Source organism: Streptomyces sp. NPDC015532 (assembly GCF_043078065.1).
Taxonomy (GTDB): Bacteria; Actinomycetota; Actinomycetes; order Streptomycetales; family Streptomycetaceae; genus Streptomyces.
This window is the reverse complement of the sequence record NZ_JBIBSY010000004.1, coordinates 51,369-108,353: the sequence shown is the minus strand read 5'-3', so window position 1 is coordinate 108,353 and position 56,985 is coordinate 51,369. Positions and strand designations below refer to the sequence as shown.

The window sequence follows — 56,985 nt, the reverse complement described above, 5'->3', positions numbered from 1 at the left end:
AGGGTCAGCAGGGCGACGACGGGCGCGACGGCCGACGCGGCGGCGGAGGTGGTTCTGTGCATGCGGGAGATGCTGACGTCCACACCGTCGCGGTGTGTCTGTGTAGCGGACTTGTGACGCGGTGTTCCCCTGACCGGATCCGCGTTCGACCTTCTTCACGGAAAACAGCCGGGCTGGCCCGTCGGCCGCGGCGAACCCGCGGCGGATCAGGGGCATCAGCTCGTCGGCCGTCCCCGGGAAGCGCCGGACCGGTGTGGCCGCGAGCGGGAGGCCACCGGGGCACCCGGCGGGGGACCGTGTTCGCGGCACCCGGCGGCGGCCGGCCGCCCGGGGCCTCGGTCCCCACGTGCTGCCGGTGTCAGCGCAGGTAAGGGTTGCCCGCCGCCTGGCCCGGCCAGGGGGCATGGCCCGCGCCGGTCAGGGCGTTCCGCGGAGTGAGTCTGTCGAACAGCGGGCCCGCCAGCAGCCACACGGCCAGGGCCAGGGTGCCGAGGACGACCAAGCCCAAGGTCGCCTCGCCCTTGCCCGTCGGGAGGCTCACCAACGACAGGAACCCCACCTCGTACAGCACGAACGAGGCGAAGGCGCCCCAGTCGGACCCTCGCCCCCGGCGGATCGCCACGTACAGGAAAGGCACCCACACCAGCAGGCCGAACGATCCGACCGCCAGAACCGACCACGCCAGCCGCTGGAACCAGCCGGCTTCCACGCGCTTGTCCATCACACCCCCGAACTACCCCGTGAACCCCCGAGAGGATTCCCGGGCCCCCGAGAAACGACTCGGGGGCGCCATGTTCCCATCCGGCGGGTCACGCGTGCTCGTGTTCGGCCTTCAGTGAGGTCACGATCCGGGCGGTCAGCTTCTTCGCCGTGGCCGCGCCGTTGTCGTGTCCGTCCGTGGACAGCACCGTCACGACGTCCGTCCCGGACCGCGCGGCGATCAGCGTCGACCCGTTCTGCCACGCGCTGTTGGTCAGGGTGATCGTGTAGGCCGCGTCGCCGAGACCGGTGGTGTCGGCCCCGACGACCTTCACCTTGGTGTGCGTGTCCGCGTCGGTGTAGGTGGCGCAGGCGGCGACGGCCTTCTTCAGGTTCTCCATCACCTTCGCCGCGGTCGTACCGCGGAAGGTGTCGATCTCCTGGGCGATGTCCTCGGACGTGTTCTTGCTGATGTAGTCGTTCTGGGCGAAGGAGACACCCGAGTCGCCAGTGATCGAGATCCAGCTGGTACCACCGAGCAGCGTGCAGTCGGGCTTCGCCGCGGGGGAGGAGCTCGGCGCCGTGTACATGGTGCCGGAGTCCCGCGCGCCCTTCGGGTCGACAGCGAAACCGTCGGCGAAGAAGGAGGCGGGCGCCAGGGCCTTCTTGAGCCGCGCGCCCGTCAGCAGACCGGCGTTGGGATCCTGGGACGGCTTCTTCGCCGTGGCGGACGAGGCCGAGGTGCCGGTCGCGGAGGAGCAGGCCGTCAGAGCGAGCGGGAGCACGGCGGCGGCGAGCAGCGCCTTGGCCGCGCGAGAGGGATGACGCATCGGGATCTGTCCTTCGAAGGTGAGGTCGGAACGGGCGGGTGCCCGTGTCCGGGTGGGACGTTCGGTCGGCGGGGACGGGAAGACGACGGGCGGTCCTACGACCGCCGGTCAGCCGGTGACGGGGCCGCGACGGCCGGTCGGCCATCGGGCGGGGCCTACGGCTGCCGGTCAGCCGGTCTTCTTCCAGTCCCCGCAGCCGGACGTCGTGAAGTAGGTGTCGTGGGCGCTGATCGTGACGACGGCCGTGCCGGTGACGTCGCCTTCCGCGACGGGCGAGCGCAGGCCGTGACCGGCGTCCTCGGCGCGTTTCCAGTGGCAGGAGCCGTCGGTGTTGCCGGTGGTGCGATAGGTGCCGGGCTCGACGTCCGGGCCGACCCGGAAGTCGCCGTTCCCCGCGAACGCGGCCTTCCCCTTTTCGGCCGCGTCGGCCGGGCCGGGGCGCTGCCGGATGCCCGGCCGCGGAGACGTGGAGACCGAAGAGCCCCTGTCGGGGCCGCCGTTCGTGCGGCCATGGCCGCGGCTGTTGCCGTCGGCGTTCGCCGCGACGACACCGATGACGACGAGGCCCACAGTGGCACTCAGCGCGGCCCTGCCCTTCATCCCCACGACCGTTCCCCTCCCCGCGGCGGACGCCTCGACGGCGGCCGTTCGTTCGCTGGGTCAATAAGACCAGAGGCTGTGAATCGAGTCAACACGGTTCACGCAAACTCTTGTGTTCACGGTGTGAACGGGTAGATCTTGCCTGCGTCGGTATGCTCGATGCCACACAGGGACGAGTCGGGACGAGGGGAGCGGAGCGAGTGCAGGACAACGCGACCGAGGTGACCGCCGCCGGAATCGCACGGCTGGCCGGCGTCGGCCGCGCGGCCGTGAGCAACTGGCGCCGTCGGCACGCCGATTTCCCCAAGCCGGTCGGCGGCACGGAGACCAGCCCGTCGTTCGCCCTTGCCGAGGTCGAGGCCTGGCTGCGTCAGCAGGGAAAACTCGCCGAAGTGCCCCTGCGGGAACGCGTCTGGCAGCAACTCGTCGGCCACCCCGAGGGCCCGGCCACCGCACTCACCCATGCCGGCTGCGTGCTGCTGCTCATCCATGAGCGGCCGACGGTCTGGCTGGAGGCGGGCGCCGGCTCCGACGAGCGTCTCGCCGCGCTGTTGCCGACCGCGCTGGAACAGGCGATCACCCCCCGGTTCGGCCGGATGCGAGGGGACCGGGTTGTTCACACCGAGGCGGACTCGGCGCCCCCGTCGACTGTGAACCGACCGGCGACCGTGAACGCGCCGGGAGCCGATCCTGATCCAGGGCGATCGGCGACCCCGCACGCCCCTGTCGGCCCCGCGGTCCCCGTCAACCCTGCCGGCCCCGCGGTCCCCGCCAACCCGGTCGACCCCGTGGTGCCCGCCCCCGCACCCCCCGCCCCCTCGGCCACCTCCGCGGTGCACCTCCCCACCGGCCCCCAGCTGCTCCCCTCCGTCCCCCTCCTCCGCGGCGTGGCCGAGCTCGCCGCCGAGCTGGGCGCCCGGCAGACCTTCGAGTTCCTGCTCGGACGGCACCTCGACGCCAACCCGCGCCAGTACACGCCCACCCCCACCGAACTCGCCCGCCTCATGGCCGACCTCGGCGGCCCCGCCCGTACCGTCCTCGACCCGGCCTGCGGCACCGGCGCCCTGCTGCGCGCCCTCGACGCCGTCCCCGGTCAGGAGCTCCACGCCCAGGACAGCGCCCCCGAACTCGCCGCGCTCACCGCGCTGCGGCTCGCCCTGCACGGCCGGGCCACCGTGCGCGCGGCCGTCGGCGACACCCTGCGCGCCGACGCCTTCCCGCGGCTGCGCGCCGACACCGTCCTGTGCCACCCCCCGTTCAACGAACGCAACTGGGGGCACGACGAACTGGCCTACGACCCCCGGTGGGAGTACGGCTTCCCGGCCCGTGCCGAGTCCGAGCTGGCCTGGGTGCAGCACGCGCTGGCCCGGCTGCGGGACGGCGGCACCGCGGTCCTGCTCATGCCGCCCGCCACCGCCTCCCGCCGTTCCGGCCGCCGTATCCGCGCCGACCTGCTGCGCCGCGGCGCGCTGCGGGCCGTCGTCGCGCTGCCGGTCGGTGCGGCGGCCCCGTACAACATTCCCCTGCACCTGTGGGTGCTGCGCCGGCCCGAGAGGGCGCCCGGCCGGCCCGAGGTGCTGCTCGCCGACGCCGGGCAGTTCGCCGGCGAGGGGCGCGGCGGTCCCGACTGGGGGGCCGTCAGGGACGTCGTGCTCGACGCCTGGCGGGCCCACGACCGGGACGGCACCCTCCAGGAGCGCCCCGGTCTGGCGCGTTCCGTGCCCGTCATCGAGCTCCTCGACGACGACGTCGACCTCGCCCCGGCCCGCCATCTCCCGCCCCCGGCGGCGGCCGACGGCGCCGAACAGCTCGCGGCCGTACGTGAGTGCCTCGACGAGACGCTGCGGCTCGTCACCGGTCTCGCCCCCTCCTCCGCCGCGACGGCGCAGCCCGCCCGCTGGCCGCTCACCACCGTCGGCGAACTCGCCCGCGGGAGCGCCCTGGTGATGCGCACGGGCGGGAACGGCGGCCCCACGCGGGTGCCTGTTCTTACCGACCACGACGTGCTCGCCGGCACCGGCCCCACGGGGACCCTGCCCGGGAGCGACGAGGAAGCCGTGCTGACGGAGGCGGGCGACGTGGTCGTGCCGGTGCTCGGCGGCGGCTCGGTGGTCCGGGTGATCGACGGCATGACGGCGGGCGCCGTCCTGGGGCGCAACCTCGTGCTCCTGCACCCCGATCCCGGGGCGCTCGACCCGTGGTTCCTCGCCGGGTTCCTGCGGGGCACCGCCAACAACCGCCAGGCCAGCAGTTACGCGTCCACCGCCACCCGCCTCGACGTGCGCCGGCTGCAACTGCCCCGGCTCCCGCTGGACGAACAGCGGCGCTACGGCGCCCGGTTCCGCGCGCTCGACGAGTTCGAACGGGCGCTCGGGCACGCGGGCCGGCTCGGGGACCAGCTCGTACGCGGCCTGTACGACGGGCTGACGGACGGGACGGTGCCCCCGGGCTGAGGCGCCGCGCGCCCCGTGCGGCCTGTGCGGCCCGCGCGCCCTCCCGCGCCCCGCGAGCTCCGCCCGTCGCCCCGGGCCGCCGCGGGGCCTCCCGGGATGTCACCTCGATGTCACTCCCGACGTCACCTGCGGTGTCGTACGAGGTGACCTGCGCGACAACGGTTCCGTACAACCCGGGACCGGTCGTCCGTGTCGGCCTATACGCTCGAACTCCGACATCGAACACAGGCCCGGGAGCAGTCATGTACGGCCACGACGGGGCGCCGCCCGCCCGCAGCGCGGGAACCGTCATCACGTTGCGTGTGCTGTTCGCCGCCGCCGCGCTCCTGTCGTGCGGTCTGCTCGCCTGCGTCCCGCTGTTCCGGGTGGCGATCCAGCGGGGGCGGTGGTTCGACTGGACGGCGGCCTGGGTGTCGCTGCCGGTGTCCATCGGCGCGCTCATGATCGTCGGCACGGTGCCGGAGAGCGACAGCAGAGGTGATGTCGCGCTGGCCGTGGCCCTGATCCTCGCCGCCGGCAGTGTCGCGTACTACCTGGCCAGCGACATCCGCCTCCACCACGAGGGCCGGCGGGCCCTGGGCTACGCGCCGCCGCACACGGGGACCACCCACGGACCGTACGGCCCTCCGCGGCCCGCGCCGCCGTACCCCGGTGTCCTCGGACCGCAGCCTCCCGTCCCGCAGGCGTACCCGCCGAGCACGCCGATGCCCCAGACCCCGCCGCGGCGCGCCACGCCCGCGCGGATCGACCAGGTGCGCGCCGAGCTCGACGAACTCAGCGACTACCTGCGCCGGCACGGGGACCGGCGCGAGGGCGACCACGAGGGCGGACGGTGACCGCGGAGGCCGGACGCGTCGTCGCCGGGCGGTACGAACTGGCCACGCTCATCGGGCAGGGCGGCATGGGCCAGGTCTGGACGGCCTACGACCAGCGGCTCGACCGGCGCGTCGCGGTGAAGCTGCTGCGTCCCGACAAGGTCGTCGGCCAGGAGGCCGACGACCTGCGCCGCCGCTTCGCGCGCGAGTGCCGGGTGACCGCCCAGGTCGACCACCCCGGCCTGGTCACCGTGCACGACGCGGGCAGCGAGGGCGAGGAGCTGTTCCTCGTCATGCAGTACGTCGACGGCGCCGACCTCTCCGATCACCTCGCCGAACACGACCCCTACCCGTGGCCGTGGTCGGTCGCGGTCGCCGCGCAACTGTGCGCCGTGCTGAGCGCCGTGCACTCCGTGCCGATCGTCCACCGCGACCTCAAGCCGCGCAATGTGATGGTGAAGCAGGACGGCACGGTGACCGTCCTCGACCTCGGCGTCGCCTCCGTCATGGACACCGACACGACCCGCCTCACGCACACCGGCTCCCCCATCGGCTCACCCGCCTACATGGCCCCCGAGCAGGCGATGGGCGGCGCGGTGGGCCCGTACACCGACCTGTACGCGCTCGGTGTGCTGATGCACGAACTCCTCAGCGGCGACGTGCCGTTCACGGGCTCGACGGCGCTCGGCGTGCTGCACCGGCACCTGTACGAACCGCCGCTGCCCGTACGCCGGCTGCGCCCCGAGATCCCCGAGGCGCTGGAGGGCCTGGTCCTGCGCCTGCTCGCGAAGGACCCGCAGCACCGGCCCGCCTCCGCGCAGGAGGTGTACGAGCACCTGGTGCCGCTGCTGCCCGCGCGCGGAACCCCCACCGGGGCGCCACTGGACCCCACACGCCCCTTCCTGCGCCCGCACGCCCCCTGGCCGGACCGCGCGCGCACGCCCGCGCCCCGGCCCGCCCCCGTCGCGCGGGCCGCCGGGAAGACCGATGTCGCCGGTGCCGTCGACGAGGTGAAGCGCCTTCTGGGCGAGGGCCGCATCACCCAGGCCGTCGACGTCCTCGGCGCGATCCTGCCCACCGCCGCACGGCAGCACGGCGAGCACTCCCCGGTCGTCCGCACCCTGCGCAAGCAGTACGCGGCCACGCTCATGGACGACGGCCAGTACCGGCGCGCGCTGCCCGAACTGCGCCGCCTCGCCGACGAGCGCGCCGCCGAGGCCGGCCCGGCCGACCCCCAGTCCCTGCGCCATCGCTACGAATCCGCCCAGTGCCTGGAGCAGTTGGGCGACCCGGCGGCGGCGCTCGCCGAGTACCGCGCGCTGCTGCCGTACTACGAGAACCAGTACGTGGCCGACGACCCGGAACTCGCCTTCGACGTCCGGCGCCGCATCGGCCACCTGCTGCTGGCGCTCGGCGACCACGCCGCCGCCCGCGACACACTGGCCCGGCTGCTGCACGACGTGGAGCGGCTGCACGGCCCCGGACACCCGCTCGCGGCCGAGATCCGGCGGACATTGCAGTGGCTGGGCCAGGTACGTGGCTAGGCCCGGTCCTGGTCTTTTTGCCGTGCCCTGAGAGGATCTTGTGACTCCCGAGGGGCTTTCTTTCCCGAACAGGCATGCGCGGCTGGTTAGGTTGCGCCTGTTTCCTGCCGCGCGCGCCTCGCCGCGCGCCGCGCGCGCTGTCATCGCACAACCGGCCGGCACCACCGGCACAACCAGGGGTGGGTTCACATGTCCGACCATCGTCAGTCGAGGAAGCGCCGGTACATCGCCTGGGGGGTGGCCGGTGCCGCCGTCGTCGCCGGCGCCGGTGTCGCCGCGCAGACCTCCATGGCCGCCACGACCTGGCCCGCCCAGAAGACCTACACGGGCCGTGCCTTCGACACCTGCGCGGCGCCCTCGCTCACCGCGATGAAGGCCTGGCACACCGGCTTCTACGGAGCCGCCGCCGTGTACATCGGCGGCAAGAACCGCGGATGCGCCCAGCCCAACCTCACCGCGTCCTGGGTCAAGTCGGTCAGCACGCTGGGCTGGAAGCTCATCCCGCTGTACGTCGGCGCCCAGCCGTCCTGCCAGACCGGGAGCAGCCCCGAGAAGATCACCGCCGCGACCGCGGCGTCGCTCGGCGCGGCCGACGGAGCGGACGCGGTCGCCAAGGCCTCCGCCCTGGGGATGAAGGCCGGCAGCCCGGTCTACCTCGACATGGAGTCCTACGACATCACGAACAAGGCGTGCAACGACGCCGTGCTGACGTACGTGCGCTCCTTCGACAAGGCCCTGCGCGCCAAGACGTACCGCTCCGGGTACTACGGCTTCACCAGCTCCAGCGCCAAGGCCGTCGCGACCGCGGCCGACAGGACGGACCTGCCGGGCAACCTCTGGTACGCGCTGTGGGACAAGAAGAACACCACGACCACCGACTGGCCGTGGGGCGCCACCCAGTTCACCGGCCACAGCCGCGCCCACCAGTACATGGTCAACAGCAAGGAGACCATCGGCGGCGTCACGATCACCGTGGACCGCGACGCCTGGGACGCGCCGGTCGCCATCACCGGCTGACGCGCGGACGGTCGCGGGAGGGGACGGAGACGCCCGGCCGGCCGGATTCCCGGCCGGTCCTGGTCACTCGTACGGGCGGACCGTGGCCGTTCCGCGAGGCGGGGAACCGCCGGCGGTGCCTGAAGTCGTCGTGAATCGTTGGTCGAATGGCTGGCCGAGAGGCTGGCCACTGCCTACCATCGATCACCGCAAGACTTTGTGCACCGTCGCACAATCTCCTCGGGAGGCTTCCTTGCACCGCCGCCGTCGCACCGCGCTCGTCCTCTCCGCCGCGATCGTCGCCGCGGCCCCTGTGCTCACCGGGTGCGGCAGCGATGCCCATCCGGGCGCGGCGGCCGTCGTCGGCGACAGCCGCATCACCGTCGCGCAGCTGGAGGGCCGGGTCGACGAGGTGCGCTCGGCGCAGCGGGCCGCCAGCAAGGACGACGCCCAGTACGCGCAGGTCGTCGCGAGCACCGGCACCCTCACCCGCGACACCCTGCACAGCATGGTCCTGGACCGGGTGCTGGACCGGGCGGCCGAGAACGCCGGCGTGAAGGTCACCCGCAAGGACTCGCAGCAGATGCGATCGGCGCTCGAACAGCAGGCGGGCGGCCCGAAGGCGCTGGAGACGGCCTGGCTGTCGAACTACGGCGTGGCGCCCAAGCGCCTCGACGACAGCCTGCGCACCGAGATCGAGGCCCGCAAGCTCGCCGCCGCGCTCGGCGTCGACATGAACACCACCGACGGCAAGGCAGCCTTCTGGAAGGCGATGTCCACCGCCTCCAAGCAGCTCCATGTCGACCTGAACCCGCGGTACGGCACCTGGGACGTCCAGAAGAGCAGCCGCGTCGACGCGAAGACGCCGTGGGTGCGTGAGGTCTCCGCGGCGCCGACCCCGCAGCCCGCTTAGGCCGTCGCCGCGGGTCCGCGGATCTGCGGGCCTCCGCGTCGCCGGAGCCCGGGGGCACCAGCGTCGCCGGGCCCTGTGGACACCCGCGTCCCCGGGGCCTGTGGACAACTCCGGGGGTGTCGGCGGCGTGGGTTACGTTCGAGGGGTGAACGCAACCAGTGAACCGACGGGGGCCGCTCAGGGCGGCGAGCGGACCGCGGCCGATGTGACCGCCGACGGCACGGGCGCCGCCGATCCCGGCCGCATCGTCCTGCTCACCACCAGCCACCGCGTGGCGCCCGGCCTGCTGTCCTGGCCGGCCTGGCAGGCGCTGCACGGCGCGGACCGGGTGCTGTGCTCGGACGGCGCGCACCCGCAGGTGCCGTATCTGCGCGAGGCGGGCATCGGGGTCGACGAGGAGTCACCGACCGCGCGGGAACTGGTCGACGCGTGCGCCGGCGGCCACTCGGTGGTCGTCGTCGCCACCGGCGAGGGCGAACCCCGGCTCACCGACGGTCTGGCCCGCCTGGCGGGTTCCGGCCGCATACGGATGCCGGACCTGGAACTGCTGCCCGCCTCGTACGACCTGCCGGGCGCGCGTCTGCTCGACCTCGTCCAGGTGATGGACCGCATCCGCGCCGAGTGCCCCTGGTCCTCCCGGCAGACGCACGAGGGCCTGGCGAAGTACGGCCTGGAGGAGGCGTACGAACTGGTCGAGGCCATCGAGGAGGGTGACCGGGACGAACTGCGGGAGGAACTCGGCGACGTCCTGCTCCAGGTCGTGTTCCACTCCCGGATCGCCGAGGACGACACGGAGGCTCCGTTCTCGATCGACGACGTGGCCGGCGGCATCGTCGCCAAGCTGATCCACCGGCACCCGCACGTCTTCGGCGACGAGACGGCCACGACGCCCGAGGAGGTCAAGGAGCACTGGCTGCGCACCAAGGCCGTGGAGAAGCGGCGCACCTCCGTCACCGAGGGCGTCCCGCTCGGCCAGGCGGGCCTGGCCCTGTCGGCCAAGCTGTCGTCCCGGGCGCGCGCGGCGGGACTCGACGTTCCGCTGCCCGAGGGCGAGGGCGTCGGATACGAACTGCTGGCGATGGCCGTCCGTGCCGAGGCCGAGGGCGTCGACCCCGAGGCGGCGCTGCGCGCGGCGGCACGGACGTACCGCGACGCGATCCGCAGGGTGGAGGAGAGCGGCGGGGCGGGCTGACGGGCTCCCCGCCGGGGTGACGGCACCCGGGTCGGGTCCGGGGTGAGGCGAGGCCCGGGGCGCGGCCCGTCGGTCCGGGTCACGGTCCGGGGCTGCGGCCCGCCGGGTTGTGCCAGGCGGGCGGGGGGCGGTCGAGAAGCCACTGGGCCGCGCCCACCGGGCGGGGTCGGCTCTCCCCGGTCGGCGGCAGCGGGTCGTGGAAGACCCGGTCGGCCGGTGTTCCGAGAGCGCGAAGCGCGTCGCCGGTCTCCTCGACGAGATCGGGCGGACCGGCGAGATAGACGTCGTGCCGGGCCCAGCCGGCCCGGTTGCCCAGCGCGGTGAGCAGTCGTTCGGTCGCCTGGACCTTGGGGCGGCCGGGCGCCGGGGTGATGTAGGTGACGGCCAGCCGGGGGAGCGTGGCGCGCAGGCGTTCGACGGCCGGCCGTCCGTAGAGGTGCGCGATGTCGCGGGCCACGAGGAACAGACGGGCCTCGTGGGCGGCGTCGAGCTGTTCCAGCAGGGCCTTCACCGGTGCCCAGCCCGTGCCGGCCGCGATCAGCGTGAGGGGCCGGTCGGTGGGCGTCCGCAGGGTGAGGGCGCCGCCGGGCGGGCCCAGCCGCAGCACGTCGCCCACCCGGGTCCGCCGGACGAGGGCCGTGGAGAGCGTGCCGCCCTCGACGCGGCTGACGTGGAGGTCGACGGTGCGGTCGGCGCGCGGCGCGTTGGCGAGGGAGTAGGGGCGCCAGACCCGAGGCAGATGGGGCACGCAGACACTGACGTACTGACCGGGGGAGTAGGTGAGCCGTTGCCGAGGCCGCAGGGTGAGGACGGCGAGGTCGTCGCCGTGCCGGGTGAGGGAGACGACCTCGGCGTCCCACCAGAGCGGCTCGCCGTGATGCCGGGCCTCACCGGCGCCCTCCAGCATGCACTGGGCGATCACCCCGTACGCGGCGGTCCAGGCCTTCTCGGTCTCGGGGCTCCAGGCCGAGCCCGCGACGACCGCGAACGCGGCGATCAGACTCTCCCCCACGGCCGCGTAGTGCCCGGGCCGGGTCAGGTACTTGCGGTGGTCGCGGCCCAGACTCCGCAGATACCGGGGCAGGTCCGGATCCTCCAGCCTGTCCATCACGAAGGTGAGCGCCGCGAAGAGCCGGTCCCGCTGCCGTTCCATGTCCCGGGCGAGATCCGCCGGGAACAGCGCGCGGAGCTCCGGGTTGTGGCGGAAGAGGTGCGAGTAGAAGTACTTGACCGCGAACTCGGCCCGTCGTTCCACGACCGCGAAGCTGGATCTGAGTATTTCGGGGTCCACGGCAGGAAGTAGGAAGGTGCCGGGCGCCGAGGTCAAACAGCCGGCCATGTCCGGACGGTCCGGGGCGAACCGGGCGGCAGGGGCTCTCCGCGCCGCCGCGCGCGACGGGGGGCGTCCGGTCGCCGGGCGGCCGGGGGGCGCCGCCTCCTGCGGATACGGTCGAGGAGTGACCGAGTACGAAGCCTCCGCCAGCGCCGCCCCCGAACTCTTCACCTGGGAGTTCGCCACCGACCCCTACCCGGCCTACGCCTGGCTCAGGGAGAACGCGCCCGTGCACCGCACCCGGCTGCCCAGCGGGGTGGAGGCCTGGCTCGTCACGCGGTACGCCGACGCCAGACAGACGCTCGCCGACCAGCGGCTGTCCAAGAATCCCGCGCATCACGACGAGCCCGCGCACGCGAGGGGCCGGACCGGGATCCCCGGGGAGCGCAAGGCCGAGCTCATGACGCATCTGCTGAACATCGACCCGCCGGACCACACCCGGCTGCGGCGGCTCGTCAGCAAGGCGTTCACGCCGCGGCGCGTGGCCGAGTTCGCCCCGCGGGTGCAGGAGCTGACGGATCAGCTCATCGCCGGGTTCGCGGCCCGGGGTTCCGCGGACCTCATCCACGAGTTCGCCTTCCCGCTCCCCATCTACGCCATCTGCGACCTGCTCGGCGTCCCGCGCGAGGACCAGGACGACTTCCGGGACTGGGCGGGCATGATGATCCGGCACGGCGGCGGGCCGAGGGGCGGGGTCGCCCGGTCCGTGAAGAAGATGCGCGCGTATCTCGCCGAGCTCATCCACCGCAAGCGTGAGGCGCTGACCGCGGAGCCCGCACCGGGCGAGGACCTCATCTCCGGGCTCATCCGCGCCTCCGACCACGGCGAGCACCTCACCGAGAACGAGGCCGCCGCCATGGCCTTCATCCTGCTCTTCGCCGGGTTCGAGACCACGGTCAATCTCATCGGGAACGGGATGCACGCCCTGCTCACCCATCCCGGGCAGCGGGAGCGTCTCCAGGCCTCCCTCGCGGCCGGGGAGCACGGGCTGCTGGAGACGGGTGTCGAGGAACTCCTGCGCTACGACGGCCCCGTGGAACTGGCCACCTGGCGGTTCGCCACCGAGGACGTGCGGATCGGCGGGCAGGACATCGCGGCCGGCGACCCCGTGCTCGTGGTGCTCGCGGCCGCGGACCGTGACCCCGAACGTTTCGAACAGCCGGACACGCTCGATCTCGCACGACGTGACCTTCAGCACTTGGGCTACGGCCACGGCATCCACTACTGCCTGGGCGCGCCGCTCGCCCGGCTGGAGGGCCAGACCGCGCTCGGTACGCTCCTCGGCCGACTGCCGGACATCCAACTCGCCGGAGAATCGGCCGATTTGCGCTGGCGTGGAGGTCTCATTATGCGTGGATTGCGCACACTTCCGGTGGAGTTCACCCCGGTCAAATAGGCCTGGACCGGCCCATCGGTGACCCTTCGGCATCCTCGCCGAAGGGGTTCTTCCGCATACCGGAAGGAGTGCCCTTGCGGCTAGCGGAACATGATGCTCCATCAAATCTGTGATCTTCGCGTGATCTGTACTGCATCGACTTGTAACCAGCGTTCGAGTGCGACTACCTTCACCCATCAACGCGGCGCCTGCGCTTCTTGGTTCACAGGGGCCGCGGTATTCCCCGCTGTCACTCGAAAGGCCTTCGTATGCTCTCCGGGAACGGCCGTCACCGTCGCCCTCGTCAGGCCCCGGCACTCATCGTCGCCGCAGGGGTGACCGGATCGGCGATCGTCATCCCGCTGCTCGCGGCGGCGAGCGCGAGTGCGGCCGACGGAACCACCTGGGACCGGGTGGCACAGTGCGAGAGCGGTGGCGCGTGGAGCGCCGACCAGAGCAACGGGTACTACGGCGGCCTTCAGCTCGACCAGGAGAACTGGGAGGCGCACGGCGGCCTCGACTACGCCCCGAGGGCGGACCAGGCCAGCCGCTCGCAGCAGATAGCCGTCGCCGAGAAGGTGCTCGCCGCCAAGGGCCTCGCGGCCTGGCCGACCTGTGGGCCGCTCTCGGGTCTCAGCAAGGACTCGGCCGGCGTCAGCGTCGACACGGGCGTGGCCGGCGATTCCTCGAACGGCGAGGACGAGTCCGGTTCGTATGTTTCGTCCGGCCTGGCGACGGCGCCCAGTGCGTCACCTTCGGATGATTCGTCTGCTTCGTCCGGTTCTGATGACTCCTCGGACGCGGCCGGCAGTACCGCGGAGCCCAGCGCCTCGCAGAGCTCCGACGGCTCGGACACGGCGACCGGCAAGGGTGGCGAATCGGCCAAGCCGGGCCAGAAGGAGGCTTCTTCGAGCCCCTCCGACGCCCCGAGCACCGGCACCGGGCGGCACCGCGGCGGGGATGCCGCGGAGAGCGCGACCGGCCGCGCCGACAGCACCGCCGGGCGGCATGCCGCGAGCGCCGCCGAGGACACCGCGTACGTCGCGGACGTCATCGACAACCTCTGGAAGGTTTCCGACGAGCTGGGCCTCGACGGCGGCTGGGCCGACCTGCCCGCCGCGGACACGGCGCCGACCGACAGCGGTCCCGGCCTCGTCGTACCTGGTCGGAGCATTGCGGACACGGCCGAAACGGTGCAAAAGTAGCGGGAGTTCGCGTCATGGTTCGCTGTGGAATGTCCCATTTGGCGCAAGTGAGAGATGGGTCTCAGAAGCCCTGATCGTCTTTGAATTTCCGGCGATCGACTGCTTACGGTCGTGACCGCTCGCCACAGCGGGCTCCGACGGTCGCAACGCCGAATCCTGCCAGCGGCCGTACGGGAACAGTCGTCGCGTCATGCGCCGTAGGCAGGAGCGGGGGACCCAAGGTAAGTGCCGGGCCCGGGAGTTGAGAGACACCCGGGAACGGCTTGGGGTGAAGCCGCGTGCCGGACGTCCTGGAGACAGGACCGAAGGAACGCGGCCGGGCAACTCAACCGGCCCGAACCCGACAGCTCACCTCGCAGGCGTCGGTGAGGGGATCTCTCCATGCTGTTCTCCAGCAAGGGCAAGCACCGCCGCCCGAACAAGGCCACCCGCGTCGCCACGCTCGCCGGTGTCACCGGCGTCGCCATCGCCGCTCCGCTGATGGCGGCCGGCAACGCCTCCGCCGCCACCGCCTCCGAGTGGGACGCCGTCGCCCAGTGCGAGGCCGGCGGCAACTGGTCGATCAACACCGGCAACGGCTACTACGGCGGACTCCAGTTCTCGTCCTCCACCTGGGCCGCGTACGGCGGCACCGCCTACGCCTCCACCGCCGACCAGGCCTCGAAGTCGCAGCAGATCGCCATCGGCGAGAAGGTCCTCGCCGGACAGGGCAAGGGCGCCTGGCCGACCTGCGGCGTGGGCCTGTCGAGCGCCGCGTACGGCGGCGGCTCCGCCCCGGCGGCCCCCTCGGCCCCCTCCACGTCCAGCGGCTCGCAGAGCGCCCCCGCCACCCGGACGACGGAGCAGCCCGCCTCCCGTTCCGCGGAGCGCCCCGCCGCCCAGAAGACCGTCACCACCCCGACCGGCAAGAAGGTCAAGAAGGGTGACGGCGAGTACAAGGTCGTCAAGGGCGACACCCTCAGCTCGATCGCCGAGAAGAAGCACGTCAAGGGCGGCTGGCAGAAGCTGTTCAAGCTGAACAAGGACATCGTCGCCGACGCCGACTTCATCTACCCGGGCCAGCAGCTGCACCTGCGCTGAGTGCCGCGGCGCGCCGGTGCCGTGTGGTCGCCTTCGGCGGAGGGCGACCATCTCTCGGGCGGCGCGCGCTCGCTCCCGGGCCGGATTCCGGCTCGCGTACGAGACGCACGACAGTTCCCCTTCCGAACCGGGTCTTTTTGGGAAAGGCCCGGTGAGGGTCCCCGTCCCCACGGGCTCCCCGCTCCGGCGCGTGTTCCCCCGCACGCGCCGGAGCGGGGTTTTTCATTTCCTTTTTTGTTCCGTTCAGGAACAATGTGTACGCTCGGTTCCGCTCAAGGGGTGGTCGATCGGCTGGCCGATCCCCGTGGGCCGGTTAGGCTCATCCCGCAGGGCTGCCGAGTCCTGCGTACCCGCGTCACATCCCAATAAGGAGATGCTCGTGCCGTCCATCGACGTCGTCGTAGCCCGGGAAATCCTGGACTCCCGAGGCAACCCCACGGTCGAGGTCGAGGTCGGCCTCGACGACGGCAGCACGGGTCGTGCCGCCGTTCCGTCCGGCGCCTCCACCGGAGCCTTCGAGGCCATCGAGCTTCGCGACGGTGACCCCAACCGCTACCAGGGCAAGGGTGTCGAGAAGGCCGTCCTCGCCGTCATCGAGCAGATCGGCCCGGAGCTCGTCGGCTACGACGCCACCGAGCAGCGCCTGATCGACCAGGCGATGTTCGACCTGGACGCCACCGACAACAAGGGCTCGCTCGGCGCCAACGCCATCCTCGGCGTCTCGCTCGCCGTCGCGCACGCCGCTTCCGAGGCGTCCGACCTGCCGCTCTTCCGCTACCTGGGCGGCCCGAACGCGCACCTGCTGCCCGTTCCGATGATGAACATCCTGAACGGCGGCTCGCACGCCGACTCCAACGTGGACATCCAGGAGTTCATGATCGCCCCGATCGGCGCGGAGTCCTTCTCCGAGGCCCTGCGCTGGGGCGCCGAGGTCTACCACACCCTCAAGAAGGTGCTGAAGACCAAGGGTCTGTCCACCGGCCTCGGCGACGAGGGCGGCTTCGCCCCGAACCTGGAGTCCAACCGCGCCGCCCTCGACCTCATCCTCGAGGCCATCAAGGAGGCCGGTTACACCCCCGGCGAGCAGATCGCCCTCGCCCTCGACGTCGCCGCCTCCGAGTTCTACAAGGACGGCGTCTACACCTTCGAGGGCAAGGAGCGCTCCGCCGCCGAGATGACCGAGTACTACGCCGAGCTCGTCGCGGCGTACCCGCTCGTCTCCATCGAGGACCCGCTGTACGAGGACGACTGGGCCGGCTGGAAGGTCATCACCGACCAGCTGGGCGACAAGGTCCAGATCGTCGGCGACGACCTCTTCGTCACCAACCCGGAGCGCCTGGCCCGCGGCATCGAGGAGGGCTCCGCCAACGCCCTGCTCGTCAAGGTCAACCAGATCGGCTCGCTGACCGAGACCCTGGACGCCGTCGAGCTGGCCCAGCGCAACGGCTTCAAGTGCATGATGTCCCACCGCTCCGGCGAGACCGAGGACGTCACCATCGCCGACCTCGCGGTCGCCGTGAACTGCGGTCAGATCAAGACCGGCGCCCCGGCCCGCTCGGACCGTGTCGCCAAGTACAACCAGCTCCTGCGCATCGAGGAGATCCTCGACGACGCCGCGGTGTACGCCGGCCGCAGCGCCTTCCCGCGCTTCAAGGGCTGAGCCCCCGCACGGCTCAGGCAGCGTCCTCCGTACGTCCCCGTACCCGGTCCCGTACCGTGTGCGGGGACGTACGCACGTGACGGGCCTCTACGACGGGCCGGTACTGGGGAGGCGGGAATCATGGCCGTGAAGGACCGGGACCGGTTCTCCACCTCGACCAGGCTGAAGCTGCTCGGCGAGCAGACGGCGGCCAGGGTCTACCGCTCCCAGACCAAGCGGCAGGCGCGCCGCTCCCGGCTGACCGGCCGGGCCGCGCTGCTGGCCATGGTCCTGTGCTCCCTCATCGTCGCCCTCGCGTACCCGATGCGGCAGTACGTCTCGCAGCGCGCCCAGATCGGCGACGTGGAGCGGCAGCGGGAGCAGGCCCGCCAGCGGGTCGAGCAGCTGCGCGACCTCAAGGCGCGCTGGCAGGACGACGCGTTCGCCGAGCAGCAGATCCGGCAGCGGCTGCACTATGTGATGCCGGGAGAGACCGGGTACGTCGTGATCGACCCGGACGCCGCGAAGCAGTCCCGTGCCGAACGGGGCACCGCAGACCGCCCCTGGTACACCAATGTCTGGGACGGCGTGGACAAGTCCGACGCCGCCGACCACTGACGCCCCATGAACTGACCAGAAAGACACGTGACTCACGGCATGGAAACGCCACCGCCCACCACCCCGCGCACCGAGCCCACCGACGCCGACGTCGAGGCCTTCAAGCAGCAGCTCGGACGGCCCCCGCGCGGGCTGCGCGCGATCGTGCACCGCTGCCCCTGCGGCCAGCCGGACGTGGTGGAGACGGCGCCCCGCCTCCCCGACGGGACGCCGTTCCCGACCACGTACTACCTGACGTGCCCGCGGGCCGCGTCCGCGATCGGGACGCTGGAGGCCAACGGGGTCATGAAGGAGATGACCGAACGGCTGGCCACCGACCCCGAACTGGCCGCGGCCTACCGCGCCGCCCACGAGGACTACATCGCGCGCCGTGACGCCATCGAGGTCCTTGAGGGCTTCCCGAGCGCGGGCGGCATGCCGGACCGGGTGAAGTGCCTGCACGTCCTGGTGGCGCACTCGCTGGCCGCCGGGCCGGGCGTCAACCCGCTCGGCGACGAGGCCATCGCGATGCTGCCGGAGTGGTGGCGCAAGGGCGCGTGTGTCACCCAGGCCGGACCGCCGGCCGGCGAGGGGCCGAAGGCGGAGGGCTCCGCCGAGTCCACCGGTTCCACGGAGGCCGCCGGTTCCGCCGAGTCCACCGGTTCCACGGAGGCCGCAGGTTCCGCCGAGGACGGCCGGTGACCCGCGTCGCCGCCGTCGACTGCGGTACGAACTCCATCCGGCTCCTGGTGGCCGACGCCGACCCGCGGACGGGCGAACTCACCGACCTGGACCGGCGGATGACCGTCGTCCGGCTGGGCCAGGGCGTCGACCGCACCGGCCGGCTCGCCCCCGAGGCGCTGGAGCGGACCTTCGCCGCCTGCCGCGCGTACGCGGAGGCCATCAAGGAGCACGGCGCCGAGCGGCTGCGCTTCGTCGCCACCTCGGCCTCCCGGGACGCCGAGAACCGGGACGAGTTCGTGCGCGGCGTGCTGGACATCCTCGGCGTCGAGCCGGAGGTCGTCACCGGGGACCAGGAGGCCGAGTTCTCCTTCACCGGCGCGACCAAGGAGCTGGCCGGGCGCGACGACCTCGCCACGCCCTACCTGGTCGTGGACATCGGCGGCGGCTCGACCGAGTTCGTCGTCGGCGCCGAGGGGGTGCGCGCGGCCCGCTCCGTGGACATCGGCTGCGTGCGGATGACGGAACGTCACCTCGTCCGCGACGGTGTTGTCACCGACCCGCCCACGGCCGAACAGGTCGCGGCCATGCGCGCCGACATCGAGGCAGCCCTCGACCTCGCCGAGGAGACGGTCCCGCTGCGCGAGGCGCGCACCCTGGTGGGGCTGGCCGGCTCGGTCACCACGATCGCGGCGATCGCGCTGGACCTCGTCGCGTACGACTCCGAGCGGATCCACCACTCCCGCGTCTCCCGCGCACGCGTCCGCGAGATCACCGAGTGGCTGCTGCGCTCCACCCACGCCGAGCGCGCAGCCGTTCCCTCGATGCACCCGGGCCGGGTGGACGTGATCGGGGCCGGCGCCCTCGTCCTGCTCTCGATCATGGAGCGGTCCGGGGCGGAGGAGGTCGTCGTCAGCGAGCACGACATCCTCGACGGCATCGCCTTCAAGGTCGCCGAGGACGCCGAAGCCGGCGACAGGGCGACCGACGCACGGTGACGCGTCGAGAACGGGCGTGAGACGGCCCCGGCGTCCCTTTTCCGAGGGGGCCGGGGCCGTCGCGGCTCCAGCGGCCGCGCGGGGCTCCTGGAGGCCCTGTCCGGCAGTGCCGTGGGGGTCGTCCGGCGGCGCCGCGGAGGTCGTCCGGCGGTGCCGCGCGGGCGTGGCACTGGTCTCCTTTACTACTGCTCGGTAGCCTCGGCTGAGCGGCTCGGATAGCGTATGAGCGTGCCCGAGGGGGTTCTGGAACCCCTCCGGCGAGGCCCCGTCGAGAAACTTCGTGAAGTTCTTCACAAGGAAAAGGCCCCTGCCGGGCGACGAAGGGGCCACTTGGGCCCTTTCGCGGGGCCACGGCGGTCCGGCAGCATGCTCGGTGAAGCGTTGCGGCAGCGTTTCAGGGCCGTGAAACACAGGTGCGGTCCGCTGGGCCGAACAGGTTGGGCCGCAGCTCACGCGGTGTTGACAACGGTACGAACCGCACGGTGGTCCACCCCTGCCGCCATGGCCTCGATCACGAGGGCGGCGGAGTGTAGCAGAGCCCCTGCCCAAGCTTGTGAAGGGGCGCACGAGCGACCCCCCGGAAGCAGGTGGATACTCGATGGCATGAGCACCACGGAGCGTCCCAGGATCCTCGTAGTAGGCGGTGGGTACGTAGGCCTGTACGCAGCTCGGCGCATCCTCAAGCAGATGCGCTACGGAGAGGCGACCGTCACGGTCGTCGACCCCCGGTCGTACATGACCTACCAGCCCTTCCTCCCCGAAGCAGCCGCCGGCAGCATCTCGCCGCGGCACGTCGTCGTCCCGCTGCGGCGTGTACTTCCCAAGGCGGAGGTCCTCACCGGCCGGGTCACCACCATCGACCAGGACCGCAAGGTTGCCACGGTCGCCCCCCTCGTGGGCGAGGCGTACGAGCTGCCTTTCGACTACCTCGTCATCGCGATGGGCGCGGTCTCCCGCACCTTCCCGATCCCCGGCCTCGCCGAGCAGGGCATCGGCATGAAGGGCATCGAGGAGGCCATCGGCCTGCGCAACCACGTCCTCGAGCAGCTCGACAAGGCCGACTCCACCACGGACGAGGACGTCCGCCGCAAGGCGCTGACCTTCGTCTTCGTGGGTGGCGGCTTCGCCGGCGCCGAGACCATCGGTGAAGTCGAGGACATGGCCCGCGACGCGGCCAAGTACTACAGCAGCGTGTCCCGCGAGGACATGCGCTTCATCCTCGTCGACGCCGCGGACAAGATCCTTCCCGAGGTCGGCCCCAAGCTCGGCCAGTACGGCAAGGAGCACCTGGAGAGCCGCGGTGTGGAGATCTACCTCTCCACCTCGATGGACTCCTGCGTCGACGGCCACGTGGTGCTGAAGAACGGCCTCGAGGTCGACTCCAACACGATCGTCTGGACGGCCGGCGTCAAGCCGAACCCCGTTCTCTCCCGCTTCGGTCTGCCGCTCGGCCCGCGTGGCCACGTGGACACCCAGACCACCCTCCAGGTGCAGGGCACGGACTACATCTGGGCCGCGGGCGACAACGCCCAGGTCCCGGACGTCGCCGCCCGCAAGGCCGGTGTCGAGAACGCCTGGTGCCCGCCGAACGCCCAGCACGCGCTGCGTCAGGCCAAGATCCTCGGCGACAACGTGATCTCCGGTATGCGGGGCTTCCCGCAGAAGGAGTACGCGCACGCCAACAAGGGCGCCGTGGCCGGTCTCGGTCTGCACAAGGGCGTCGCGATGATCGTCATGGGCAAGATGAAGATCAAGCTCAAGGGCCGTCTCGCCTGGTACATGCACCGTGGCTACCACGGTCTCGCCATGCCGACCTGGAACCGCAAGATCCGCGTCTTCGCGGACTGGACGCTCGCGATGTTCCTCAAGCGCGAGGTCGTCTCCCTGGGCGCCATGGAGACTCCGCGCGAGGAGTTCTACGAGGCCGCCAAGCCGGCTCCGGCCGCCCCGGCGCCCGCCGTCAAGACCGAGGAGAAGGCCAAGGCCTCCTGACCTCCGGTCACCGAACGCCCCGAAGGGGCCGCCCGCCATCCGTGGTGCGGGCGGCCCCTTCGGCGTTCCCCGGACCGCTCGCCACGCCCGCCGCGGAGTTCGACGCGTGGTGCGTACACACATTTTACGAATCTGTGTCGTGGAAGAGGGACTGCCCGCCGAGGGGGTAGATGTTTACGTGGTGTCGGAGCGTTCGGGAGTGTTGTCTCGGAGGTGTACGCCATGCAGGACGCCGCGCCGCGTCTCAAAGGGCTTGTCGAACAGTTGCTGGGAGCCCCGCTCCCGTTGCGCGTGCGCGCCTGGGACGGTTCGGAAGCGGGTCCGCCCGCGGCTCCGGTGCTCGTCGTCCGCAACCGGCGGGCCCTGCGCCGACTGCTGTGGAAGCCGGGCGAGTTGGGACTCGCCCGCGCCTGGGTCTCCGGTGACCTCGGCATCGAGGGGGACCTGTACACCGCGCTGGACCTGATCTCCGGGCTCGTCTGGGAGCGCTCCGAGGACGCGCGCGGGCTCGGGGCGGCGCTGCGCGACCCCGAGGTGCGTGCCGCGGTCCGCGGGCTGGTGAGGATGGCCGGACTGCCGCTGCCGCCCGCCCCGCCAGCCGAGGAGGTGCGCCGGCACCGCCACCTGCACACCAGGCGCACCGACCGGAGCGCCATCAGCCACCACTACGACGTCGGCAACGACTTCTACGAGATCGTCCTCGGCCCGTCCATGGTCTACTCGTGCGCCTACTGGGAGGACGGCGGCACCCTGGAGGAGGCGCAGCGCGACAAGCTCGAACTCGTCGCCCGGAAGCTGGCTCTGAAGCCCGGTCAGCGGCTCCTCGACGTCGGCTGCGGCTGGGGCTCGATGGCCGTGCACGCCGCCCGCGACCACGGCGTGCGGGTGGTCGGGGTGACGCTGTCGCAGGAACAGGCCGCGTACGCCCGTAAACGGGTCGCGGAGGAGGGCCTGACCGACCGGGTGGAGATCAGGGTGCAGGACTACCGGGACGTCACCGACGGGCCGTATGACGCGATCTCCTCCATCGGCATGGCCGAACACGTCGGCGCCGAGCGTTACCTGGAGTACGCCGAGGTGCTCGGCGGCCTCCTCGAACCCGGCGGCCGGCTGCTCAACCACCAGATCGCCCGGCGTCCGCAGCGTGACGAGTCGTCGTACGCCGTCGACCCGTTCATCGACGCCTATGTGTTCCCCGACGGCGAACTCGCGCCCGTCGGGACGACCGTGACGCAGCTCGAACGGGCCGGGTTCGAGGTGCGTGACGTCGAGGTCCTGCGCGAGCACTACGCGCTCACCCTGCGCCGCTGGGTCGCCAATCTGGAGGACGGGTGGTCCCGTGCCGTCCGGCTGACCGGGGCCGGCCGGGCCCGTGTCTGGCGCCTGTACATGGCGGCCAGCGCGGTCGCCTTCGAACGCAACCAGATCGGCGTCAACCAGGTCCTGGCGGTGAAGGCCCAGGGCGGGGCCGGCCGGTCCGGGATGCCGCTGCGGGCGAGAACCTGGAACTGACGCGGAGCGGCCGGAGACAGGTGAGGGGCCCGTTCCGTCCGGAACGGGCCCCTCACCTGTGCGGCGGGGCCGGCGGCCCCGGCCCGTCACTCCGACTTGATCGCCGTCAGCATGTTCAGCCGGGCCGCCCGGCGGGCCGGCCAGAGCGCCGCCAGGACGCCGACCGTCGCCGCGAGCAGGAGGAAGAGCGCCATCCGGCCCCAGGGCAGGACCAGTTCGTACGTCGACATCCTGCTGCCCAGCAACTGGCCGGCCGCCCAGCCGAAGAACACGCCGAGACCTATGCCGAGGACGCCGCCGAAGAGCGAGATGACCAGGGACTCCAGACGGACCATCCGCTTGATGCCCTTGCGGTCCAGGCCGATCGCGCGGAGCATCCCGATCTCCTGCGAGCGCTCGAAGACCGACATCGCGAGGGTGTTGACGACGCCGAGGACGGCGACGATCACCGCCATCGCCAGCAGGCCGTAGAGCATGTTCAGCATCAGCGTGAACATCTGCGCGATGCCGTCGGAGATGTCCTGCTTGTCCTGGACCTTGACGGCGGGGTTGTCGCCGAGGGCCTTCTCCAGCCGGTCCTTGACCGCGGCCGAGGCGCCGCCCGCCGTCTTCACCATGACCTGCATGTCGGAGGCACCGCCACGCTGGTGCGGGGAGAGCGTGGCGTTGTCGAGGATGATGCCCCGGATCATCTCGTTGGCCTCGTACACCCCGGCGACGGTCAGGCTCTGCTTCGCGCCGTCCTCGTAGGAGACCTGGAAGCGGGAGCCGGCCTTCCAGCCGTGCGACCCGGCGGTGTCCGAGTCGACCACGACCCCGGTGCCGCCGACCTTGAAGGAGCCCTCGGTGACGTCGAGATCGGTGAGTTCTCCGATGGCCGCGCCCTTGACGCCGGTCAGGAACTCCGTCTGCCGGTCGATGCGGGAGGGCGCGTTGCGCAGCGGGCTGGTGTCGGTGACGCCGTCGACCGCGGCGAGCTTCCTCTCGATGTCCGGGGAGAGGGAGTTGCCGTTGGCCATCGACACGACGTAGTCCGCCTTGATCGCCGAACTGGCCATCTTGTCGATCGACTTCTGCAGGCTGCCCGCCATCACCGTCATGCCGGTGATCAGCGTGAGACCGATCATCAGCGCCGAGGCGGTGGCGGCCGTACGGCGCGGATTGCGCACCGAGTTCTGCCGGGCCAGCTTGCCCGAGATCCCGAAGATCCGCAGGACCGGAGCCGCCGCCGCGATCAGCGGGCGGGACAGCAGCGGGGTGAGGACGAAGACGCCGATGATGAGCAGCACCGCGCCGAGACCCATCGGGGCCTGCCCGTCCGAGCCGTCCATCGTCGTGGCGTAGAGGACCACGGCGACACCCGCGGCGGCGAGCAGGGCGCCGATCGTGTTCCGCAGGACCAGGGACTTCGTCGTGGCCTTCGCGTGGACGCTGCTCATCGCGGCGACCGGCGGGATCTTCGCGGCGCGGCGGCCCGGCAGCCAGGCGGCCAGCATCGTGATGAGGACGCCGACGAGCAGCGCCGTGGCGACGGTGCCGGGCGAGACGACCAGCGGGCCGTCCGGCACCGTGGCGCCGAGCGTGCCCATCAGGGAGCGCATCGCGGCGCCGATGCCGATGCCCGCGGCGAGCCCGCCGACGGCCGCGACCGCGCCGACCACGAAGGCCTCGATCAGCACCGACCGGGTGACCTGGCGGCGGGAGGCGCCGACGGCGCGCAGCAGCGCCAGCTCCTTGGTGCGCTGGGCGACCAGCATGGTGAAGGTGTTGGCGATGATGAACGTGCCGACGAACAGCGCGATACCGGCGAAGACCAGCAGGCCGGTCTTCATGCCGCTCATCGCCGCGGAGATCTGCTCGGCCTGGTCGTCGGCGAGCTGCCGGCCGGTGACGGTGGAGGCGACCTCCTTCGGTACGACGGCGTCGAGCGCCTCGCGCAGGGCGCGCTGGCTGGTGCCCGGCGCGGCCTTCACGTCGATCTCGTCGTAGGTGCCGGCCGAGTGGAACAGCCGTTGCGCGGTGGCCGTGTCGAACAGGGCGAGGCTGCCGCCGGCGGCCACGTTGCCGTCGTCCGTGCGGAAGACGCCGGCCACGACGGGCTCGAGGACGGGGCCGTCGACCGAGAGGCGCACGGTGTCGCCGACCTTGTAGCCGGCCCGCCTGGCGGTCTCGGCGTCGATCGCGATCTCGCCGGTGCCGTGCGGCGCGTGCCCGGCCGTCAGGGGATAGCGGGGGTCGTCGTCGCTCCAGTAGTTGCCGCCCTGCGACTGGAAGCCGCCGCCGATGAGCTTGCCGTCCTTGCCGGCTATGGCGGTGAAGCCGTTGACGACACCGATCGCGGAGGCCGCTCCCGGTACTCCGGCCGCCTTGTCGAGCAGGGGCCGGGTCAGTTCGTGCCTCCTGCCGAGGGTGTCGTCCGTGTCCGCCGCGCTCTTGGGGCGGATGGCGACGTCGACCTGGTCGAAGCCCTTGGCGGAGCTCTTCTGGTAGGCGTCCGAGATGGTGTTGGTGAAGACCAGGGTCCCCGAGACGAAGGCGACGCCGAGCAGGACGGCGAGCACGGTCATCAGGAGCCTGGCCTTGTGCGCGAACACGTTGCGCAAGGCGGTACGGAGCATGGTCTGTCTCAGTCCAGGTGTACGGGGGTGAGGGAGCGTCGGAAGGTCTCGGCCCGCGTCAACCGGCGAGGCCCGTGCCGTCGAGTCCGGGGGCCTTGGGGTTTCCCCCGGGAAGGTTCCGCATCCGGTCCAGCACGGCGTCGGCGGTCGGCTCGTACACCTCGTCGACGATCCGTCCGTCGACGAGGAAGACGACGCGGTCCGCGTAGGCGGCGGCCACCGGGTCGTGCGTCACCATCACCACGGTCTGGCCCAGCTCCCGTACGGAGTTGCGCAGGAAGCCGAGGACCTCCGCGCCCGCGCGCGAGTCGAGGTTCCCCGTCGGCTCGTCGCCGAAGATGATCTCGGGGCGGGAGGCGAGGGCGCGGGCGACGGCGACGCGCTGCTGCTGGCCGCCGGAGAGCTGGGAGGGGCGGTGGCCCAGGCGGTCGGCGAGGCCGATCATCTTGATGACGCTGTCCAGCCACTCCTTGTCGGGCCTGCGGCCCGCGATGTCCATCGGGAGGGTGATGTTCTCCAGGGCGTTCAGCGTCGGCAGCAGGTTGAACGCCTGGAAGATGAAGCCGATCTTGTCCCGGCGCAGCTTGGTGAGCTGCTTGTCCTTCAGGGAGCCGAGTTCGGTGTCGCCGATGCGCACCGAGCCGGAGGAGAAGGTGTCCAGCCCGGCCACGCAGTGCATCAGCGTGGACTTGCCCGACCCCGAGGGACCCATGATCGCGGTGAACTCGGCCTGCCGGAAGTCGACGGTGACCCGGTCGAGCGCGACCACCTGGGTCTCGCCCTGCCCGTAGACCTTCGACAGTTCCGTGGCGCGGGCTGCGACCGCGGTGCTTGTGCCGGCGAGGGGAGTGGTGGTCACGGAAGGGTGCTCCTGTCGGTACGACGACGTCGATGACGTTGATGGGGTCGTGTTCCATCGTCCGCGCCGATCCGCGGGATGTAGTCACCCGCTGTTCCGGTTCCGGGGGCAGCCTCGGGTCGGACCGCGAGCGGTCGCGTCATACCTGGGGATGACGGAGTTCCCTGAGAGCCGTCCGGGTCGGGCCCGGGGAGCGGCCGGCGCGCGGTCCCGCTCCGGGCGGCCGGCCAGGGAGCGCGTCCGGAGCTCGTCGTGATCGCGTTCGGACGGTGAAATTCCGTCAATCCGCGTACGGGCGCTCAGCGCGTCCGGGAGGCTGGTGGCAAGTGCTGACGGCCTGTGCGGCGTACTGATGCACCCTCAGACATCAATAAAATAAGACAACATCGGTACGCACGCCCGCTGTTCGGGTGACGCGCCCCGATAGGCTCGGAACCTCGATGCGGAGCCCATGGTCTGCCCGGATGGTGGAATGCAGACACGGCGAGCTTAAACCTCGCTGCCCCTCGCGGGCGTACCGGTTCAAGTCCGGTTCCGGGCACGCGGCCTCACCCGGTGACCCTTCGGGTGAGGCATTCCCGCACGTGTCCGGTGGCCGTCCGTGACCCGTCGTCGGGTCACGGACGCTCATCCCCGCGCGGCTCACATCCTCCCGCTTCGTGGCGGGCCCTGAAAGGCCGTCGGGCCCTCGTTCCGTCCCGCCCTCGCGTTCGCGCCCGCCGTCGCACGGGTCGGCGAGGCTCGCGCAGCGCTTCCGCCGCCGACCCCCGACCCCGACCCCGGCCGTTGACATCGCTTCCGTGGCGGCGGAGACTCCCGATGAGGTGAAGGAAAGTTCACTTCGCGAACATCGAGGGAAGGTGTGGGTATGCCGATGCGGACCACCGTCGGGATCGTCGGCGCCGGGCCCGCCGGACTGCTCCTGGCCCGGCTGCTGCACCGCGCCGGGATCGAGTCCGTGGTCCTGGAGAGCCGGGACCGGGCCTACGTGGAACAGCGGCAGCGGGCCGGGATCCTCGAACAGGGGACCGTGGACGTGCTGCGCGCGGCCGGGGCCGGTGAGCGGATGGACCGGGAGGGGCTGCGGCACGACGGGATCGAGCTGCGGTACGAGGGGAAGCGGCGGCGGATCGACTTCCCGGCGCTCACCGGCGGGCGCTCGGTGATGGTGTATGCCCAGACCGAGGTGTGCAAGGACCTCGTCGCGCTCCAGATCCACGAGGGCGGACCGCTGCTCTTCGAGGCCGAGGCCCTGGCCGTCGAGGGGGCCGAGGGCGACCGGCCCCGGGTGCGGTTCCGGCACCAGGGGCGCGAGGACGTGCTGGAGTGCGACTACGTCGTCGGCTGCGACGGATTTTGGGGTGTCGCCCGCAAGGCCGTGCCCGCCGCGCTCTCCCGCACCTTCGAACGCTCCTACCCCTTCGGCTGGCTCGGCATCCTCGCCGACGTCGCGCCCTCGCACGACGAGCTCGTCTACGCCCGCCACGACCGCGGCTTCGCCCTGCTCAGCATGCGCTCGCCCACCGTCTCCCGCCTCTACCTCCAGGTGCCCGAGGGCACGGACGCGGGGGAGTGGGGCGACGAGGAGATCTGGGACGAGCTCGAGCGGCGCCTGGAGACCGACGACGACTGGAAGCTGCGGCGCGGCCCCATCACCTCCAAGTCCGTCACCCCCATGAGGAGTTACGTCCACGAGCCGATGCGGCACGGCCGGCTCTTCCTCGCCGGGGACGCCGCCCACATCGTGCCGCCGACCGGGGCCAAGGGCCTCAACCTCGCCGTCGGCGACGTCGTCACCTTCGCCCGCGCCCTGATCCACCTCAGGGACACCGGATCGGCGGAGCGGCTCGACGCCTATTCCGAGACCTGTCTGCGCCGGGTGTGGCAGGCCGAGCGGTTCTCGTACGACATGACCGCCCTGCTGCACCGCGATCCCGCCGCGACGCCCTTCGAGGAGCGCGTCCAGCGAGCCCGCCTGGAGCGGATCGCGAGCTCACGCGCGGCCGCGGCGGACCTCGCGGAGGGGTACACGGGCTTCCCTCTCGGCGAACAGCGGGAATAGCGGGTGATCAAGGCGGCTTGAGGGGGAAGGTGCCCCGTGAAGCCGTTTCCCCGGAAGCCGGTGTCACGGCTTAGTACCAGTACGGGCGTGCCAGGGGACACACGCGTACGGTGGCACAACGAGGGAAAGATCCTCCCCAAGCACTAGGGTCAATCCTTTGCCTACCTATTACTCTTGAGCCAAGGCCACAAGGGTGGCCATGGAGGAGTGAAATGAGGAGCAGTAACCCGGTCTTCTCGCGACGGGGGTTCAGCCGCGACAACGGCTACGCGGGCTTCAACGCGGCGCCGCAGGCCGGGGGACCCGCTGTCGGCACGCAGGGGAACCCGTACGCCCAGCAGGGCGGCAACCCCTACGCGCAGAACCCGTACGCACAGCAGGGCCTCCAGCAGGGCGCTCCGCCGCAGGCCCCGGTCACCACCGGCCGTATGACGATGGACGACGTCGTCATGCGCTCGGCCATGACGCTCGGCACCGTCGTCGTCGGCGCCGTCCTCGCCTGGGCGCTGCTGCCGGTCTCCAGCACGAGCTACGGCCTGGCCATCGGCTCCGCCCTGGTCGCCTTCGTGCTCGCGATGGTGCAGTCCTTCAAGCGCACCGCCTCGCCCGCGCTGATCATCGGGTACGCCGCCTTCGAGGGCGTCTTCCTCGGTGTCATCAGCGAGATGTACAACGCGCAGTGGAACGGCGCGCCCTTCCAGGCCGTGCTCGGCACCATGGCGGTCACTGGCGCGACCCTGCTCGTCTACAAGGCGGGCTGGATCCGGGTCACCGCCCGGTACGCGCGCATCGGCCTGACCATCGCCATCGCCTTCATCGCCGTCATGGCGGTGAACCTGCTGCTGGTCGTCTTCGGTGTCGCCCCGGACGGCGGACTGCGCAGCAGCGGCCCGCTGGGCGCGATCGTCGGCATCCTCGCGATCCTGATCGGCGCGTTCTTCCTGACCCTCGACTTCAAGCAGATCGAGGACGGCATCACCTACGGTGCGCCGAAGGAAGAGGCGTGGCTGGCCGCGTTCGGCCTGACCATGACCCTCGTGTGGATCTACATCGAGATGCTGCGGCTGGTCGCCATCTTCAGCGGCAGAGACTAGTGACGCCGGCGGCCGGACAGGCCGTCAGCTGACCTGAAGGGCCCGCGAACCACCAGTTCGCGGGCCCTTTGTCGTCGGGTGCCGGGTCGTGGTCGGACGCCGGTCGTCGCGGTGGTGCGCGCTCACAGGAGTTTGCGCGCGGCCCTCCTCAGGTCGTACTCGTGAATGATCGCCTTGGCGTGGCCGTACGCGAGGTCGTGCTCGGCGCGGAGCCAGCTGACCTTCTCCTCGAAACGGAAGAGGGCGGGGCCTTCGTCGACGGTGCGAAGCCAGTCGGAGATCTCACGACCGGTGCAATGGGGGATGCGGGCGAGCAGGTTGCGATGGGTCTCCGCGGAGAAGACTTGGGACATCGGCGCCTCCGAACGCAAAGGGGATGTAAGCCGGTCCTTCACGCCACCGTGCCTGAGGGTTGGGTCGTTGGCAACAGTCCCGTCGCTGCGCGTAGTCTCGCGGCGTGCTGGATACGACGCCGTTGACCCGAGCCGTGGACCACTTCGCCGACCGGTTGCGGGCCGCCCCGCAGAGCCGCCTGCAACGCAGTGCCGCGGCGGAGGCGCTGGGGCTGGCCAGGGAGTTCGCGCTGCGCGCCCAGCGGGTCGAGGACCCGTCGGGGGAGCCCCGGGAGATGCCCGACGCCGGGATGTTCGCCGCCGCCGACCAAATCACGGTCGCCGCGCACGACTTGGCCCTCGTACTGAAGAACGAGGAGGAACTGGCGGAAGCGGTCACGCTCGTGGCCGAGGCACAGAAACGCGCCGGGGTCTGAACCTCCCGGTCGACTCCGGCGCGCGGGATGCCGTGCGGTCCCCCTCCCAGAGGGCCGACGTCACAGCGACGCTATGACCCGGTCCGCCAGGATGTAGACGCTCTCCTCGCCGAAGGAGAAGGTCAGGGCGTACGCGCCCGAGACGCCGGAGCCGCCGAGCAGGACCGGGGTCTCTCCCGCCGTCAGGGCGGCGGCGAGCCGCTGCGCGGTCTCTCGGTGGCCGGGGGTCATGCACAGGGTCGTGCCGTCGGCGAAGACGTAGACGTCGAGCGTGCCGAGCGGGCCGGGGCGCACGTCCGCCAGTTCCGTACGGGACTCGGCGAGCTCCTCCAGGCGGGCCACCGTGCGTTCGTGGTCGTTGACCACCGGTGACTGGACCGGGACGAAGTCCGGGTGCGAGGGGTGACGGCGGCGGGCCGCGGCGAGTTCCGGGGAGTCGCCGGCGGTACCGGTCTGGAGGAACTCCTCCAGGTCCGTGCCGGTCTCGGCGACCGGCTCCAGGTGGTCCAGGCCCACGAAGTCCGAGTGGCGTGGCAGGAACAGCTCGTTGTCCGGCAGCCCGAGCAGCGACGGCGCGTCGGAGGCGTCACGCGTCTCCTGGGCGGCCCAGAAGGCCCGCGCCTCGGCGAGTTCCCGCTCCCGCTCCTCGGCCAGCGCGTCGGCCACGGCCGTGCGTATCTCGTCCGCGTCGGCGGATCCGCGCGCCGCGGGTACGAGACCCCGCGCCGCACTGGCGCGGCTCGCGACGAGTTCGCTGTGCAGGGCCGCGACCTGCCGACGCAGACCCCGCAGGGTGTGCAGAACGGCGACGCCCACGGCCGCTGTGGCGGCGGTGGCGAGCGGCAGAGCAATCGACATGGCGCTCACTGACGTACTCCCGGTTCAAAGTCGGCCCCCGACTTCCTACATCAGCTTGAAGGGCGAACCATCAAACTGTCAGTGCGTAACGTCACGAAAAGGACAGGACTTTGGCCCTCAGGTTTAACCGTGAACACACCTGACCTGCGGGAATACCCATCCGAGGGGACATAGGTCACATCTTGGAAGGGATTGGATCACAAATCGGCCCAGAGGCCCGGTGGTTCCGGGCTTCTGGGCCGATTCGTTCACGCTGGGTTCAAATCCCGTCACGGGAACGGGTCATGACTGTCAGCTGAGACGCTCGATGACCATCGCCATGCCCTGGCCGCCGCCGACGCACATGGTCTCCAGGCCGAACTGCTTGTCGTGGAACTGGAGGCTGTTGATCAGGGTGCCGGTGATGCGGGCGCCGGTCATGCCGAAGGGGTGGCCGACGGCGATGGCGCCACCGTTCACGTTCAGCTTGTCCAGCGGGATGCCCAGGTCGCGGGCGCTCGGGATCACCTGGGCGGCGAAGGCCTCGTTGATCTCGAACAGGTCGATGTCGTCGACGGTGAGGCCGGCGCGGCTGAGCGCCTGCTTGCTCGCCTCCACCGGGCCGAGGCCCATGATCTCGGGGGAGAGGCCGGTGACGCCGGTCGAGACGATGCGGGCGAGCGGGGTCAGGCCGAGCTCGCGGGCCTTCGTGTCGGACATGATCACGAGGGCGGCGGCGCCGTCGTTCAGCGGGCAGCAGTTGGCCGCGGTGATCATGCCGTCGGGGCGGAAGACCGGCTTGAGGCCCTGGACGCCCTCCAGGGTCACGCCCGCGCGGGGGCCGTCGTCCGTGCTGACGACCGTTCCGTCCGGGGTCGTGACCGGGGTGATCTCGCGGGCCCAGAAGCCGTTCTTGATGGCTTCCTCGGCGAGGTTCTGCGAGCGCACGCCGAACTCGTCCATGTCCTGGCGGGTGACGCCCTTGAGGCGGGCCAGGTTCTCGGCGGTCTGGCCCATCGCGATGTACGCGTCCGGGATCAGGCCGTCCTCGCGCGGGTCGTGCCAGGTCGAACCCTCCGACTGGGCGACGTCGAGGGTGCGGGCCTCGGCGTCGGCGAAGAGGGGGTTGTGGGTGTCGGGCATGCCGTCGGAGGTGCCCTTGATCGACCGCGACACCATCTCGACGCCCGCCGAGATGAAGACGTCGCCCTCGCCCGCCTTGATGGCGTGCAGGGCCATGCGGGAGGTCTGGAGGGACGAGGAACAGTAACGGGTGATCGTGCAGCCCGGGAGGTGGTCCATTCCCATCTGCACGGCCACGATGCGGCCGAGGTTGTGGCCCTGCTCGCCGCCGGGGAGGCCGCAGCCGAGCATCAGGTCGTCGATGAGCTTCGGGTCGAGCTCGGGCACCTTGGCGAGGGCGGCCTGGATGATCGTGGCGGTCAGGTCGTCGGGGCGCACATCCTTCAGGGAGCCCTTGAAGGCGCGGCCGATCGGGGAGCGGGTGGCTGAGACGATCACGGCTTCGGGCATCACGGCTCCATTGGCGTACGGGAAGTGTGCAGGGCTGTCTGGGAAGTTACCCGTACGTACCGTCGAGGTCACCGGTCTGGGTGTGTGACACCGGCCGCACTTTTCTAAGCGCTTGCTTTTTGCTGGCGGGGGCGCCTTGGGGGGTGTTTCTCCCGGCCGGGATGAGGAGGTGCCCCCGCGCCGGGGCAGCCGCCCCCGGGGCTCCGCCCCGGACCCCGCTCCTCAATCGCCGGAGGGGCTGAATCTTTCCGCCGCCCGGGGTGAGAGACCCAGGGGCGCGGGGAACTGCGCGGCCGGCCCTCGCGGAGCCGCAGCTGGGTGCGGGGCTGCCCGGAGGGGGCTGGACGTTCGGCACCGGCTGGGGTGGGAGGCCCCGGGGCGCGGGGAACTGCGCGGCCGGCCCCCACGGAGCCGCGGCCGGGTGCGGGGCTGCCCGGAGCGGGGCTGGGTGTTCGGTGCCGGGCTGGGTGACGGGGCCAGGGGCGCGGGGAACTGCGCGCCCAGCCCCCACGTACCCGCGGCCGGGTACCGTCCGCCCGGTGTCCCGCCGGGGGTCAGTTGAGGGGGGTCGGGGCCGGGTCCGTTGCCGGGAGGCGTTGGCGGCGGCGGCGTTTGAGGAGGGCCCAGGGGCCGCGGGGCCCGGTGGGCATCGCGGCGGTGACCTCGGTGCCGGGCTCGGACGCGGCCTCCGCAGCCGCACGGGCCACCGGCAGGAACCCCTCGTGGCGCGAGACGTCCGGACGCTCTTCCTCCGCGGGCCAGAGGCCGAGCGCCGCGCAGACCGTGGGCAGCAGGGCCATGGCGGCCGTCGCGTACCCCTCGGCCGAGGGGTGATAGTGGTCGGGGCCGAACAGCTCACGGGGGTTCGCCGCGAACTCCGGGCCCAGCAGGTCGCCCAGCGACACCGTGCGGCCGCCCTGCTCGACCGTCCCGATCGTCTGGGCGGCGGCGAGCTGGCGGGACGCGCGCCGCGCCAGCCAGCGCAGCGGCTGCTGGACCTGCTCGACCGTGCCCAGGTCGGGACAGGTGCCGACGACCACCTCCGCACCGGCCGTGCGCAGCCGGCGTACCGCCGCGGACAGATGACGGACGGAACGCGTCGGCGGCATCCGGTGCGTCACGTCGTTCGCGCCGATCATGATCACGCAGACGTCGGGCAGCCGGGAACCGTCCGTGAGGGCGAGCGCGACCTGCCGGTCCAGGTCGTCCGACTGGGCACCGGGCAGCGCCACATTGCACAGCTCCACCGGCCGCTCGGCCACGGCCGCGAGCCCCGAGGACAGCAGCGCGCCCGGCGTCTGCCGGGCCCTGCGCACGCCCTGGCCTGCGGCCGTCGAGTCGCCGAGCATCGTCAGCCGCAGCGGCGGTTCGTCAGGGGAGGCGCCGGCGTAGTCGTACCCGTACAGACCGTCCGCACGCGGGGCGTAGGGAGCGTGTCCGTTGCCCACATGCCGCTTCACCAGCTGCACCTCGGCCAGCACCAGACCGACGGCCGCCGCCCCCACCAGCCCGACACCGCCCCCGCCGTACGCCGCGCCCGCGGCGATCCGCCGGGCCACCCTCGCCCTCGACATGCTCGACATCCGTCGCCGCCACCTCCTGTAGCCGTACAACCACTGCTTGCCCCGAAGAGCGGGTGGGCCAATCTCAACTGCGGGTGAACGGCTGCGCAGGGCCGTAGGCTGACGAGACCATTCCTGTTGAAAACGCAGCTCCGGAGACAACGGTGCAATTCCACGACTCGATGATCAGTCTCGTCGGCAACACCCCGCTGGTGAGACTCAACAACGTGACCGCGGGCATCCAGGCGACCGTCCTGGCGAAGGTCGAATACTTCAACCCCGGCGGATCCGTGAAGGACCGCATCGCCATGCGCATGATCGAGGCCGCGGAGGAGAGCGGCGACCTCAAGCCCGGCGGCACGATCGTCGAGCCGACGAGCGGCAACACCGGTGTCGGGCTCGCCATCGTGGCGCAGCAGAAGGGGTACAAGTGCATCTTCGTGTGCCCCGACAAGGTCTCCACCGACAAGATCAACGTGATGCGCGCGTACGGGGCCGAGGTCGTGGTCTGCCCCACCGCCGTCGACCCGGAGCACCCGGACTCGTACTACAACGTCTCCGACCGGCTGGTGCGGGAGACCCCGGGCGCCTGGAAGCCCGACCAGTACTCCAACCCGAACAACCCCCTGTCGCACTATCACTCGACCGGCCCCGAGCTGTGGGAGCAGACGGAGGGGAAGATCACCCACTTCGTCGCGGGTGTGGGCACCGGCGGCACGATCTCCGGTACCGGCCGGTATCTGAAGGACGCCAGTGACGGCAAGGTGCAGGTCGTCGGCGCCGACCCCGAGGGGTCCGTCTACTCCGGCGGTTCCGGCCGGCCCTACCTCGTCGAGGGCGTCGGCGAGGACTTCTGGCCGACCGCGTACGACCGTACGGTCGCGGACGAGATCGTCGCCGTGTCCGACAAGGACTCCTTCCAGATGACGCGGCGGCTGGCCAAGGAGGAGGGGCTCCTCGTCGGCGGCTCCTGCGGCATGGCCGTCGTGGCCGCGCTGCGCGTCGCCGAGCGCCTCGGCCCGGACGACGTCGTCGTGGTGCTGCTCCCCGACAGCGGGCGCGGCTACCTCAGCAAGATCTTCAACGACGAGTGGATGGCCGACTACGGATTCCTGGAGGACACCGGCCCGAGCGCCCGTGTCGCCGACGTGCTGAACGACAAGGCGGGCGGCTCCATCCCGTCGCTCGTCCACATGCACCCGGAGGAGACCGTCGGCGAGGCCATCGAGGTGCTGCGCGAGTACGGCGTCTCGCAGATGCCGATCGTCAAGCCGGGCGCCGGTCACCCGGACGTCATGGCCGCCGAGGTCATCGGGTCGGTCGTGGAGCGCGAGCTCCTCGACGCGCTGTTCACCAAGCGGGCCTCCCTGGAGGACCCGCTGGAGAAGCACATGTCCTCGCCGCTGCCCCAGGTCGGTTCCGGCGAGCCGGTCGCCGACCTGATGTCCGTGCTCGGTCGCGCCGACGCGGCGATCGTGCTCGTGGAGGGCAAGCCCACCGGTGTCGTCAGCCGGCAGGACCTGCTGTCCTTCCTGGCCAAGGGCGGCACCAGGGCCTGAGGCCGCCCGGCCCGTCAAGGGCCGGAGCAGGGCTTTCGCTCGAAGTGTCGGATCCGTGTGGATCTTCCGGCTCCGGCCGGGGTGAACTTCGCGGAAGTGGTACGAGCGCGTCACGTCCGCGCAGCACCCGCTTAACACGGGTCCGGCACATTGGTGGGTGTCGGCAGGGCGGGAGCGGCTCCCCGCCAGGCCGGCGTCAAACGGCGCCAAGGACCTCCGGAGCGGCTCCCGGACCTCCATGGACGCCTAGGACGCGCAAGCCCGGTCCTGACCCGGCCCGCGTCCCTCGCGGGGACCGCCGTCGTCCCGCCCCCCTTCACCGGGGGTGCGGCGGTCCCCGCGCAATACGTCGAAGGGCCCGGCACCCGTCCCGAGTGCCGGGCCCTTTCGTATGCCGTACGGGACTGTGCGGCGCCTGTTCCCCGCCCCGCGACGCGCCCCTTCACAGAGTCCTTCCGCGCGCACCGGCGTCCCTTTCCGGCGCCTACTCCTCCCAGTCCGACTCCGGCCGGTTCCCGCGCCGGCCGAAGAAGCCCGGGGAGAGGCGCGCCGCCTGGACCACGTTCACCCCGACGATCCCGCCCCAGGCGACGAGCAGACCGGGCAGGTGCGCGTTCACCACGCCGATCGCGGACAGCGGGATCGCGAGGACCAGCGAGACGATCCCGAAGCCGAAGCGCTCACCCCAGGAGTCGGACGACTGGGGTGCCCGCGCGCCGCGCGCCACGACCATCTGCTGTTCGGCGAGCCGGCGCCGCACCCGGCGGTCGACGGCACCGTCGAGGCGCTGCTCGACCTTCTCCAGGAAGGAGTCGACCAGCGCGGACTCGTACTCTTCGCCGAGCTCCTTGCGCGCGTGCAGGGTGGCGTCGAGTTCCTTCTTCAGCTCCGCGTCGTCATGGCGGGCGTTCATACCGGTCATGTCCATCACGTTAGGCAGCCGCGATGCGCGTGGCACTGGGGATAGCCCCCCTGTTGCGGCGGGGCCGAGCCCCCGGACGACGCCCCTTGCCCGGTCTGCATATCGTCATGCAGAGTTCTTGGTACCTGAATAGAAGGGGGTGCGCGCGGTGTCGTCCCGGATCGTGAACCCGTCGTGGGCGGTGACGCCTGACCTGCGGGCCTTCTCCGCGCCCGGCCCGCCCGGCCACGCTGTACTCTCCCGGGGCGTCGAGGAGCAGGCGGGCGTCGCCTCGCTCGCCGCACGCCGGAGCCCGCGCGCGTGCGGGGCGTTCCGTAGGGGGAGCACGTCATGAGCACGGTCAGCGACAGGGCCGCGGACGGCGACAGGGACGGGGACGGCAAGGCGATGGGGGACGGCAAGGCGATGGGGAGCGGCGAAGCCATGGGGAACGGCGAGGCCATGGGGGACGGCAGGGCGACGGGGTTGGGCGAGACGACGGCGGACGGCGGCGCGGAGGGCGACCTCCGTGTGAGCGACAGCCCCGCCGGACGGCTCCAGAGCCTCTTCGAAGGGCGCCGGCTCACACCGACCCAGCGGCGCATCGCCCACAGCATGGTGCGCAGCGCCGCCGACGTGCCGTTCCTGTCCAGTGTCGAACTCGCCGAACTCGCCGGAGTCAGCCAGCCCTCCGTCACCCGCTTCGCGGTCGCGCTCGGCTTCGACGGCTACCCCGCGCTGCGCAAGCACCTGCGCGAGGTGGCGCCCGCCGAACCGGCCGCCGACACCGCCTCGTACAACGAGTACCAGCAGGCCGTCGAGGCCGAGATCGAGAATCTGCGTCACCTCGCCGCCGTGCTCGCCGACCCGCGTCCGGTCGCGAGGGCGGGGCGCCTGCTGGCCGCGTCCCGCCCGCTGCCCGTCCTCGGGCTGCGCGCCGCCGCCTCCCAGGCCTACGGCTTCGCCTACTTCGCCGCCAAGGTGCACCCCGACGTCCGGCTGCTGCACGAGGGCGGCACGATGCTCCAGGACCGGATCGACGCGGCCGTACGGGCCGGGGCCACGGCCCTGCTGTGCTTCGCGCTGCCCCGCCACCCGCGTGAGGTCGTCGACGCCCTCGGCTACGCGAAGGAGGCCGGGCTGACCGTCGTCACGGTCGCGGACTCGGCGTTCGCGCCGGTCGCGAAGGTGTCCGACCTGCTGCTCCCCGCCGCCGTCGGCACCGGCCTCGCGTTCGACACGGCGTGCGCGCCGATGCTGCTGGGCCGCGTTCTGCTGGAGGCCATGTGCGACGACCTGCCGGACGCTCAGGCGCGGCTGGAGCAGTTCGACGCGCGCGCCGCCGTACGGGGACTGTTCGTGGAGTAGGCGCCAGGACGGCGATCGAGGCGTTTCTCAGACGCGTCTCACCTTCCGTGGCTAATCTGCCCGCCCAAAGACATACGGGCGCGACGGCCGTCGGCGGCGTGCCCGTGCGGGCGCTGAGACGGGAGGCGGATCGTGGCGCGCGGAGGACAGGGACTGGCCCGGGTGGCTGTCGTGGTGCGGGCGGGAGCCGTACCACTGTGGTGGTACGGGGTGCTGGCCGCCGGAGTCGGAGTGCTGCTCCCCGGGCTGACCGGGCGCAGGATCGGCGTCCTGGCGGGGGCCGCGCTGTTTCTCGTCACGGCGGCCGTGGTGGCGTACTGGCGCCGGAAGCGTTACGACGCCCTGGTCCGTTCGGCCGCCCGCGCCGGGAAGCACGATGTGCTCCAGGACCGTGCCGTGACCCTGCGCAACTGGCGCCGGGGCCACCGCTGGTGGCTGCTGCTCGCCTTCGCCGCCGCGCTGGCCAGTTCGTTCGCCGTGCCCGCCGCGGGCGGCATGCTGCTCGCCGGCGCGGGCGTCGGACTGTGGCTGAAGGCCGCCCGGCTCGGTCGCCTGGAGCACGCCGAGCAGGCGCTGATCTGGGTGCGTGTCGACTGGCTCGGTCCGCGCGCCGGTGCCCCCTTGGGCAAGTCGGTCCGGGCCGTCCGGGCCACCGGAGTGGCGGCGGGTGACGCCGCGCCCGGTGGGGCGCGGCGTCACTGACCGGAACGGAACCGGACCCGGTGCGTGGAACTAGATCTCCAGATCGGACTCGATCCGCTTCAACTGGTGCCGGGCCATCGCCAGGTTGGCGCGCTTCTGGTCGAGCACCAGGTACAGGAAGAGGCCGTTGCCGCCTCGCCCCTTCATCAGCCGGATCAGGTGGTACTGGTCGGAAAGCGTGATCAGGATGTCCTCGATGTCGCCCTTCAGGCCCAGGTGTTCCATCGTGCGCAGTTTCGCGCGGACGACGTCGGTGTTGCCGGCGGCCGCGACCGTGAGGTCGAAGCTCTTGCTGCCGCCGATGGTGCCCAGCGCCATTCCGCTCGTGTAGTCGACGAGGGCGGCACCGGTCGCGCCCTCGATGGACGCCAGAGCCTCTTTGAGGGCGGTCTCGGTGTTCGTCATGATGGGGTGCTCCTTCAGCTCTCTGATGTTCTCGGGTGGTTGGTGGCAGGAGTGGATGTGGACCGCGGAGTGGTGCCGCGGGGGGTGCGCGTGCGCAGCGGGGTCTTGGCGGAGGTCCTGGCCGGTTCGGCGGCCGGCTCGCCGCGCGCCGTGGCGGCGTCGACGAGTTCGCCGATCCGGGTGCCGGAGCGCCGCCCCTCCAGGTGCAGCCGGCCGACGTTGACCCGGTCCTGGGCGAGCAGGGTCAGCACGGCGGAGCCGCCCGCCGCGTACGTCGCGACATAGCCGTGCACGCCGCGCACCAGCAGCTCGCGCAGGTCGCCGTGTCCGGTGGAATCGGCCATGCGGATGGCGACCCCCAGGGCGGCCGCGGTGAGCGCGGCCAGGCCGTCCGGCTCCACGCCGGGTGTGTCGTGGGCGAGGACGAGACCGTCGGCGCTGGCCGCGAGCGCTCCGGTCAGCTGGGGCACCCGGGCCCTCAGCCGATGGAGCTCGTCCAGGACTTCGGCCTCCGCCGCCATCAGCAGTCTCCTCTCGGCACGCTGTCGTAGCGCGCGGATCACAAGGCCTCCCCCGGGGTTGGGACTCACAAGGCCTCCAGCGCGACTCTGAGTCGCCGCAGCAACGCGACGTCGGGATCGGTGGAGGTCTGGGTGAGCACGCTGGGCGGGGGAAGCGGCTGCGGTTCGGGCGCGGCCGTCACGAGTCCGGCTGCGGCGAGCCGGCGCAGGTCGACGAGCGTGTGAAAGGCGGGCCGCCCCAGCGCGAGGGACACGTCCGCCGCCGTGCGGACGCCGTCCACCAGGCCGAGGACGGCCTCCTGCCGGATCGGCACCGTCGGCCCCGCGGCGAGCAGGGCGCGCCGCAGCGGCGCGGTGTCGGTCGCCGGGTCGGGCCAGATCCGGTGCAGGAGTTCACGCCGGCGCACCGTCTCGCGCTCCAGCGCGGCGACCGGGACCGGGCGGAGCGGGCCGAACCAGTGCGCGGCGCCGTACCGGAAGCGGCTCGGGGTGCTGCTCGGACCGAGCACGAAGTACGCGGCGTCGTACAGCGAGCCGAGGTGGCACAGCTCCAGCGCGCCCTCCGCGATCCGCCCGCTGTCGATAAGGAACCGGCCGACCTGGCGGCGCGCCCCGGCCGCGGCGACGGCCTCCTGCCACACCTCGGGGGCCAGGACGCCGTGGACGGAGAACAGGACGTCGAGCCCGGGTGTGGCCGGGCTCTCGGCGTGCACCACCTCGCCGTCGGCGAGGTAGAGGGTGCCGCGCTCGCGGATGAGGACGCCGGTGGCCCGTTCGTCGGCGAGCCGGCTGAGCATCGGTGAGGCGCCGCCGGGGGCGCCGGGTGCGGGGTCCCGTATGGGGAGCCGGGGCGGGGGAGGGGTCCTGACCGTGGTCATACGAGCACCAGCCGTCCGGCCATCTCGCCCAGCCGGATGCGTGCCAGAGCGAGGTTGCCGTCGGAGCGGGCCAGCCACAGATGGAGGAACACGCTGCTGTCGAAGGCGGTCCGGACGAATCGCAGGACGTGATAGCTGTCGCGGTTGCTGATGATCAGGTCTTCGATGGGGGTCTCCTGGTCGGACCACTCGGACCAGTCGGAACCGCCCTTGGGGGCGAACGAGCGGTTCTCCGCGGCGAGCCGGGCCAGCTCGGCGGCCTCCGCCGCGGTCGTCTCGTGGTCGTCGCCCGGAGCGTCACCGACCGTGCCCAGAGCCAGGCCGCTGGTCCAGTCGACCACCGAGGCGCCGCGCGCACCGGGCAGTGTCATGGCCTCCAGCAGGCACTCGTCGATACCGGGCACCGTGTCTCCCTCCCGCCAAAGGGTTCGGCCGAGTGACGCCGAAGTTACGCACTGTGTGCACGGGAAGGGAGTGATCCGGCATTTTCCTGTGGAAAATGCCCGAGCTGACTAAGGTGGGTCAACTGACCACATTCTCAGGCGCGCTCAAACCACCTGTGGTCCGTTTGTGCTGCCTTGGAGCGGCGGGGCAGGGGTGCACATGGGTGCGCATGGGCGCCCGCCGCTCTCCGTGCGCCCCGGTGTCCGCCGGTCGGCGCGGTGCCGGTCGGTGCGGTGCGGTGTTGGTCGGTGCGGTGCCGATCTGGCTACAGGCCGGTGAGGGAGCGGGGGTGTGCGCCGCCCGACTCCGCGACGATCTCGTCGAGGGTCTGAGGCTCCCGCACGACCGCGAAGCGAACGCCTCCCGCGTCGCCCCCGGCCGGTGTGAAGCCGTAGACGCCGGGACGGGCCAGGGAGTTGTAGGCGTAGTGGTGGGCGAAGTAGTACGCGCCCGTGTCCAGCGCGGCCACGTGGTCGCCCTGTTCGAGCAGCGGCAGCGGGCGCCCCTCGGCGAGCAGGTCGCCCGCGAAGCAGGCCGGGCCCGCGACGTCCTGGACGACGTCCGGCCCCGTCTTGGGGCGGCCCTTCGCGTCGTACGCGGCGATCCGCAGCGGCCACGACCCGGGCGCGTACACCGTGCGGGTCGCCACCTGCACCCCGGCGTGGGTGACCGCGATCGCCCGGCCCCCGGCGGACTTCGTGTACTCGACCCGGGCCAGCACCGTCCCGTGCTTGGCCAGCAGCGACCGCCCGAACTCGGTGACCAGCCCGTACCGCCCGTCGAAGAGTCCCGGTGTCCCCTGCGCGAGCAGCCGCGCGTACCGCGCGTACGTCGGTGTGGTGGCGTCGGAGGTGAAGTCGACGGGCAGCCCGCCGCCGATGTCGATCGTGTCGACCTGCCGTCGCCCGACGTGCCGGTTGATCTCCTCGGCCAGCGCGTACGTCTCCGCCACGCCCCGCGCCATCAGCGGGAGCGGCATGCCCTGCGAACCCGAGTGCGCGTGCAGCCGGGTCAGCCAGGGCCGGTCGGCGTAGGCCCGCAGGATCCACGCGCGCGCCCCCTCGTCCCGCAGCGCGACCCCGAACTTGGAGGTCGCCGTCGCGGTGGACAATGCCTCGATCGAACCCCCGCCGACCTGCGGGTTCACCCGGATTCCGAGAGGGGATCCGGTGGCGGCCGAGCGGACGGCGGCGTCGATGCGGTCCAGCTCCTGCGGGCTGTCCGCGTTGACCGCGACACCCAGCGCCAGCGCCTCGCGCAGGTCGGCGGGCGTCTTGGCCGGCGAGTCGAGCACGGTCCGCCCGGCCGGGATCCCGGCCGCCGTGGCGAGCGCGAGTTCCCCGGGGCTCGCCACCTCCGCGCCGATGCCCTGCTCGCGCAGCAGTCGCAGCACGGGCACGAGCGGCGTCGCCTTCACCGCGAAGGTGTGCAGCACCGGAGTGCCGGGAGCGGTCACGGCGTCGAAGGCGGCGTGCAGCGCGGCGGCCGAGGCCCGGATGCCGGGGACGTCGAGGAGCGCGACGATGGGACGGCCGGGAGTGAGGAGCCCCTGCTCGACGGCGGCCCGCACGGCGTCGTCCCGCCGCGAGACCCGCGCCGCGTCCGAAGTCTCCGCCCAAGACATCGCAGCCCCATTCGTCCCGTCGTCGCCAGCCCGGTCCCCTGCCCTGTCCATGTCTGCGCCCATGCGTCCCAGCCAAACATCCGAGAGGGGGGCGTGCGGGGCCACGCACCTATTGACTAGCTCTATTCAAAAGGCCAGGATGTGAATATCTATAGCAACAGTCCGCTGGGAGGCAGACCATGTCAGGACCCCGCCCCGTCCGAGCGCCGCGCGGTACGGAACTGAGCGCCCTGGGATGGCAGCAGGAAGCCGCCCTGCGGATGCTGCAGAACAACCTCGACCCCGAGGTCGCCGAGCACCCCGACAAGCTCGTCGTCTACGGCGGCACCGGCAAGGCCGCCCGCGACTGGCGCTCCTTCGACGCCATGGTCCGCACACTGCGCACGCTCAAGCAGGACGAGACGATGCTCGTCCAGTCCGGCCGCCCCGTCGGCGTCATGCAGACCCACGAGTGGGCCCCGCGCGTCCTCATCGCCAACTCCAACCTGGTCGGCGACTGGGCCAACTGGGAGGAGTTCCGGCGCCTGGAGCAGCTCGGCCTGACCATGTACGGCCAGATGACCGCCGGTTCCTGGATCTACATCGGCACCCAGGGCATCCTCCAGGGCACCTACGAGACCTTCTCCGCCGTCGCCGCGAAGAAGTTCAACGGCACCCTCGCCGGCACCATCACGCTGACCGCCGGTCTCGGCGGCATGGGTGGCGCCCAGCCGCTCGCCGTGACGATGAACGACGGCGTCGCGATCTGTATCGACGTCGACCCGCGCGCCATCGAGCGCCGCATCGAGCACCGCTACCTGGACGTGAGGGCCGACTCCCTGGAGCACGCCCTCCAGCTCGCCGTCGAGGCCCGCGACCAGCGCAAGCCGCTCTCCATCGGCCTGCTCGGCAACGCGGCGGAGCTGTTGCCCCGCATGCTCGCCGAGGGCGCGCCCATCGACATCGTGACCGACCAGACCTCGGCCCACGACCCGCTCGCCTACCTCCCCGTCGGCGTCGACTTCGACGACATGGCCGACGCGGCCGCCAAGGACCCGGCGGGCTTCACCACCCGCGCCCGCGAGTCCATGGCCCAGCACGTCGAGGCCATGGTCGGCTTCATGGACGCCGGTGCCGAGGTCTTCGACTACGGCAACTCCATCCGCGGCGAGGCCCAGCTCGCCGGGTACGACCGCGCCTTCGCCTTCCCCGGCTTTGTCCCCGCCTACATCCGCCCGCTCTTCTCCGAGGGCAAGGGCCCCTTCCGCTGGGCCGCCCTGTCCGGCGAGGCCTCCGACATCCACAAGACGGACAAGGCGATCCTCGACCTCTTCCCGGAGAACGAGTCGCTGCACCGCTGGATCAAGCTGGCCGGTGAGCGCGTCCACTTCCAGGGCCTGCCCGCCCGAATCTGCTGGCTCGGCTACGGCGAGCGCGACAAGGCCGGTGAGCGCTTCAACGACATGGTGGCCTCCGGCGAACTCGCCGCCCCCCTCGCCATCGGCCGTGACCACCTCGACTGCGGCTCCGTCGCCTCCCCGTACCGCGAGACCGAGGCCATGCTCGACGGCTCCGACGCGATCGCCGACTGGCCGCTCCTGAACGCCATGGTGAACGTCGCCTCCGGCGCGTCCTGGGTCTCCATCCACCACGGCGGCGGCGTCGGCATGGGCCGCTCCATCCACGCGGGCCAGGTCTCCGTCGCCGACGGCACCAAGCTCGCCGGCGAGAAGATCCGCCGCGTCCTGACGAACGACCCCGGCATGGGCGTCATCCGGCACGTCGACGCCGGCTACGACATCGCCGAGACCGTCGCCGACGAGCGCGGTGTGCGCATCCCGATGCGCGAGGGCGACGAGGACGGCACCGCGTGACCTTCCACAGCATGTGGGCGGAGCTGCTGCCGATCGGCCGCAGCTCCGCCTCCGGCGGCTACCGCCGGTTCGCCTGGAGCGGCGCCGACACCGACTGCCGCGCCTGGTTCCGGCAGCAGGCCGAGTCCCGCGGGCTCACCTACGAGCTCGACCGCAACGGCAACCAGTGGGCCTGGCTCGGCGACCCCGCCGAAGGGGACGCCGTGGTCACCGGGTCCCACCTGGACTCCGTGCCCGACGGCGGCGCCTTCGACGGCCCCCTCGGCGTCGTCTCCTCCTTCGCCGCGCTCGACGAACTCCGCGCCCGCGGCGTCCGGTTCACCAAGCCCCTCGCCATCGTCAACTTCGGCGACGAGGAAGGCGCCCGCTTCGGCCTCGCCTGCGTCGGCTCCCGGCTGGCCGCCGGACAGCTCACCGTCGAGCAGGCGCACCGGCTCACCGACGCCGACGGCATCACCCTGCCGCAGGCCATGGAGCGCGCCGGGTACGACCCCGGCGCCATCGGCCCCGACCCCGAACGGCTCGGCCGGATCGGCGCCTTCGTCGAACTGCACGTCGAGCAGGGCCGCGCCCTCGACATCGGCGGCGACCAGGTCGGCATCGCCAGCGCCATCTGGCCGCACGGCCGCTGGCGCTTCGACTTCCGGGGCGAGGCCAACCACGCCGGCACGACCCGGCTCGTGGACCGCCACGACCCGATGCTGCCGTACGCCGAGACCGTCCTCGCCGCCCGCCGCGAGGCCCGTCTCGCGGGCGCCGTCGCCACCTTCGGCAAGATCGCCGTCGAGCCGAACGGCGTGAACGCCATCCCCTCCCTCGTGCGCGGCTGGCTCGACTCCCGCGCCGCCGACCAGGCGACCCTCGACACGGTCGTCGGCGGCGTCGAGAAGGCGGCCCGCGAGTACGCCGACGCCCAGGGCGTCGAACTCGACGTGATCCGCGAGTCGTTCACCCCCGTCGTCGAGTTCGAGCACGCGCTGCGCGACGAACTCGCCCGCATCCTGGGCAAGGAGCGGGACGCCGTCCTGAGCGTCCCCGTCCTGGGAACGGGTGCCGGACACGACGCCGGAATCCTCTCCGGCACCGTCCCGACCGCCATGCTGTTCGTACGCAACCCCACGGGTGTCTCGCACTCCCCGGCCGAGTTCGCCGCCGAGGACGACTGCGTGGCCGGGGTGACCGCACTCGCCGACGTACTCGAAGGGCTGGCCTGCAGGTGACACAGACGTACTGGCTGGAGCACGCCTGGCTCGACACCCACGTCGAGCCGGGCGTCGCCGTGACCGTGTCGGGCGGCGGCTCCGCGGCCGGTGCCGACGGCCGTGTCACCGACGTCCGCACCGGCGTCGACACCCCGCCTCCGGGAGCCGAGATCCTGCGCGGACTCACCCTCCCCGGCCTCGCCAACGCCCACTCGCACGCCTTCCACCGCGCCCTGCGCGGCACCGTCCAGGTCGGCTCCGGCACCTTCTGGACCTGGCGCGAGATCATGTACTCCTTCGCTGACCGGCTGACCCCGGAGACCTACCACGCGCTGGCCCGCGCGGTGTACGCGGAGATGGCGCTCGCCGGAGTCACCGCCGTCGGTGAATTCCACTACGTGCACCACGCCCACGACGGCACCCCCTACACCGACCCCAACGCCATGGGCGAGGCACTCATCGCCGCCGCCGCCGACGCCGGGATCCGCGTCACCCTGCTCGACACGGCCTACCTCTCCTCCGGCTTCGGACAGCCGCCCAACCCGCACCAGCGGCGCTTCTCCGACGGCACCGCCGACGCCTGGGCGGAACGCTCTTCACTTCTCAAGGACCGGGATCACGCACGGATCGGGGCGGCGATCCACTCCGTACGGGCCGTGCCCGCCGGACAGCTCGCCACCGTCGCGCGCTGGGCCGAGGAGCGGCGCGCCCCGCTCCATGTGCACCTGTCCGAGCAGACGGCGGAGAACGAGGCCTGCCTCGCCGCCCACGGCCGCACACCCACCCGTCTGCTCGCCGACCACGGCGTCCTCGGACCGCGCACCACCGGCGTCCACAACACGCACCTCACCGACGAGGACATCGCCCTCATCGGCGGCTCCGGCACCGGCACCTGCATGTGCCCGACCACCGAGCGCGACCTCGCCGACGGCATCGGCCCCGCCGTCGCCCTCCAGCGCGCGGGCTCACCCCTGTCGCTCGGCTCCGACAGCCACGCCGTCATCGACCTCCTCGAAGAGGCCCGCGCGATGGAGCTGAACGAGCGGCTGCGCACCCGCACCCGCGGTCACTGGACGGCCGCCGCCCTGCTGCGCGCCGCCTCCGCCGACGGCCACGCGGCCCTCGGCTGGGACGACGCGGGCACCATCGAGACGGGCGCGCTCGCCGACTTCACGACGATCGCCCTCGACACGGTCAGAACAGCGGGACCGGTGCCACGCCTCGGCGCGGAGACAGCCGTATTCGCGGCCACGGGCGCCGATGTCCGGCACACGGTCGTGGCGGGCCGGCACGTCGTGCGCGACGGCGCGCACACGCTCGTACCGGATGTGCCGGCAGCGCTCGCGAACGCCGTCCAGGCGCTGCGCTCCTGACTCCCGGGAGGGCGGGAGAAACCGCCCTCCCGACGCCCCCCACCAGCAGTCCCGCCACCCCTGAGGACGCCATGAGCAGCACGACCGTCATCACCAACATCGCCAGTCTGGTCACCAACGATCCCTCCCTCGGCGACGGTTCTCCCCTCGGTCTGATCCAGGACGCGGCGCTCGTCATCGACGGCGACCGCGTCGCGTGGACCGGTGAATCAAGCAAAGCACCCGCCACTGACAACCGGGTCGACGCCGGCGGTCGCGCGGTGATCCCCGGCTTCGTCGACTCCCACTCGCACCTGGTCTTCGCCGGCGACCGCACCCAGGAGTTCAACGCCCGGATGTCCGGACGCGCGTACAGCGCGGGCGGCATCCGCACCACCGTCGCCGCCACCCGCGCCGCCTCCGACGAGGAACTGGAGCGCAACCTCACGCGGTACCTGCGCGAGGCCCTCCACCAGGGCACCACGACCTTCGAGACCAAGTCGGGCTACGGCCTGACCGTCCGGGACGAGGCCCGCGCGCTGCGCGTCGCCGCCACGCACACCGACGAGGTCACCTACCTGGGCGCGCACATCGTCCCGCCCGACTACGCCGACGACCCGGCCGGCTACGTCGCCCTGGTGACCGGCGAGATGCTCGACGCCTGTGCCCCGTACGCCCGCTGGGTGGACGTCTTCTGCGAGAAGGGCGCCTTCGACGGCGACCAGGCGCGGGCGATCCTCACGGCCGGCAAGGCCAAGGGCCTGCACCCGCGCGTGCACGCCAACCAGCTCTCGTACGGCCCCGGTGTCCAGCTCGCCGTCGAGCTGGACGCGGCGAGCGCCGACCACTGCACGCATCTGACCGACGCGGACGTCGACGCCCTCGCGAGCGGCGACACCGTGGCGACCCTGCTCCCCGGCGCCGAGTTCTCCACCCGCGCCGAGTGGCCGAACGCCCGCAGGCTGATCGACGCGGGTGTCACGGTCGCGCTGTCCACGGACTGCAACCCGGGCTCGTCCTTCACGTCGTCCGTGCCCTTCTGCATCGCGCTCGCGGTACGGGACATGCGGATGACCCCGGACGAGGCCGTGTGGTCGGCGACCGCGGGAGGCGCGCGGGCCCTGCGCCGGGACGACGTCGGCCGTCTCGCGCCGGGCGCCTACGCGGACCTCACCCTGCTGGACGCCCCCAGCCACGTCCACCTCGCCTACCGTCCGGGTGTCCCGCTGGTCACCGGCGTCTGGCGGCGCGGCGTCCGCGAGGTCTGAGCGCGCCCGCGGAGGCGGGCCGAGGCCGGCCTCCGTACGCGGACCGAGACGGGGCCGGGACGAAGGGAACCGTCAGGTGGTGCCCGCGCGCCAGCGCTGGCCAGTGCCCCCGTTCAGCGGCACCAGGGCCAGGCCGCCGTCGCCGTCCGGCGTCATCGCCGTCTCGATGGCCACGGCCGGGCGGATCACCCCGTCCCCGTCGACGGTGAAGCGGAGGTTGTCGCCGTGGTCGCCGTCGAGCGAGGAGCACTCCCAGATGCCCACGCCCTTGTCGACCGAGCCGCGGCTGTCCAGGCAGAAGTCGTCGTCGGCGGCCGAACGGAGGGAACCGCTGCCGGTGTCGACGCGCCAGCGCTGGGTGGAGGAGGAGGTGCAGGGCGCGGTGACGACGTCCGTGCGCTTCTCCAGGTCGCCGTCGCGGATGTCCAGGCAGAGCCCGGAGGCGACGTTCACCACCTGGGCGTAGGCGCCGCCCGGCGGGCGGAAGGCGGCGGTCGGGGTCGGTTTCGGGCGCGGTGACCCCGGCGGTGCCGGGGTGCGGGACGGCGAGGGCGACGCGGACGTCGCCGACGGCGACGGCGAGGCCGTGGGGGCCGACGGGGTGACCGGGACCGTCGCCGTGACGGTCACCGCGGGCGGGCCCGAGGGCGTGGCGACCGAGCCCGCCGCGTCCGTGGACGGCGTGCCGCCCGGGGACAGCAGCAGGAAGAGGACCGGCGCCAGGGCCACGCCGAGCGCCGCCGCCGAGGTCAGGACGACCCGGCGGGACGGCGGCCAGGGCGGGACCGATGTCCGGACGGCGGCGGGAGGCCCGGCCGGGGCGGCCCCCGCCTCCGCCCTCGCCGAGGGCCTGCTGCCGTGCCCGCCCACGGCAGCAGGCCCTCGGCGAGGGCGGAGCGCGGATGGTCGCGCAGGGCGGTCAGTTCCTCGTACGCGGCCGAGCAGTGCGCGCAGCGTGCCATGTGGGTGTGCAGGTCGGTGCTGGAGCGGGGGTTGCCGGGCCGCACCGACTCCTCGATCAGCCGGCGGAAGTCTCCGCAGCGCGGATCGTCCGAGGCGGCCAGCCGGTACTTCAGACAGGCCTGGCCCAGGGACTGGAGTGCCTGGCCGGTGCCGTACGTGACGTCCTCGGCCGTGAGGCCGAGCATGACGGCCGTCCGTTCCGCCGGTTCGCGCTCCACGACCGCGTACCAGATGAGCCCCTGGGCGCGGGACGGAAGGGACTGGAAGGCCGGGAGCAGCGACGGGACGGGGCCGCCGGGGCCCGCCGTGCTGAGGACGAGGAGCAGGCCGGGGTCGAGGCCCGCGGCCCGCTGGTCCCGGGCCCACGAGGCCGCCGCCACCTGCCCGGTGAGCAGCAGGAGCCGGTGCCGCCAGGGGACGTTCGGGTCGATGCCGCGTGCCGTCTCGCGGGCCGCGAGGGTGAAGGTCTGCGCGGCGAGCTGGCCGGCCCCGGAGTCGCCGGTGGTGCACAGCCGGGCGTAGGCGAGGACCGAGGCGCGGTGGCGTGCGCGGAGTTCCTGGAGGGCCGCGTACGCGGTCGAGGTCCCGGCGCGCAGCAGCTCGGTCAGCCGCGCGTCGGACGCGCCCGCGGGCGGTTGGCCGCCCCCGGCCGCGGTGTCTCTGCCGGGAGGGTCGCCCTGCGCCATGTCCGTCCGCCTCCCCGCACCTGGTGCGTGCTCGTCCCGTCCTGACGTACCGGCCAGTTTGGGATGCCCATAGTGACGGGATCGGCCCTCCGGGAAAAGAGTTGGCGGGCAACGATTCCGTGGGAGCGCTCTCAACCTCCCCGCGCGGCAGGCCAGTTGTCTGTGCTGCGCAGACGTTCTCCCGGGTCCGGGGCGAGTGGACCTGACGGAGGGCGGACCGGAGTGCCGCCGGTAGACCGGGTGGGAGGCCGGGCGGGTGGCCGGTGGGGCGGCCGGGCGGGCGGCCGGAAATACGGAGCGGTCCGGCGCTCTCGGCGCCGGACCGCTCTGACGCGCGGCCGCCGTGGGCCGCGAAGTCCTGTCACTCCTCGACGGTCAAGCCCTTGCGGAGCCGCACGAGGGTGCGCGACAGCAGCCGGGAGACGTGCATCTGGGAGATGCCGAGTTCGTCGCCGATCTCGGACTGGGTCATGTTCGCCACGAACCGCAGGGAGAGGATCTGCCGGTCGCGCTGCGGGAGTTCGGCGATCAGCGGCTTGAGGGACTCCACGTACTCGATGCCTTCGAGTCCGGTGTCCTCGTAGCCGATGCGGTCCGCGAGCGCGCCCTCGGAGTCGTCGTCCTCGGGCTGGGCGTCCAGCGAACTGGCCGTGTAGGCGTTCGACGCGGCCATGCCCTCGACGACCTCGTCGCGGCTGATGCCGAGCCGTTCCGCGAGCTCGTTCACGGTCGGCGCGCGGTCGAGACGCTGGGCCAGTTCGTCGCCGGCCTTGGCCAGGTCGAGACGGAGTTCCTGGAGCCTGCGGGGCACCCGCACCGACCAGGAGGTGTCGCGGAAGAAGCGCTTGATCTCGCCGATGATCGTCGGCATCGCGAAGGTGGGGAACTCGACGCCGCGGCTCAGCTCGAACCGGTCGATCGCCTTGATGAGGCCGATGGTGCCGACCTGGATGATGTCCTCCATCGGCTCGCTGCGGGAGCGGAAGCGGGAGGCGGCGAACTTCACCAGCGCGAGGTTGAGTTCGACGAGTGTGTTGCGTACGTACGCGTAGTCGTGCGTGCCCTCTTCGAGGGACTCCAGCCGCGCGAAGAGCGTCTTGGACAGAGCCCGTGCGTCCACCGGCCCCACCTCGTCGTACGGGGGGATCTCCGGAAGTCCGGTGAGTCCGGTGAGTGCGTCGACTCCGTCGGTTCCGGTTTCGTCGACGTGCTCCGGGGATTCCGGAGAAGGTGTCGACGTCGCCGTCAGGGTCTGCGATGCGTCGAGCCGGGGTGACATGTGTCCTCCATCGTTCTCGGCATATGGCCGCCGATGCCGATACGTGCACTGCGGTGTGCGGCGCCTCCAAAGCCGGCCGGGGTCGGATAGGTGTCTCTACTAGCCCTACCCGGTTTCCTGAACCCACCGCAAGTGTCGTTTGCGGCGAAATGTCCATTTTCGAGGGGTTGTTCGGGTGTCGGGTCGCGTAGAGAAGGCGTAGTGTTCGAGTGCGTACGTCAGTAGTCGCGACACTCGGGAGAGAGACGGCATGGAGCGTGGGACGGTCGGCAGCGCACAGTCTGGCCGGCTTCTTGTCGAGGTACGGGAAGAGGGCACGAGTGCCGTCGTGACTCCCGCGGGTGAGCTCGATCACCACACGGCCGATCTGTTGCGTGAGCCACTCGAAGGGTGCCTCGAAAAGGGGTACGCGCGACTGATCATCGACTGTTCCCGTCTGGAGTTCTGTGACTCCACCGGGCTCAACGTGCTGCTCGGCGCCCGGCTGAAGGCCGAGGCCGCGGGTGGCGGGGTCCACCTGGCCGCGATGCAGCCGGTGGTGGCGCGGGTCTTCGAGATCACGGGGGCGGAAGCAGTCTTCACCGTCCACGACACGCTCCAAGCGGCGCTGTCCGGCTGAGCCGTGGGGTCTTCTGTCATGGTGCTGCCTCCGTCCCGGATGTCCCTGCGTGACCGGCGCGTTACTCGCGTCACAGGTTCCGTGCCGAATAAGTGGGTGTTCGGACGGTTCCGTCGGGCAGGAGACATCCTGGATGAGTCGGCGGTCCAGGGGCCGGCGGCCGGTGCGGCGGAAGTTGTTGATCCACAAGCGGCGAAAGCCGTTGATCCATCCGTATTGAAAACTGCGTACTGAGTCTTGAATCGTGACCGGTGAATCGGTGAGGTGAAGCGCTGATGAGCACCACCCGGCCCTGCTCGCCGGGCGACCGCGGCCCGGAGCCGGGCGACGGCGGCGCTTCCGCCGTGCCCGCGCGGAGCGTGGCGCCCGCGGACGGAGCGACGTCCGTCGACAGCGCGTCCCCGGCCGGAGGGACGTCCGTCGACAGTGTCTCCCCGGCCGACGCGGCCCCCGCGTCCGTCGGCCGCCAGGCCCGCAGACTGAGCCTCGACGGTGAGAGCGGTGTCGTGCCGCTCGCCCGCGACTTCGCCCGGCAGGCGCTGTACGCGTGGGGCTGGCTGCCCGCGCCGAGCGCCGACCGCCGGGCCGCCGCCGAGGACGTCCTGCTGGTCGTCTCCGAGCTGGTCACGAACGCCTGCCTGCACGCCGAGGGCCCGGACGAACTCCGGATCTCCTGTGACAACAAGGTGCTGCGCATCGAGGTCTCCGACCGGGGGTCGGGCCAGCCCGCCCCGCGCACCCCGCACCGCGCCGGGCGCCCCGGCGGCCATGGCATGTTCATCGTGCAGCGGCTCTGCCTGGACTGGGGGGTCGTCCGCACGCCCGGAGTCGCGGGCAAGACGGTGTGGGCGGAACTCGGCGCCCCCGCGTAGCCCGTCCGCCCGGCCGCCGTGTGCGGTGGCGGCCTGGTTCATCGGCCCGGCCGCCCGTGTCCGGTGGCCCGGTGCACCGGCCCGGCGCTCGTCGTCGGCCCGGTCCGGCCCGGCGGTGAACCGCCCGCCGGTTTCCCGTTCTTGGTCACCCGCGGTTCGAACTCCTCTTCCCGCGGCACCCGATGCGCGCTGGATCCCCACGGATCCGGCGCGCACTTTGTCTTCCCTCCACAAGTCCCCGGGCGTACCTTGACGGCCGATCTGATGTTCCGTCAGGAAATCGCCAAGGATGCCGTCAGGAATGAGGGGCAGGCCCGTGTCGTACCGGACGTACCAGAAACGAACCGCCGCGCTCGCGTTCGCCGCGGCCCTGGCCGGCTCGGCGGTGCTGACGGCCGCCCCCGCAGCCCAGGCCGCCGTGGTGGACGTCAACTACCAGTGCAAGACGCCGATCGGCGACAAGAGCGCCGTCTCGCCCATCGACATCAAGGGCGTCAAGAGCGGCAGCGCCTACAAGCTCACCATGTCCTGGCAGAAGGGCGTCTCCTCCAGCCCGGTCGAACTCGGCAAGGGCGCGATGACGCCGAGCGCCGTCATCAAGGTGGGTGGCGCGGACAGCGGCACGGTGGCGGTCAGCGGAGCGGCCAACGCGGCCGCCATCCCGGCCAACACCCCCATCAAGATCAATGACTTGAGCGGAACCTACACGCCGAAGAAGTCCGGCAAGGTCACCTTCACCGCGGGCGTCCTCACCATCAAGGCCCTCGGCACCACGACCACCTGCACGCCCTCGAACAGCCCCGGGCCCTCGCTGACCCTCGACGTCACGGCGGCCGGGGGTTCGGGCTCGTCGACCTCGGGCTCCTCCGGGTCCGGTTCCAGTGGGTCCCAGAGCGGCACCGGCTCCGGCGACTCCCTCCCGCAGACCGGCCCCGAGGACTCCGTGATCGCCCTCGGCACCCTCGGCGGCACGGTCCTGCTCGCCGGCGCGGCAGGCGTGCTGTGGCTGACGCGCAGGCATCAGGCGGTACGCCGCTGACCGCCCCGCACCACGACCTGGAGCCGCCGCATGCCGTACGCACTCCCCGCCGCCCGCGTGCTGGGCCTGACCCTGGTGCTGCTGAGCGCGGCACCGACGGCCCTGGCCGCCGAGGGCTGGTCCGTCGTCCCGGCCGCGGGCGGCACGGCCGGCGGGCGGCCCTCCGTCTACGCGGAGGGCGCGCCCGGCACGGTCCTTCAGGACGCGGTGTCCGTGCTCAACCCGGGTGCGCGGCCCCTCACGGTCCGGCTGCGCGGCGCCGCCGCGGACAGCACCGCCGGCCGAGGCTCCACGGTCCGCGAACGGCCGGGGGGCGCGGGCGCGTGGATCGCCTTCGCCGGACACGCGGACGGCCGCAGGACCGCGGTGCGGGAGCTGTCCGTACGGGTGCCGGCGCGTACCCGTGCCGACGTGCCGTTCACCATCGGCGTCCCGGCCGGGGCGGCGCCCGGTGACCATCCCGGCGCGATCGTCGCGAGCGGCGGCGGGCGCGTCTCGGCGGTCCGGGTCCAGCTCCGGGTGGCGGGACCGGCGCTGTCGGCGCTGACCGTCGAGCATGTCAGCGTGGGCGGCGGACGGATCTCGTACGAGCTGGTCAACCGCGGCACCACGGTCCTCGCCCCGCGCCTCGCCGTGCACGCCGACGGGGTCTTCGCCACCCTGCTCGACCGGGGCCCGCGCGCCCTGCCCGTCGAGCTGCCGCCCGGCCGCCGCGTCACGCTCCACGAGCCGTGGACCGACCCGCCGGCGCTCGACGCGGCGGACGTGCGGCTGACGGTGACGGCGGCGGGCGGTGTGCGCTCGACGGCGACCGCGTCGGTCCGGTTCGTGGCGTGGGGGCCGGTGGCCGGGGCGGCGGCCGCGCTGGTGGCGCTGCTGGGCGCCTTGTCCGTCGTACGGCATCGCGGGCGGGGCGGGGAGCGCCGGCCATGGCGTCCCGGGCGCCCGGCGCGGGACGGCTCGTCCGGTGAACAGAGCGGCACGGAAGTCGAGTTGACGGGAGCGGTGTCGTGAGGGTCCTGGGCGGCAAGATACGGACGGCCGCCCTGGGGGCGGTGCTGGCGCTCGTCCTGGTCCCGTGGGCGGTGGCGGCCTCGGCGCCGCCGGCGTCGGCCGCCGGGAAGCCGGGTGTCACGCTCTCCAAGTCCGAGGCGGGGACCGGCGGTTCGATCACCGTGACGGGCAGCGGATGGCGGCCCGGGACGCTGCTGATGATGCTGATCTGCGGGCAGTCCGTGCCCGCGCGCGGGGTGATCGGCGGCACCAACTCCTGCGCCAACTCCGACGGCCGGGCCGTCACCACCGACGCCAAGGGCGGCTTCAGGAAGAAGCTGCCGGTCTCCGAGCCGCCCAAGCCCTGCCCCTGCGTGGTGCATGTCGCCACCGTCACCGGGGAGAAGGCCGAGGCCGACGCCATCTTCATGGTGGCCGGCCACACGGTGAAGCCGCTGCCGAAGGAGGAGGGCGGCGGCCGGATCGCGGTGCTGACCGACCCCCGGCTCGACGGTTCGAGCGGTCTGCTGACCTGGTTCGGCTCACCTCCCTCGCGCACCCTCGTCCTCACCGTCGGCAACGTCGGGACCGGCCCGGTCAAGAACCCGGTCTTCCAGGTCGGCACCTCCCACGGCGTGTTCGCCCCGCAGTGGGAGGAACAGCAGTGGCGCGGCACCGTCGCGCCCGGCCGCAAGGCGCAGATCCGGCTCCCGGTCGAACTGCCGGCCGGGGCGCACGGCGACTACACGGTCTCGCTCAGGTACGGCGGGAAGGTGCTCGCCGAGCAGCCGTGGGGCGTGGGCCGCCCCTGGGGAGTCACCGTCTTCTGGATCCTGCTCTGCGTGGTCGTCCCGGCCGCCGTGTTCCGCGCCGGCATGGCCGTGGTGGACCGGGTGCGTCCCCGCAGGTCGGCCGGGCGGGCGGGCCGGCACCGGGGGCTGAGGCCGTCCGAACTCACCCTGCGCATGCCATGGGCGAACCCCGGTTCCCCGGCACCGGCGGACGACCCGGCCTCCCCGGTTCCGGCCCTGCCCTGGTTCACCGCGGACAACGATCCGGGGACCGGGGCGAACGGTCAGCTCTCCGCACCGCACGAGAACGGTCCGACGACGCAGACGAGGAAGGGGCATACGTGAGCAGGCAACGGAGAGTGGTAGCGGCCCAAGGCCGCAGAACGGGCGCGGCCGGGGTCGCGCTGATGCTCGGCGGTGCGGGCATCCTGCTGGGGGTGGCCGCCGTTCCGGCGCAGGCCGCCGAGGTGTCGTACAAGACGGAGTGCATCCCGCCCGCGATCTCCGGGCTGCCCGCCGTGCAGGGCACCACGAAGGTGGAGATCACCGCGCCCGCCGAGGCGAAGGTGGGCGACGAGGTCACGATCACCTGGAAGTTCACCCAGGCCGCCTCGAAGAACCCCGACGTCCTCGACCTCGACGCGAACACCGTCAAGCCCACCGGCACGCTGAAGGCGGGCGGCGCGCAGACGGCGGACATCGCGATGGAGGGGCCGCGCACGAACCCCGCGATCCCCAAGAACAGCGACATGAAGCTGTCCGACATGACGGGCAGGCTGAAGCTGACGGCGGCGGGCGATGTCACGCTCACCCCGGACGCGTACAACATCAATGTCAGCAAGCCGATCTCCACCGACACCAAGTGCACACCCAAGGAGGCGGTGAACCCCTCGGCGACCATCAAGGTGACGAGCGGTGGCGGTTCGGGCGGCACGCCGACCCCGACTCCCACGCCCACTCCCACCCCGACCTCGACGTCGCCGAGCGGTTCGGCCACCCCGTCGCCCAGCGGCAGCGGGACCGACGGGGGCGCCGACACCGGCGGTTCCGGCGGGCAGACGGACTTCACGGGCAAGGAGGTCTCCGTCCCCTACGCGTGCAAGACGCCCATCGGAGACAAGAACGCCACTTCGGCCGTCCAGATCAACGCCAGGAAGAGCGGCGGGAGTTTCGACCTCACCGTGCAGTTCAAGGCGTCGGTGATGGACAGCCCGGCGGACATCCCCGCGGATTCCGTGAAGCCGTCGATGGAGGTGGTCCTGGGCGGCGCCGACAAGGGCACGGTGCATGTGGAGGGTCCGACGAACTCCGCGCCCATCAAGTCCGGCGACCCGATCGCGATCCCCGATCTGAAGGGCACCTACAAACCGGGCGCGACCGGTAGTTCGACGCTGTCCCCGGGAGTGCTGACGGTGATGGCCCTCGGCACGACGACGACCTGCACCCCGACCAAGTCCGAGGTCTCGCTGACCCTGGACACCTCGGAGCAGGCGAACGGCGCCTCGGGCGGCGGGTCCTCCGGCTCCGGCTCCGGTTCCGCCGGTACGTCGTCGTCCGGCGGCCTGGCGGAGACGGGCTCCGACAGCCACGGCGCCCTCAAGGCGCTCGGACTGGTGGCGGGCACGGTCGTCCTGCTGGGCGGCGCGGTCTTCACCTTCATGCCGGGCCGCCGGACACGCTGACCGGCACCCGCCGGCCCTGACCGGGGCACTCGCCCCGGTCGCCGGCCGGCCGCGGAAACGGCGCGGGGGGGGGGCCCCCCCCCCCGGGGGGGGGGCCCCCCCCCCCCCCCGGGGGGCCCCCCCCGGGGGGCCCCCCCCCCCGGGGGGGGCCCCGGGGGGGGGGGGGGGGGGGGCCGCGGGGGGCGGCCCGGCGCCC

General features: G+C 72.2%; 51 protein-coding genes, 1 tRNA gene and 1 riboswitch (1 of these 53 cut by a window edge). Of the genes, 32 read left to right on the top strand and 20 right to left on the bottom strand.

All coding sequences use genetic code 11. The features are described from left to right. The 4 genes from ACF07B_RS14940 to ACF07B_RS14925 all read right to left on the bottom strand — a co-directional run. Positions 1–62 carry the 5' portion of a hypothetical protein gene (locus ACF07B_RS14940; protein WP_392179262.1) on the bottom strand. The gene continues 475 nt to the left of window position 1, outside the view, so only the first 62 of its 537 coding nucleotides appear in the window; its start codon is at positions 60–62; its stop codon lies off the left edge, out of view. A 296-nt stretch (positions 63–358) separates the two neighbouring features. Continuing rightward, positions 359–721, bottom strand: a complete 363-nt coding sequence (locus tag ACF07B_RS14935) for a hypothetical protein (RefSeq protein WP_392179261.1) — start codon at positions 719–721, stop codon at positions 359–361. A gap of 88 nt (positions 722–809) precedes the next feature. Continuing rightward, entirely contained in the window at positions 810–1,529 is a 720-nt protein-coding gene (locus ACF07B_RS14930) for a hypothetical protein (RefSeq protein ID WP_392179260.1), read from the bottom strand. Between the two features lie 168 nt (positions 1,530–1,697). Then, positions 1,698–2,129, bottom strand: coding sequence for a hypothetical protein (locus tag ACF07B_RS14925; protein WP_392179259.1), 432 nt, complete (start codon positions 2,127–2,129; stop codon positions 1,698–1,700). A gap of 200 nt (positions 2,130–2,329) precedes the next feature. Here ACF07B_RS14925 and ACF07B_RS14920 point away from each other — a divergent pair, with 200 nt between their 5' ends. From ACF07B_RS14920 to ACF07B_RS14895, 6 genes are all read left to right on the top strand, one after another. Next, positions 2,330–4,582 (top strand): N-6 DNA methylase, encoded by a 2,253-nt coding sequence (locus ACF07B_RS14920; protein ID WP_392179258.1) that lies wholly within the window; start codon positions 2,330–2,332, stop codon positions 4,580–4,582. A 242-nt stretch (positions 4,583–4,824) separates the two neighbouring features. Next, positions 4,825–5,418, top strand: coding sequence for a hypothetical protein (locus ACF07B_RS14915; protein WP_392179257.1), 594 nt, complete (start codon positions 4,825–4,827; stop codon positions 5,416–5,418). 38 nt (positions 5,419–5,456) lie between these two features. Beyond that, positions 5,457–6,941 carry a protein kinase gene (locus ACF07B_RS14910; protein WP_392179528.1) on the top strand — a complete coding sequence of 495 codons (1,485 nt, stop codon included), beginning with the start codon at positions 5,457–5,459 and terminating at the stop codon, positions 6,939–6,941. A 189-nt stretch (positions 6,942–7,130) separates the two neighbouring features. After that, entirely contained in the window at positions 7,131–7,958 is an 828-nt protein-coding gene (locus ACF07B_RS14905; protein ID WP_392179256.1) for a glycoside hydrolase domain-containing protein, read from the top strand. A 232-nt stretch (positions 7,959–8,190) separates the two neighbouring features. Beyond that, positions 8,191–8,850: a SurA N-terminal domain-containing protein gene (locus ACF07B_RS14900; protein WP_369484864.1), complete on the top strand. Its 660-nt coding sequence runs from the start codon at positions 8,191–8,193 to the stop codon at positions 8,848–8,850. Between the two features lie 205 nt (positions 8,851–9,055). Beyond that, the gene (locus ACF07B_RS14895; protein ID WP_392179527.1) at positions 9,056–10,042 is read left to right on the top strand and encodes a nucleoside triphosphate pyrophosphohydrolase; all 987 of its coding nucleotides are present in this window, start codon (positions 9,056–9,058) and stop codon (positions 10,040–10,042) included. A 79-nt stretch (positions 10,043–10,121) separates the two neighbouring features. Here the strand turns inward: ACF07B_RS14895 and ACF07B_RS14890 are convergent, their stop codons facing one another. Further along, the gene (locus ACF07B_RS14890) at positions 10,122–11,297 is read right to left on the bottom strand and encodes a globin domain-containing protein (protein WP_392179255.1); all 1,176 of its coding nucleotides are present in this window, start codon (positions 11,295–11,297) and stop codon (positions 10,122–10,124) included. Between the two features lie 202 nt (positions 11,298–11,499). On the opposite strand from ACF07B_RS14890, the gene ACF07B_RS14885 reads away from it, so the two are divergent. The 9 genes from ACF07B_RS14885 to ACF07B_RS14845 all read left to right on the top strand — a co-directional run bounded on the left by ACF07B_RS14885 (position 11,500) and on the right by ACF07B_RS14845 (position 22,454). Continuing rightward, complete coding sequence (locus ACF07B_RS14885; RefSeq protein WP_392179254.1) at positions 11,500–12,771, top strand: cytochrome P450; 1,272 nt, start codon at positions 11,500–11,502, stop codon at positions 12,769–12,771. A gap of 314 nt (positions 12,772–13,085) precedes the next feature. Then, the gene (locus ACF07B_RS14880) at positions 13,086–13,955 is read left to right on the top strand and encodes a transglycosylase family protein (RefSeq protein ID WP_392179253.1); all 870 of its coding nucleotides are present in this window, start codon (positions 13,086–13,088) and stop codon (positions 13,953–13,955) included. Between the two features lie 183 nt (positions 13,956–14,138). After that, positions 14,139–14,332: riboswitch (cyclic di-AMP (ydaO/yuaA leader) on the top strand. Positions 14,333–14,336: 4 nt separating this feature from the next. Continuing rightward, positions 14,337–15,035: a transglycosylase family protein gene (locus ACF07B_RS14875; protein ID WP_369484860.1), complete on the top strand. Its 699-nt coding sequence runs from the start codon at positions 14,337–14,339 to the stop codon at positions 15,033–15,035. Between the two features lie 373 nt (positions 15,036–15,408). After that, complete coding sequence (gene eno, locus ACF07B_RS14870; RefSeq protein ID WP_362405011.1) at positions 15,409–16,695, top strand: phosphopyruvate hydratase; 1,287 nt, start codon at positions 15,409–15,411, stop codon at positions 16,693–16,695. Positions 16,696–16,815: 120 nt separating this feature from the next. Then, positions 16,816–17,292 (top strand): septum formation initiator family protein, encoded by a 477-nt coding sequence (locus tag ACF07B_RS14865; RefSeq protein ID WP_392179252.1) that lies wholly within the window; start codon positions 16,816–16,818, stop codon positions 17,290–17,292. 39 nt (positions 17,293–17,331) lie between these two features. Beyond that, complete coding sequence (locus ACF07B_RS14860) at positions 17,332–17,973, top strand: DUF501 domain-containing protein (protein ID WP_392179251.1); 642 nt, start codon at positions 17,332–17,334, stop codon at positions 17,971–17,973. After that, positions 17,970–18,950 (top strand): exopolyphosphatase, encoded by a 981-nt coding sequence (locus ACF07B_RS14855; protein WP_392179250.1) that lies wholly within the window; start codon positions 17,970–17,972, stop codon positions 18,948–18,950. Before ACF07B_RS14860 ends, ACF07B_RS14855 begins: the two co-directional genes overlap by 4 nt. 603 nt (positions 18,951–19,553) lie before the next feature. Then, entirely contained in the window at positions 19,554–20,942 is a 1,389-nt protein-coding gene (locus tag ACF07B_RS14850; RefSeq protein WP_326787331.1) for an NAD(P)/FAD-dependent oxidoreductase, read from the top strand. Between the two features lie 222 nt (positions 20,943–21,164). Beyond that, positions 21,165–22,454 carry a class I SAM-dependent methyltransferase gene (locus ACF07B_RS14845; protein WP_392179249.1) on the top strand — a complete coding sequence of 430 codons (1,290 nt, stop codon included), beginning with the start codon at positions 21,165–21,167 and terminating at the stop codon, positions 22,452–22,454. An 86-nt stretch (positions 22,455–22,540) separates the two neighbouring features. Here ACF07B_RS14845 and ACF07B_RS14840 read toward each other — a convergent pair whose 3' ends face one another. Together ACF07B_RS14840 and ACF07B_RS14835 are read right to left on the bottom strand one after the other, a co-directional pair. Beyond that, a complete protein-coding gene (locus ACF07B_RS14840) occupies positions 22,541–25,072 on the bottom strand; it encodes an ABC transporter permease (RefSeq protein WP_392179248.1) in 2,532 nt (843 codons plus the stop codon). 58 nt (positions 25,073–25,130) lie between these two features. Further along, positions 25,131–25,931: an ABC transporter ATP-binding protein gene (locus ACF07B_RS14835; RefSeq protein ID WP_392179247.1), complete on the bottom strand. Its 801-nt coding sequence runs from the start codon at positions 25,929–25,931 to the stop codon at positions 25,131–25,133. 458 nt (positions 25,932–26,389) lie between these two features. On the opposite strand from ACF07B_RS14835, the gene ACF07B_RS14830 reads away from it, so the two are divergent. The 3 genes from ACF07B_RS14830 (at position 26,390) to ACF07B_RS14820 (ending at position 29,087) form a co-directional block, all read left to right on the top strand. Next, positions 26,390–26,472, top strand: a tRNA-Leu gene (locus tag ACF07B_RS14830). 333 nt (positions 26,473–26,805) lie between these two features. Then, positions 26,806–27,993, top strand: coding sequence for a 4-hydroxybenzoate 3-monooxygenase (locus tag ACF07B_RS14825; protein WP_392179526.1), 1,188 nt, complete (start codon positions 26,806–26,808; stop codon positions 27,991–27,993). A gap of 212 nt (positions 27,994–28,205) precedes the next feature. After that, positions 28,206–29,087, top strand: a complete 882-nt coding sequence (locus ACF07B_RS14820) for a Bax inhibitor-1/YccA family protein (RefSeq protein WP_362405032.1) — start codon at positions 28,206–28,208, stop codon at positions 29,085–29,087. Positions 29,088–29,209: 122 nt separating this feature from the next. On the opposite strand, the gene ACF07B_RS14815 is transcribed toward ACF07B_RS14820, so the two are convergent. Then, on the bottom strand, positions 29,210–29,440 hold the full coding sequence (locus tag ACF07B_RS14815) for a DUF4287 domain-containing protein (protein WP_217452571.1): 231 nt from the start codon (positions 29,438–29,440) through the stop codon (positions 29,210–29,212). A gap of 104 nt (positions 29,441–29,544) precedes the next feature. Here ACF07B_RS14815 and ACF07B_RS14810 point away from each other — a divergent pair, with 104 nt between their 5' ends. After that, positions 29,545–29,856 (top strand): hypothetical protein, encoded by a 312-nt coding sequence (locus ACF07B_RS14810; protein WP_326787337.1) that lies wholly within the window; start codon positions 29,545–29,547, stop codon positions 29,854–29,856. Between the two features lie 60 nt (positions 29,857–29,916). On the opposite strand, the gene ACF07B_RS14805 is transcribed toward ACF07B_RS14810, so the two are convergent. From ACF07B_RS14805 to ACF07B_RS14795, 3 genes are all read right to left on the bottom strand, one after another. After that, complete coding sequence (locus ACF07B_RS14805; RefSeq protein WP_369483767.1) at positions 29,917–30,723, bottom strand: hypothetical protein; 807 nt, start codon at positions 30,721–30,723, stop codon at positions 29,917–29,919. 282 nt (positions 30,724–31,005) lie between these two features. Beyond that, positions 31,006–32,226, bottom strand: coding sequence for an acetyl-CoA C-acetyltransferase (locus tag ACF07B_RS14800; protein WP_392179246.1), 1,221 nt, complete (start codon positions 32,224–32,226; stop codon positions 31,006–31,008). Between the two features lie 554 nt (positions 32,227–32,780). After that, complete coding sequence (locus tag ACF07B_RS14795) at positions 32,781–33,809, bottom strand: SGNH/GDSL hydrolase family protein (RefSeq protein WP_362405042.1); 1,029 nt, start codon at positions 33,807–33,809, stop codon at positions 32,781–32,783. A gap of 143 nt (positions 33,810–33,952) precedes the next feature. Here ACF07B_RS14795 and ACF07B_RS14790 point away from each other — a divergent pair, with 143 nt between their 5' ends. Further along, positions 33,953–35,347 carry a cystathionine beta-synthase gene (locus ACF07B_RS14790; protein WP_362405045.1) on the top strand — a complete coding sequence of 465 codons (1,395 nt, stop codon included), beginning with the start codon at positions 33,953–33,955 and terminating at the stop codon, positions 35,345–35,347. A 484-nt stretch (positions 35,348–35,831) separates the two neighbouring features. Here the strand turns inward: ACF07B_RS14790 and ACF07B_RS14785 are convergent, their stop codons facing one another. Beyond that, the gene (locus tag ACF07B_RS14785; protein ID WP_392179245.1) at positions 35,832–36,269 is read right to left on the bottom strand and encodes a hypothetical protein; all 438 of its coding nucleotides are present in this window, start codon (positions 36,267–36,269) and stop codon (positions 35,832–35,834) included. A gap of 330 nt (positions 36,270–36,599) precedes the next feature. On the opposite strand from ACF07B_RS14785, the gene ACF07B_RS14780 reads away from it, so the two are divergent. Both ACF07B_RS14780 and ACF07B_RS14775 read left to right on the top strand, forming a co-directional pair. Then, positions 36,600–37,616, top strand: a complete 1,017-nt coding sequence (locus ACF07B_RS14780) for a MurR/RpiR family transcriptional regulator (protein ID WP_392179244.1) — start codon at positions 36,600–36,602, stop codon at positions 37,614–37,616. Positions 37,617–37,748: 132 nt separating this feature from the next. Beyond that, a complete protein-coding gene (locus ACF07B_RS14775; RefSeq protein WP_392179243.1) occupies positions 37,749–38,318 on the top strand; it encodes a hypothetical protein in 570 nt (189 codons plus the stop codon). 30 nt (positions 38,319–38,348) lie between these two features. On the opposite strand, the gene ACF07B_RS14770 is transcribed toward ACF07B_RS14775, so the two are convergent. The 5 genes from ACF07B_RS14770 to ACF07B_RS14750 all read right to left on the bottom strand — a co-directional run bounded on the left by ACF07B_RS14770 (position 38,349) and on the right by ACF07B_RS14750 (position 42,190). Further along, the gene (locus ACF07B_RS14770) at positions 38,349–38,723 is read right to left on the bottom strand and encodes a hypothetical protein (protein ID WP_328669496.1); all 375 of its coding nucleotides are present in this window, start codon (positions 38,721–38,723) and stop codon (positions 38,349–38,351) included. 14 nt (positions 38,724–38,737) lie between these two features. Further along, entirely contained in the window at positions 38,738–39,244 is a 507-nt protein-coding gene (locus ACF07B_RS14765) for a roadblock/LC7 domain-containing protein (protein ID WP_369483762.1), read from the bottom strand. 65 nt (positions 39,245–39,309) lie between these two features. Next, the gene (locus ACF07B_RS14760; RefSeq protein WP_369483761.1) at positions 39,310–40,122 is read right to left on the bottom strand and encodes a transcriptional regulator; all 813 of its coding nucleotides are present in this window, start codon (positions 40,120–40,122) and stop codon (positions 39,310–39,312) included. Further along, the gene (locus ACF07B_RS14755; RefSeq protein ID WP_037628227.1) at positions 40,119–40,526 is read right to left on the bottom strand and encodes a hypothetical protein; all 408 of its coding nucleotides are present in this window, start codon (positions 40,524–40,526) and stop codon (positions 40,119–40,121) included. The genes ACF07B_RS14760 and ACF07B_RS14755 overlap by 4 nt, the downstream gene beginning before the upstream one ends. 305 nt (positions 40,527–40,831) lie before the next feature. Then, a complete protein-coding gene (locus ACF07B_RS14750) occupies positions 40,832–42,190 on the bottom strand; it encodes a diaminopimelate decarboxylase (protein ID WP_392179242.1) in 1,359 nt (452 codons plus the stop codon). Between the two features lie 179 nt (positions 42,191–42,369). Between ACF07B_RS14750 and hutU the strand changes: the two genes are divergently transcribed. The 4 genes from hutU (at position 42,370) to hutI (ending at position 47,865) form a co-directional block, all read left to right on the top strand. Then, positions 42,370–44,043, top strand: a complete 1,674-nt coding sequence (gene hutU / locus ACF07B_RS14745) for a urocanate hydratase (protein WP_384240113.1) — start codon at positions 42,370–42,372, stop codon at positions 44,041–44,043. After that, positions 44,040–45,263: an allantoate amidohydrolase gene (locus ACF07B_RS14740; RefSeq protein WP_369483758.1), complete on the top strand. Its 1,224-nt coding sequence runs from the start codon at positions 44,040–44,042 to the stop codon at positions 45,261–45,263. The genes hutU and ACF07B_RS14740 overlap by 4 nt, the downstream gene beginning before the upstream one ends. Next, positions 45,260–46,618, top strand: a complete 1,359-nt coding sequence (locus ACF07B_RS14735) for a formimidoylglutamate deiminase (RefSeq protein ID WP_392179241.1) — start codon at positions 45,260–45,262, stop codon at positions 46,616–46,618. The genes ACF07B_RS14740 and ACF07B_RS14735 overlap by 4 nt, the downstream gene beginning before the upstream one ends. Before the next feature lie 71 nt (positions 46,619–46,689). Then, the gene (gene hutI, locus ACF07B_RS14730; RefSeq protein WP_392179240.1) at positions 46,690–47,865 is read left to right on the top strand and encodes an imidazolonepropionase; all 1,176 of its coding nucleotides are present in this window, start codon (positions 46,690–46,692) and stop codon (positions 47,863–47,865) included. A gap of 72 nt (positions 47,866–47,937) precedes the next feature. On the opposite strand, the gene ACF07B_RS14725 is transcribed toward hutI, so the two are convergent. From ACF07B_RS14725 to ACF07B_RS14715, 3 genes are all read right to left on the bottom strand, one after another. Then, a complete protein-coding gene (locus ACF07B_RS14725) occupies positions 47,938–48,594 on the bottom strand; it encodes a ricin-type beta-trefoil lectin domain protein (protein ID WP_392179239.1) in 657 nt (218 codons plus the stop codon). A gap of 20 nt (positions 48,595–48,614) precedes the next feature. Beyond that, the gene (locus ACF07B_RS14720) at positions 48,615–49,514 is read right to left on the bottom strand and encodes a hypothetical protein (protein WP_392179238.1); all 900 of its coding nucleotides are present in this window, start codon (positions 49,512–49,514) and stop codon (positions 48,615–48,617) included. Between the two features lie 361 nt (positions 49,515–49,875). Beyond that, entirely contained in the window at positions 49,876–50,793 is a 918-nt protein-coding gene (locus ACF07B_RS14715; RefSeq protein ID WP_392179237.1) for an RNA polymerase sigma factor SigF, read from the bottom strand. 250 nt (positions 50,794–51,043) lie between these two features. Between ACF07B_RS14715 and ACF07B_RS14710 the strand changes: the two genes are divergently transcribed. The 6 genes from ACF07B_RS14710 (at position 51,044) to ACF07B_RS14685 (ending at position 56,789) form a co-directional block, all read left to right on the top strand. After that, positions 51,044–51,412 carry an STAS domain-containing protein gene (locus tag ACF07B_RS14710; RefSeq protein ID WP_369483753.1) on the top strand — a complete coding sequence of 123 codons (369 nt, stop codon included), beginning with the start codon at positions 51,044–51,046 and terminating at the stop codon, positions 51,410–51,412. Positions 51,413–51,687: 275 nt separating this feature from the next. Beyond that, positions 51,688–52,284 carry an ATP-binding protein gene (locus ACF07B_RS14705; protein ID WP_369483752.1) on the top strand — a complete coding sequence of 199 codons (597 nt, stop codon included), beginning with the start codon at positions 51,688–51,690 and terminating at the stop codon, positions 52,282–52,284. A 301-nt stretch (positions 52,285–52,585) separates the two neighbouring features. Beyond that, complete coding sequence (locus ACF07B_RS14700) at positions 52,586–53,323, top strand: LPXTG cell wall anchor domain-containing protein (protein WP_362405090.1); 738 nt, start codon at positions 52,586–52,588, stop codon at positions 53,321–53,323. A 30-nt stretch (positions 53,324–53,353) separates the two neighbouring features. Next, on the top strand, positions 53,354–54,337 hold the full coding sequence (locus tag ACF07B_RS14695) for a hypothetical protein (protein WP_392179236.1): 984 nt from the start codon (positions 53,354–53,356) through the stop codon (positions 54,335–54,337). Positions 54,338–54,342: 5 nt separating this feature from the next. Continuing rightward, the gene (locus ACF07B_RS14690; protein WP_392179525.1) at positions 54,343–55,452 is read left to right on the top strand and encodes a hypothetical protein; all 1,110 of its coding nucleotides are present in this window, start codon (positions 54,343–54,345) and stop codon (positions 55,450–55,452) included. A gap of 62 nt (positions 55,453–55,514) precedes the next feature. Beyond that, complete coding sequence (locus ACF07B_RS14685) at positions 55,515–56,789, top strand: hypothetical protein (RefSeq protein ID WP_392179524.1); 1,275 nt, start codon at positions 55,515–55,517, stop codon at positions 56,787–56,789. The last annotated feature ends 196 nt before the right edge of the window (positions 56,790–56,985 follow it).

What these genes read in the sequence shown, in the direction of transcription:
- ACF07B_RS14935 (WP_392179261.1), bottom strand. Translation starts at nt 721, where the DNA reads ATGGACAAGCGCGTGGAAGCCGGCTGGTTCCAGCGGCTGGCGTGGTCG.
- ACF07B_RS14930 (WP_392179260.1), bottom strand. Translation starts at nt 1,529, where the DNA reads ATGCGTCATCCCTCTCGCGCGGCCAAGGCGCTGCTCGCCGCCGCCGTG.
- ACF07B_RS14925 (WP_392179259.1), bottom strand. Translation starts at nt 2,129, where the DNA reads ATGAAGGGCAGGGCCGCGCTGAGTGCCACTGTGGGCCTCGTCGTCATC.
- ACF07B_RS14915 (WP_392179257.1), top strand. Translation starts at nt 4,825, where the DNA reads ATGTACGGCCACGACGGGGCGCCGCCCGCCCGCAGCGCGGGAACCGTC.
- ACF07B_RS14905 (WP_392179256.1), top strand. Translation starts at nt 7,131, where the DNA reads ATGTCCGACCATCGTCAGTCGAGGAAGCGCCGGTACATCGCCTGGGGG.
- ACF07B_RS14875 (WP_369484860.1), top strand. Translation starts at nt 14,337, where the DNA reads ATGCTGTTCTCCAGCAAGGGCAAGCACCGCCGCCCGAACAAGGCCACC.
- eno (WP_362405011.1), top strand. Translation starts at nt 15,409, where the DNA reads ATGCTCGTGCCGTCCATCGACGTCGTCGTAGCCCGGGAAATCCTGGAC.
- ACF07B_RS14865 (WP_392179252.1), top strand. Translation starts at nt 16,816, where the DNA reads ATGGCCGTGAAGGACCGGGACCGGTTCTCCACCTCGACCAGGCTGAAG.
- ACF07B_RS14860 (WP_392179251.1), top strand. Translation starts at nt 17,332, where the DNA reads ATGGAAACGCCACCGCCCACCACCCCGCGCACCGAGCCCACCGACGCC.
- ACF07B_RS14850 (WP_326787331.1), top strand. Translation starts at nt 19,554, where the DNA reads ATGAGCACCACGGAGCGTCCCAGGATCCTCGTAGTAGGCGGTGGGTAC.
- ACF07B_RS14845 (WP_392179249.1), top strand. Translation starts at nt 21,165, where the DNA reads ATGCAGGACGCCGCGCCGCGTCTCAAAGGGCTTGTCGAACAGTTGCTG.
- ACF07B_RS14840 (WP_392179248.1), bottom strand. Translation starts at nt 25,072, where the DNA reads ATGCTCCGTACCGCCTTGCGCAACGTGTTCGCGCACAAGGCCAGGCTC.
- ACF07B_RS14825 (WP_392179526.1), top strand. Translation starts at nt 26,806, where the DNA reads ATGCGGACCACCGTCGGGATCGTCGGCGCCGGGCCCGCCGGACTGCTC.
- ACF07B_RS14820 (WP_362405032.1), top strand. Translation starts at nt 28,206, where the DNA reads ATGAGGAGCAGTAACCCGGTCTTCTCGCGACGGGGGTTCAGCCGCGAC.
- ACF07B_RS14815 (WP_217452571.1), bottom strand. Translation starts at nt 29,440, where the DNA reads ATGTCCCAAGTCTTCTCCGCGGAGACCCATCGCAACCTGCTCGCCCGC.
- ACF07B_RS14800 (WP_392179246.1), bottom strand. Translation starts at nt 32,226, where the DNA reads ATGCCCGAAGCCGTGATCGTCTCAGCCACCCGCTCCCCGATCGGCCGC.
- ACF07B_RS14795 (WP_362405042.1), bottom strand. Translation starts at nt 33,809, where the DNA reads ATGTCGAGCATGTCGAGGGCGAGGGTGGCCCGGCGGATCGCCGCGGGC.
- ACF07B_RS14785 (WP_392179245.1), bottom strand. Translation starts at nt 36,269, where the DNA reads ATGACCGGTATGAACGCCCGCCATGACGACGCGGAGCTGAAGAAGGAA.
- ACF07B_RS14780 (WP_392179244.1), top strand. Translation starts at nt 36,600, where the DNA reads ATGAGCACGGTCAGCGACAGGGCCGCGGACGGCGACAGGGACGGGGAC.
- ACF07B_RS14770 (WP_328669496.1), bottom strand. Translation starts at nt 38,723, where the DNA reads ATGACGAACACCGAGACCGCCCTCAAAGAGGCTCTGGCGTCCATCGAG.
- ACF07B_RS14765 (WP_369483762.1), bottom strand. Translation starts at nt 39,244, where the DNA reads ATGGCGGCGGAGGCCGAAGTCCTGGACGAGCTCCATCGGCTGAGGGCC.
- ACF07B_RS14760 (WP_369483761.1), bottom strand. Translation starts at nt 40,122, where the DNA reads ATGACCACGGTCAGGACCCCTCCCCCGCCCCGGCTCCCCATACGGGAC.
- ACF07B_RS14750 (WP_392179242.1), bottom strand. Translation starts at nt 42,190, where the DNA reads ATGTCTTGGGCGGAGACTTCGGACGCGGCGCGGGTCTCGCGGCGGGAC.
- hutU (WP_384240113.1), top strand. Translation starts at nt 42,370, where the DNA reads ATGTCAGGACCCCGCCCCGTCCGAGCGCCGCGCGGTACGGAACTGAGC.
- hutI (WP_392179240.1), top strand. Translation starts at nt 46,690, where the DNA reads ATGAGCAGCACGACCGTCATCACCAACATCGCCAGTCTGGTCACCAAC.
- ACF07B_RS14720 (WP_392179238.1), bottom strand. Translation starts at nt 49,514, where the DNA reads ATGGCGCAGGGCGACCCTCCCGGCAGAGACACCGCGGCCGGGGGCGGC.
- ACF07B_RS14715 (WP_392179237.1), bottom strand. Translation starts at nt 50,793, where the DNA reads ATGTCACCCCGGCTCGACGCATCGCAGACCCTGACGGCGACGTCGACA.
- ACF07B_RS14710 (WP_369483753.1), top strand. Translation starts at nt 51,044, where the DNA reads ATGGAGCGTGGGACGGTCGGCAGCGCACAGTCTGGCCGGCTTCTTGTC.
- ACF07B_RS14705 (WP_369483752.1), top strand. Translation starts at nt 51,688, where the DNA reads ATGAGCACCACCCGGCCCTGCTCGCCGGGCGACCGCGGCCCGGAGCCG.
- ACF07B_RS14700 (WP_362405090.1), top strand. Translation starts at nt 52,586, where the DNA reads ATGAGGGGCAGGCCCGTGTCGTACCGGACGTACCAGAAACGAACCGCC.
- ACF07B_RS14695 (WP_392179236.1), top strand. Translation starts at nt 53,354, where the DNA reads ATGCCGTACGCACTCCCCGCCGCCCGCGTGCTGGGCCTGACCCTGGTG.
- ACF07B_RS14685 (WP_392179524.1), top strand. Translation starts at nt 55,515, where the DNA reads ATGCTCGGCGGTGCGGGCATCCTGCTGGGGGTGGCCGCCGTTCCGGCG.